Origin of the sequence: Algoriphagus halophilus, assembly GCF_041729275.1 — a bacterium.
Taxonomy (GTDB): Bacteria; Bacteroidota; Bacteroidia; order Cytophagales; family Cyclobacteriaceae; genus Algoriphagus; species Algoriphagus halophilus_A.
On record NZ_CP146486.1, the window covers coordinates 4,806,962 to 4,864,632 of the forward strand.

Annotated in this window: 60 protein-coding genes, 1 tRNA gene and 6 pseudogenes (1 of these 67 cut by a window edge); 53 read left to right on the forward strand and 14 right to left on the reverse strand. The window is 38.1% G+C overall.

Features of this window, described 5'->3' with window-relative positions:
• Together V8V91_RS25885 and V8V91_RS25890 are read right to left on the reverse strand one after the other, a co-directional pair.
• Positions 1-144, reverse strand: the 5' portion of a protein-coding gene (locus tag V8V91_RS25885; RefSeq protein ID WP_373397909.1) for a Gfo/Idh/MocA family protein. 927 nt of this gene lie to the left of the window's left edge; the window shows 144 of its 1,071 coding nt (coding positions 1-144); the start codon lies at positions 142-144; its stop codon lies off the left edge, out of view.
• Positions 141-713 (reverse strand): peptidylprolyl isomerase, encoded by a 573-nt coding sequence (locus V8V91_RS25890; RefSeq protein ID WP_373397910.1) that lies wholly within the window; start codon positions 711-713, stop codon positions 141-143. The genes V8V91_RS25885 and V8V91_RS25890 overlap by 4 nt, the downstream gene beginning before the upstream one ends.
• Positions 714-833: 120 nt before the next feature.
• On the opposite strand from V8V91_RS25890, the gene V8V91_RS25895 reads away from it, so the two are divergent.
• Together V8V91_RS25895 and V8V91_RS25900 are read left to right on the forward strand one after the other, a co-directional pair.
• Positions 834-1,289: a GAF domain-containing protein gene (locus V8V91_RS25895; RefSeq protein ID WP_373397911.1), complete on the forward strand. Its 456-nt coding sequence runs from the start codon at positions 834-836 to the stop codon at positions 1,287-1,289.
• The gene (locus tag V8V91_RS25900) at positions 1,286-2,053 is read left to right on the forward strand and encodes a sensor histidine kinase (RefSeq protein WP_373397912.1); all 768 of its coding nucleotides are present in this window, start codon (positions 1,286-1,288) and stop codon (positions 2,051-2,053) included. The genes V8V91_RS25895 and V8V91_RS25900 overlap by 4 nt, the downstream gene beginning before the upstream one ends.
• Here V8V91_RS25900 and V8V91_RS25905 read toward each other — a convergent pair.
• The 3 genes from V8V91_RS25905 to V8V91_RS25915 all read right to left on the reverse strand — a co-directional run bounded on the left by V8V91_RS25905 (position 2,046) and on the right by V8V91_RS25915 (position 4,127).
• Positions 2,046-2,939 carry a 1-acyl-sn-glycerol-3-phosphate acyltransferase gene (locus V8V91_RS25905; RefSeq protein WP_373397913.1) on the reverse strand — a complete coding sequence of 298 codons (894 nt, stop codon included), beginning with the start codon at positions 2,937-2,939 and terminating at the stop codon, positions 2,046-2,048. The two genes, V8V91_RS25900 and V8V91_RS25905, sit on opposite strands and share 8 nt — an antisense overlap.
• Positions 2,940-2,959: 20 nt before the next feature.
• Positions 2,960-3,190, reverse strand: coding sequence for a hypothetical protein (locus V8V91_RS25910; RefSeq protein ID WP_373397914.1), 231 nt, complete (start codon positions 3,188-3,190; stop codon positions 2,960-2,962).
• Between the two features lie 88 nt (positions 3,191-3,278).
• On the reverse strand, positions 3,279-4,127 hold the full coding sequence (locus V8V91_RS25915) for an alpha/beta hydrolase (RefSeq protein WP_373397915.1): 849 nt from the start codon (positions 4,125-4,127) through the stop codon (positions 3,279-3,281).
• Positions 4,128-4,198: 71 nt separating this feature from the next.
• On the opposite strand from V8V91_RS25915, the gene V8V91_RS25920 reads away from it, so the two are divergent.
• The 7 genes and pseudogenes from V8V91_RS25920 (at position 4,199) to V8V91_RS25950 (ending at position 13,495) form a co-directional block, all read left to right on the forward strand.
• A complete protein-coding gene (locus V8V91_RS25920; RefSeq protein ID WP_373397916.1) occupies positions 4,199-5,347 on the forward strand; it encodes an AI-2E family transporter in 1,149 nt (382 codons plus the stop codon).
• A 28-nt stretch (positions 5,348-5,375) separates the two neighbouring features.
• Entirely contained in the window at positions 5,376-5,987 is a 612-nt protein-coding gene (locus V8V91_RS25925; RefSeq protein WP_373397917.1) for an alkaline phosphatase family protein, read from the forward strand.
• Complete coding sequence (locus tag V8V91_RS25930) at positions 5,930-7,084, forward strand: alkaline phosphatase family protein (protein WP_373397918.1); 1,155 nt, start codon at positions 5,930-5,932, stop codon at positions 7,082-7,084. Before V8V91_RS25925 ends, V8V91_RS25930 begins: the two co-directional genes overlap by 58 nt.
• A gap of 117 nt (positions 7,085-7,201) precedes the next feature.
• Complete coding sequence (locus V8V91_RS25935) at positions 7,202-7,777, forward strand: TetR/AcrR family transcriptional regulator (RefSeq protein ID WP_373397919.1); 576 nt, start codon at positions 7,202-7,204, stop codon at positions 7,775-7,777.
• A gap of 47 nt (positions 7,778-7,824) precedes the next feature.
• On the forward strand, positions 7,825-9,144 hold the full coding sequence (locus V8V91_RS25940; RefSeq protein ID WP_373397920.1) for a TolC family protein: 1,320 nt from the start codon (positions 7,825-7,827) through the stop codon (positions 9,142-9,144).
• 31 nt (positions 9,145-9,175) lie between these two features.
• On the forward strand, positions 9,176-10,291 hold the full coding sequence (locus tag V8V91_RS25945) for an efflux RND transporter periplasmic adaptor subunit (RefSeq protein ID WP_373397921.1): 1,116 nt from the start codon (positions 9,176-9,178) through the stop codon (positions 10,289-10,291).
• Between the two features lie 31 nt (positions 10,292-10,322).
• Positions 10,323-13,495 (forward strand): annotated as a pseudogene (locus V8V91_RS25950) (efflux RND transporter permease subunit).
• Positions 13,496-13,590: 95 nt separating this feature from the next.
• Here the strand turns inward: V8V91_RS25950 and V8V91_RS25955 are convergent.
• The 6 genes from V8V91_RS25955 to V8V91_RS25980 form a co-directional block, all read right to left on the reverse strand.
• Positions 13,591-14,691: a porin gene (locus V8V91_RS25955; protein ID WP_373397922.1), complete on the reverse strand. Its 1,101-nt coding sequence runs from the start codon at positions 14,689-14,691 to the stop codon at positions 13,591-13,593.
• Between the two features lie 396 nt (positions 14,692-15,087).
• Positions 15,088-16,509, reverse strand: coding sequence for a sodium:alanine symporter family protein (locus V8V91_RS25960; protein ID WP_074223629.1), 1,422 nt, complete (start codon positions 16,507-16,509; stop codon positions 15,088-15,090).
• A gap of 216 nt (positions 16,510-16,725) precedes the next feature.
• Entirely contained in the window at positions 16,726-17,370 is a 645-nt protein-coding gene (locus V8V91_RS25965; protein ID WP_373397923.1) for an ion channel, read from the reverse strand.
• Positions 17,371-17,387: 17 nt separating this feature from the next.
• Complete coding sequence (locus V8V91_RS25970) at positions 17,388-17,714, reverse strand: transporter substrate-binding domain-containing protein (RefSeq protein WP_373397924.1); 327 nt, start codon at positions 17,712-17,714, stop codon at positions 17,388-17,390.
• A 300-nt stretch (positions 17,715-18,014) separates the two neighbouring features.
• Entirely contained in the window at positions 18,015-19,184 is a 1,170-nt protein-coding gene (locus V8V91_RS25975; RefSeq protein ID WP_373397925.1) for a sorbosone dehydrogenase family protein, read from the reverse strand.
• A 141-nt stretch (positions 19,185-19,325) separates the two neighbouring features.
• Positions 19,326-19,399 (reverse strand) — tRNA-Pro (locus V8V91_RS25980).
• Positions 19,400-19,636: 237 nt separating this feature from the next.
• On the opposite strand from V8V91_RS25980, the gene V8V91_RS25985 reads away from it, so the two are divergent.
• From V8V91_RS25985 to V8V91_RS26010, 6 genes are all read left to right on the forward strand, one after another.
• Positions 19,637-19,888 (forward strand): response regulator transcription factor, encoded by a 252-nt coding sequence (locus V8V91_RS25985; RefSeq protein WP_373397926.1) that lies wholly within the window; start codon positions 19,637-19,639, stop codon positions 19,886-19,888.
• A gap of 17 nt (positions 19,889-19,905) precedes the next feature.
• Positions 19,906-20,295, forward strand: a complete 390-nt coding sequence (locus V8V91_RS25990; protein ID WP_373397927.1) for a response regulator transcription factor — start codon at positions 19,906-19,908, stop codon at positions 20,293-20,295.
• Positions 20,296-20,306: 11 nt separating this feature from the next.
• Positions 20,307-20,807, forward strand: coding sequence for a hypothetical protein (locus V8V91_RS25995; protein ID WP_373397928.1), 501 nt, complete (start codon positions 20,307-20,309; stop codon positions 20,805-20,807).
• Entirely contained in the window at positions 20,804-21,565 is a 762-nt protein-coding gene (locus V8V91_RS26000; RefSeq protein WP_373397929.1) for a sensor histidine kinase, read from the forward strand. Before V8V91_RS25995 ends, V8V91_RS26000 begins: the two co-directional genes overlap by 4 nt.
• A 66-nt stretch (positions 21,566-21,631) precedes the next feature.
• The gene (locus tag V8V91_RS26005; RefSeq protein WP_373397930.1) at positions 21,632-21,856 is read left to right on the forward strand and encodes a hypothetical protein; all 225 of its coding nucleotides are present in this window, start codon (positions 21,632-21,634) and stop codon (positions 21,854-21,856) included.
• Between the two features lie 47 nt (positions 21,857-21,903).
• Complete coding sequence (locus V8V91_RS26010) at positions 21,904-23,964, forward strand: TonB-dependent receptor domain-containing protein (protein WP_373397931.1); 2,061 nt, start codon at positions 21,904-21,906, stop codon at positions 23,962-23,964.
• A gap of 83 nt (positions 23,965-24,047) precedes the next feature.
• On the opposite strand, the gene V8V91_RS26015 is transcribed toward V8V91_RS26010, so the two are convergent.
• The gene (locus V8V91_RS26015) at positions 24,048-24,194 is read right to left on the reverse strand and encodes a lmo0937 family membrane protein (protein WP_143185839.1); all 147 of its coding nucleotides are present in this window, start codon (positions 24,192-24,194) and stop codon (positions 24,048-24,050) included.
• Between the two features lie 221 nt (positions 24,195-24,415).
• Positions 24,416-25,429 carry a LacI family DNA-binding transcriptional regulator gene (locus tag V8V91_RS26020; protein WP_373397932.1) on the reverse strand — a complete coding sequence of 338 codons (1,014 nt, stop codon included), beginning with the start codon at positions 25,427-25,429 and terminating at the stop codon, positions 24,416-24,418.
• A gap of 222 nt (positions 25,430-25,651) precedes the next feature.
• Here V8V91_RS26020 and V8V91_RS26025 point away from each other — a divergent pair.
• The 15 genes and pseudogenes from V8V91_RS26025 (at position 25,652) to V8V91_RS26095 (ending at position 38,572) form a co-directional block, all read left to right on the forward strand.
• Positions 25,652-26,646, forward strand: a pseudogene (locus V8V91_RS26025) (aldo/keto reductase).
• A gap of 7 nt (positions 26,647-26,653) precedes the next feature.
• The gene (locus tag V8V91_RS26030) at positions 26,654-27,319 is read left to right on the forward strand and encodes an alcohol dehydrogenase catalytic domain-containing protein (RefSeq protein ID WP_373397933.1); all 666 of its coding nucleotides are present in this window, start codon (positions 26,654-26,656) and stop codon (positions 27,317-27,319) included.
• Entirely contained in the window at positions 27,316-27,666 is a 351-nt protein-coding gene (locus tag V8V91_RS26035) for a zinc-binding dehydrogenase (RefSeq protein ID WP_373397934.1), read from the forward strand. Before V8V91_RS26030 ends, V8V91_RS26035 begins: the two co-directional genes overlap by 4 nt.
• Positions 27,667-27,675: 9 nt before the next feature.
• The gene (locus V8V91_RS26040) at positions 27,676-29,328 is read left to right on the forward strand and encodes a glycoside hydrolase family protein (RefSeq protein ID WP_373397935.1); all 1,653 of its coding nucleotides are present in this window, start codon (positions 27,676-27,678) and stop codon (positions 29,326-29,328) included.
• Between the two features lie 73 nt (positions 29,329-29,401).
• Positions 29,402-31,852 carry a glycoside hydrolase N-terminal domain-containing protein gene (locus tag V8V91_RS26045; protein WP_373397936.1) on the forward strand — a complete coding sequence of 817 codons (2,451 nt, stop codon included), beginning with the start codon at positions 29,402-29,404 and terminating at the stop codon, positions 31,850-31,852.
• A gap of 24 nt (positions 31,853-31,876) precedes the next feature.
• The gene (locus V8V91_RS26050; RefSeq protein WP_373397937.1) at positions 31,877-32,710 is read left to right on the forward strand and encodes a sialate O-acetylesterase; all 834 of its coding nucleotides are present in this window, start codon (positions 31,877-31,879) and stop codon (positions 32,708-32,710) included.
• Between the two features lie 38 nt (positions 32,711-32,748).
• Positions 32,749-34,664, forward strand: a pseudogene (locus V8V91_RS26055) (alpha/beta hydrolase-fold protein).
• Between the two features lie 778 nt (positions 34,665-35,442).
• Positions 35,443-35,628, forward strand: coding sequence for a hypothetical protein (locus tag V8V91_RS26060; protein WP_373397938.1), 186 nt, complete (start codon positions 35,443-35,445; stop codon positions 35,626-35,628).
• A complete protein-coding gene (locus V8V91_RS26065; protein WP_373397939.1) occupies positions 35,628-35,810 on the forward strand; it encodes a hypothetical protein in 183 nt (60 codons plus the stop codon). The genes V8V91_RS26060 and V8V91_RS26065 overlap by 1 nt, the downstream gene beginning before the upstream one ends.
• Positions 35,811-35,820: 10 nt before the next feature.
• Positions 35,821-36,189 (forward strand): annotated as a pseudogene (locus V8V91_RS26070) (reverse transcriptase domain-containing protein); the annotation flags it as partial.
• Positions 36,190-36,200: 11 nt separating this feature from the next.
• A complete protein-coding gene (locus V8V91_RS26075; RefSeq protein ID WP_373400865.1) occupies positions 36,201-36,452 on the forward strand; it encodes a hypothetical protein in 252 nt (83 codons plus the stop codon).
• The gene (locus tag V8V91_RS26080) at positions 36,385-36,528 is read left to right on the forward strand and encodes a hypothetical protein (RefSeq protein WP_373400817.1); all 144 of its coding nucleotides are present in this window, start codon (positions 36,385-36,387) and stop codon (positions 36,526-36,528) included. The genes V8V91_RS26075 and V8V91_RS26080 overlap by 68 nt, the downstream gene beginning before the upstream one ends.
• Positions 36,529-37,401: 873 nt before the next feature.
• Positions 37,402-37,746: a hypothetical protein gene (locus V8V91_RS26085; RefSeq protein WP_373397940.1), complete on the forward strand. Its 345-nt coding sequence runs from the start codon at positions 37,402-37,404 to the stop codon at positions 37,744-37,746.
• Positions 37,747-37,831: 85 nt separating this feature from the next.
• Complete coding sequence (locus V8V91_RS26090; RefSeq protein WP_373397941.1) at positions 37,832-38,239, forward strand: reverse transcriptase domain-containing protein; 408 nt, start codon at positions 37,832-37,834, stop codon at positions 38,237-38,239.
• 168 nt (positions 38,240-38,407) lie between these two features.
• Entirely contained in the window at positions 38,408-38,572 is a 165-nt protein-coding gene (locus V8V91_RS26095) for a hypothetical protein (protein ID WP_373397942.1), read from the forward strand.
• Positions 38,573-38,735: 163 nt separating this feature from the next.
• Here the strand turns inward: V8V91_RS26095 and V8V91_RS26100 are convergent, their stop codons facing one another.
• A complete protein-coding gene (locus tag V8V91_RS26100; RefSeq protein ID WP_373397943.1) occupies positions 38,736-39,233 on the reverse strand; it encodes a hypothetical protein in 498 nt (165 codons plus the stop codon).
• Between the two features lie 115 nt (positions 39,234-39,348).
• Here V8V91_RS26100 and V8V91_RS26105 point away from each other — a divergent pair, with 115 nt between their 5' ends.
• The 23 genes and pseudogenes from V8V91_RS26105 to V8V91_RS26215 form a co-directional block, all read left to right on the forward strand.
• Positions 39,349-39,495: a hypothetical protein gene (locus tag V8V91_RS26105; RefSeq protein ID WP_373397944.1), complete on the forward strand. Its 147-nt coding sequence runs from the start codon at positions 39,349-39,351 to the stop codon at positions 39,493-39,495.
• 302 nt (positions 39,496-39,797) lie between these two features.
• The gene (locus V8V91_RS26110; RefSeq protein ID WP_373397945.1) at positions 39,798-40,010 is read left to right on the forward strand and encodes a helix-turn-helix transcriptional regulator; all 213 of its coding nucleotides are present in this window, start codon (positions 39,798-39,800) and stop codon (positions 40,008-40,010) included.
• 75 nt (positions 40,011-40,085) lie between these two features.
• Positions 40,086-40,415 carry a HipA N-terminal domain-containing protein gene (locus tag V8V91_RS26115; RefSeq protein ID WP_373397946.1) on the forward strand — a complete coding sequence of 110 codons (330 nt, stop codon included), beginning with the start codon at positions 40,086-40,088 and terminating at the stop codon, positions 40,413-40,415.
• A pseudogene (locus V8V91_RS26120) lies at positions 40,405-41,198 on the forward strand (HipA domain-containing protein). The gene V8V91_RS26115 and the pseudogene V8V91_RS26120 overlap by 11 nt, the downstream one beginning before the upstream one ends.
• Positions 41,195-41,362 carry a hypothetical protein gene (locus tag V8V91_RS26125; RefSeq protein ID WP_373397947.1) on the forward strand — a complete coding sequence of 56 codons (168 nt, stop codon included), beginning with the start codon at positions 41,195-41,197 and terminating at the stop codon, positions 41,360-41,362. The pseudogene V8V91_RS26120 and the gene V8V91_RS26125 overlap by 4 nt, the downstream one beginning before the upstream one ends.
• Positions 41,363-41,565: 203 nt before the next feature.
• Positions 41,566-41,763, forward strand: a complete 198-nt coding sequence (locus V8V91_RS26130) for a hypothetical protein (protein ID WP_373397948.1) — start codon at positions 41,566-41,568, stop codon at positions 41,761-41,763.
• Between the two features lie 392 nt (positions 41,764-42,155).
• On the forward strand, positions 42,156-43,445 hold the full coding sequence (locus V8V91_RS26135; protein WP_373397949.1) for a tyrosine-type recombinase/integrase: 1,290 nt from the start codon (positions 42,156-42,158) through the stop codon (positions 43,443-43,445).
• A gap of 114 nt (positions 43,446-43,559) precedes the next feature.
• On the forward strand, positions 43,560-44,084 hold the full coding sequence (locus V8V91_RS26140) for a terminase small subunit (RefSeq protein ID WP_373397950.1): 525 nt from the start codon (positions 43,560-43,562) through the stop codon (positions 44,082-44,084).
• A complete protein-coding gene (locus V8V91_RS26145; RefSeq protein WP_373397951.1) occupies positions 44,084-44,623 on the forward strand; it encodes a hypothetical protein in 540 nt (179 codons plus the stop codon). Before V8V91_RS26140 ends, V8V91_RS26145 begins: the two co-directional genes overlap by 1 nt.
• A 383-nt stretch (positions 44,624-45,006) precedes the next feature.
• Positions 45,007-45,357: a helix-turn-helix domain-containing protein gene (locus V8V91_RS26150; RefSeq protein WP_373397952.1), complete on the forward strand. Its 351-nt coding sequence runs from the start codon at positions 45,007-45,009 to the stop codon at positions 45,355-45,357.
• Complete coding sequence (locus V8V91_RS26155) at positions 45,350-46,357, forward strand: hypothetical protein (RefSeq protein WP_373397953.1); 1,008 nt, start codon at positions 45,350-45,352, stop codon at positions 46,355-46,357. The genes V8V91_RS26150 and V8V91_RS26155 overlap by 8 nt, the downstream gene beginning before the upstream one ends.
• The gene (locus tag V8V91_RS26160; RefSeq protein WP_373397954.1) at positions 46,354-47,052 is read left to right on the forward strand and encodes a Lin1244/Lin1753 domain-containing protein; all 699 of its coding nucleotides are present in this window, start codon (positions 46,354-46,356) and stop codon (positions 47,050-47,052) included. The genes V8V91_RS26155 and V8V91_RS26160 overlap by 4 nt, the downstream gene beginning before the upstream one ends.
• A 465-nt stretch (positions 47,053-47,517) precedes the next feature.
• Positions 47,518-48,114 carry a toll/interleukin-1 receptor domain-containing protein gene (locus V8V91_RS26165; protein ID WP_373397955.1) on the forward strand — a complete coding sequence of 199 codons (597 nt, stop codon included), beginning with the start codon at positions 47,518-47,520 and terminating at the stop codon, positions 48,112-48,114.
• Positions 48,104-48,667 (forward strand): toll/interleukin-1 receptor domain-containing protein, encoded by a 564-nt coding sequence (locus V8V91_RS26170; protein WP_373397956.1) that lies wholly within the window; start codon positions 48,104-48,106, stop codon positions 48,665-48,667. The genes V8V91_RS26165 and V8V91_RS26170 overlap by 11 nt, the downstream gene beginning before the upstream one ends.
• Before the next feature lie 35 nt (positions 48,668-48,702).
• Positions 48,703-50,100, forward strand: a complete 1,398-nt coding sequence (locus V8V91_RS26175; protein ID WP_373400818.1) for a tetratricopeptide repeat protein — start codon at positions 48,703-48,705, stop codon at positions 50,098-50,100.
• A 369-nt stretch (positions 50,101-50,469) separates the two neighbouring features.
• Positions 50,470-51,474 carry an endonuclease domain-containing protein gene (locus V8V91_RS26180; RefSeq protein ID WP_373397957.1) on the forward strand — a complete coding sequence of 335 codons (1,005 nt, stop codon included), beginning with the start codon at positions 50,470-50,472 and terminating at the stop codon, positions 51,472-51,474.
• A gap of 23 nt (positions 51,475-51,497) precedes the next feature.
• The gene (locus tag V8V91_RS26185) at positions 51,498-51,770 is read left to right on the forward strand and encodes a DEAD/DEAH box helicase (protein ID WP_373397958.1); all 273 of its coding nucleotides are present in this window, start codon (positions 51,498-51,500) and stop codon (positions 51,768-51,770) included.
• Positions 51,713-53,695 carry a helicase-related protein gene (locus tag V8V91_RS26190; protein WP_373397959.1) on the forward strand — a complete coding sequence of 661 codons (1,983 nt, stop codon included), beginning with the start codon at positions 51,713-51,715 and terminating at the stop codon, positions 53,693-53,695. The genes V8V91_RS26185 and V8V91_RS26190 overlap by 58 nt, the downstream gene beginning before the upstream one ends.
• Positions 53,692-53,847 carry a hypothetical protein gene (locus V8V91_RS26195; protein ID WP_373397960.1) on the forward strand — a complete coding sequence of 52 codons (156 nt, stop codon included), beginning with the start codon at positions 53,692-53,694 and terminating at the stop codon, positions 53,845-53,847. Before V8V91_RS26190 ends, V8V91_RS26195 begins: the two co-directional genes overlap by 4 nt.
• Positions 53,848-53,876: 29 nt before the next feature.
• On the forward strand, positions 53,877-54,374 hold the full coding sequence (locus tag V8V91_RS26200; RefSeq protein WP_373397961.1) for a hypothetical protein: 498 nt from the start codon (positions 53,877-53,879) through the stop codon (positions 54,372-54,374).
• A gap of 920 nt (positions 54,375-55,294) precedes the next feature.
• Positions 55,295-56,194 (forward strand): type IIL restriction-modification enzyme MmeI, encoded by a 900-nt coding sequence (locus V8V91_RS26205; protein WP_373397962.1) that lies wholly within the window; start codon positions 55,295-55,297, stop codon positions 56,192-56,194.
• Positions 56,195-56,198: 4 nt separating this feature from the next.
• Positions 56,199-57,089 (forward strand): DNA methyltransferase, encoded by an 891-nt coding sequence (locus V8V91_RS26210; RefSeq protein ID WP_373397963.1) that lies wholly within the window; start codon positions 56,199-56,201, stop codon positions 57,087-57,089.
• Between the two features lie 59 nt (positions 57,090-57,148).
• Positions 57,149-57,639, forward strand: a pseudogene (locus tag V8V91_RS26215) (type IIL restriction-modification enzyme MmeI); the annotation flags it as partial.
• Positions 57,640-57,671: the final 32 nt, after the last annotated feature.

Below are 57,671 nucleotides of genomic sequence, written 5' to 3' on the forward strand. Positions count from 1 at the left end.
TTGCAATTTTTGATTGAGCTTTTCTTTACTGTTTCCTCTGGCGACCAATCCGCAAATTTCAAATTCAGGAAATTGGTGGTAAGCGGCGGCATGTGAAGCTCCCATGTTTCCGCAACCAACCACTAAAATTTTGATGGGTTTCATGGATTTGAATTTTTAAGTTTTTCGATTTTAGAAGGAGATAGGTATTTGATTTTAATTTTCATGGTAACAGGCTTTAATGGTTCGTCTTTGTCATCAGTTTCTAGATGAGCGATGGTTTCCACAACATCCATTCCTTGGACTACCTGACCGAACACGGTGTAATCTCCATCTAGGCGATGAACTCCCTCCGGATTTTGAATGATGTAAAATTGACAGCGAGCACTGATTTTTTCAGGATTTCCATCTCTTCCTGCACCTACAGCGCCATAAACATGAGTGAGTTCTGGAGTGATTTCCGGAGCAAGTAAATATTCAGGATCATTAAAGCCTTCTTCTGTATCAGGACATCCACCTTGATTGACAAAGTTGGGTATGACACGGTTGAAAGTAAGTGTATCCCAATAGCCTGCATTTGCCAATTCAATAAAACTATCACGATGGTTAGGAGTTTGATCTGCAAGGGAAATTAAGATTTTTCCATAAGGAGTTTTGATCTCTCCAATTGGTACCTTATTTGAGGTTTGACTAAAAGTTAAAGAACAAACCAACAAAACAAATAGTAAAGTCAAAATGCAGTGTTTATTTTTCAGGGACATTTCAATGTGAAAATTAAGCGTTGTAATAAATCTAGGTATGAAAATGGGGCATTTTGATCTGTTTTCAATGGGTTAACTAATATAATTCGTGCAATGGACAAGCAATCATCAATTCTTGATAATGAGTTAGAAAGGCTTTTGGCCTTAAGCAACCTGGATTTAGATTATTACGATGCAAAGCATGGGATTGATTGGTTGACCGAAATGGCCGCCACTGTGGCCGGTACGCAAGTCTCTCTGGTCAATTTGATTGATTCCTATACCCAATGGAGTATAGCCTCAGTGGGAATAGAATTGACTCAGATGCCGAGGGAAGATTCTGTATGCCAATTCACATTAGAGAATGAGGAAGGGGAATTATTTGAAGTCGATGATTTAAGGCTAGATGAACGTTTTAAAGAAAAGAAGTATGTCAGAGAGAACCCAAATCTGACTTATTACCTAGGTGTTCCGCTGAAAACATCAGAAGGGTATAATCTGGGATCACTTTGTGTGATGGATGTGGAGTTGAAACAGATTAGCCAGGAAAAAAAGAATTGCTTAAAATGATCGCTAGGCAAATTGTGGACCGCTTGAAAGTAAACAGCAAGGTTCATGATTTAAAAGTTCAAATATGGGAGCTTCATCAAAGTCAAAGAAAGCTTGCCCATGATATCCGAGGACCATTAGGTGGGATTATGGGACTTGCAGAAATTATCAAAACCCAAGGGAAAGATAATGATCCGGAGGAAGTAATGGAATACATGGATTTGATCGAAAAGAGTGGGAAATCCATGATGGATCTTGCTGATGAAATTCTAGGCCAGCACTATGATGCTTCTCATCACCGGACCATGGAACTTGAAGATTATCAGCTCAATTTAAAATCCTTTCGAGCAAAGATCTTAGACATGTTCACTCCTCAGGCCATTCTTAAAAAAATTGACCTTCAGGTGATTTTGAATGAAGAAAATCAATATATGCCTTTCCCAAAGGCCAAACTGATGCAGATTGTTGGGAACCTAATTTCAAACTCGATTAAGTTCACTCCCGATAGCGGCTCCATACATATCGTTTTGGATTTAATTCTTGAATCCAATAACATGATGTTGGTAATAAAAGTAAGGGATTCGGGAATGGGAATGACTCAGCAAAAGATTGATCAATTGCTTTCCAATGAAGCCGTCACCGAACTTGGAACTTCTGGAGAGAAGGGGTTTGGATTTGGGGTGAAAATGGTGCGGAAGTTAGTAAACGATCTCAATGGAGAAATGGACATCCAATCCCAAGTTGGAAAAGGGACAGAGTTTACGGTTAAAATCAGTTTTAACTAACCGAGTTTGACTCCAGACTTTTCTTTTGATTATTCACCGGATTGGCATACATGGCCAAGAAATTTTTAACCATCAATGCGTTCTTGGTGTCAACTTTTTCGACCAACCTTTTTTCAAATGCATTTTTCTCTTCCTGAGTATAAAAGGAGAGGTACTCTTCATCTCCATACAAGAGATCATGAGCAATGTAATTACTTGGCCAAAGTTTATATCCAGACCAGATTTTTTGATCAATGACTGCCGCTAATTGGGAAAGCTTTTCGCCTAGGTTGAGCGCTGTTTTGGAAATTTCAGCAATCTCCTGATCTATTATTCCATTGACTTGTATATGAATTCTCTTTTTGGTACCCATGATTCCTCTTAAAAGATTTAAGAAGTCCTCATTTTCGCTCTTAATGTATTTTTCATCTCTTGACTTTGCCAGCAGCTCCGGCATTTTTAAGATGTCTGTTGGATCGTATTCGTAAGAAATGGAAATTGGCACCACTTTGATTTTTTCGAAGTAAGCAAAAGGGTCATTACCTTCTTCGGCTAACGTAAGCATTTTCAAAACGCCACGGTGGGTTGCATCATTTCCATCTTTGGTTCTTCCTTCTCTTTGTGCAGTCCAAACAGACCTGTTTTCATGAACCAACGACTTTTTAATATAAGCAGAAGCCAATTGAGAACTTTCCAATAAAGCTCTTCCTTGAAGTCCTCTTTTGATAGCAAAATTTCTATTGAGTCTAGAAAGTGTGTGCAAGAATTTCTTTTTGATCAAATTGTCTCCAATAGCCGAGGTGGTTAAAACCAACCCATTCTCATAAAGACAAGAATTGAGCAAAGACGTGTCGAGAATAATGTCCCGATGGTTGGAGATAAACAAATATGCGGTATTGGCTTCCAATTGCTCGAAACCGCCGACACTTAGTCCATCAGAACTTTTTCAAGCACTTTTTTTACTCCGGGGTAAATAAAATTGATTTGAAAATCCCTTAAAGAATGGGTATGCAACATCAGGTCTTTCCAATGTTCTTTTGAATCTGAAGGAAAGGTGAAATTCATCATGGCCTCCAGCATAGGGTCATCCACTATTTCTCGAATGGCAGCATTGGCTTCTGCATCGTAAAATGGCCTGATAGAATCAAAATTTGACATAGTACAAGGGCGAGTGAAACTGCAAAAAGCAAAATTTAGGTCAATTTTTGAAGAATAATCGCTAAATGATTTTTAACCAGAAGGCTAATTATTCCCATTTCAGATGTTTAGAGATAAACATGAGATGGTAAGGAAGTGCCTCGGTCCAGTATTCCCAGGTATGTGCTCCTGGTCTTTCTGTGTAATCATGAGGAGTTCCGTTTTCTAATAGCATTTGATGCATTTGCCTATTCGTCTCTATTAAGAAATCATCCACACCAATATCGAAAATCAAGGCGATTCCATTGTCTTTCATTTTATCAACAAGTCCCACAGCAGTGTACGTGGAAAAAGGAGCTTCATAGTTCAGGTCATTCCCAAGCATCGCCTTTTGTTGGGTTTGTCTCAATTGTTGAAAACTCTCAGGGACTTTCCATAATCGGGTGTCAATATTCATGACTCCGCTCATGCTCCCCGCAGCAATGAATAGTTCAGGATGTTTGGCACTGAGCATCATGGCTCCATGACCTCCCATAGACAAACCGGTAATTGCCCTGGATTCTTTTTTAGCTAGCGTAGGGTAGTTTTTGTCTATTTCAGGGATGAGCTCTTGTGTGATATAGGTTTCGTATTGAACGGAATCCATCATGGGGCTATCATAATAATAGCTTGCAGGGCCTACTCCAGGAGTTACAATGATCAAATTATATTGTTCGGCCATTTTATTGACGATTCCTGCTTCAGTTACCTTTTTATGCCAATCGTCAAAAGCACCGCTTCCTCCATGAAGTAAATATAGAACTGGAAGTTTTTCAGCCTTTGAATATCCAGATGGGGTGGTTACGGCGGCCTTTAGGGTTTTCTTCATGGCTTGACTATACACTTCGATGGTATCCACAGTGGTCTGGGCAAATACCAAAGAAGGCAGGAAAGTCATTAAGAGCAATAATTTCTTCATAGTGAAATAGGTTTTAGGGTGATTTCGGCCTCCAAAATAGGGATAATTCTAAAATTAAAAGAGGCTTGATCATGACAATAGTCATTTTCTTGGGAGTTGATTTTGTTTATCTTTCATCTATCAAAATGAAAAACGAAAATCTTCAAAATATTGCAAACCTTCTGATCGTATTGATCTTGGGTTTCATCCTTCTTAAGGAAGGCTCATTTATAATCGTGCCTTTAGTTTGGGGAGTGTTTTTTGCTTTTGCCTTAAATCCTATGTCCAATTGGATAGAGAAAAAACGAATTCCAAGGGGCTTGGCGATTTTATGTAGTATTTTAGTGGTCAGTTTATTGGCCTTGAGTGTTTTTTATTTGTTACTCAACCAAGTCATTGGACTGATTAGCGATATTCCTGAAATTGGAAATGTCTTTAATACACGGGTAGAAACCTATCTGGCTGATTTGCAAGTACTTTTTGGGGTGGAGTTAAATTCCAATGATTTGCTGGATAAGGTGGGGCTATTTGATTTTGGTAATCTGAATAAGACCATTTTTGCAACCGGAAAATCCATTGTGTTGATAGGAATTATCCCGCTTTATATTTTTTTATTGATGTATTACAAAGACTTTTTTGTGGAGTTTTTGATAAGAAGATCCAAAGACTCCAATGAAAAAATCATCAATTGGGCAAAGGATTCTGGTAGAGTAATTCAGTTTTATTTGGCAGGAATGCTGAAAGTAACCGCAATTGTCGCACTGTTGTCAGGGGTGTTTTTCTATTTGATTGGGGTTAAGTACTTTTTGTTGTTTGCTGTATTTATAGCCTTGATGAACTTAATCCCTTATGTGGGGGTATTTATCAGTTCCTTATTTGCCATTTTGTATGTTTTTCTGACCACCGATTCATTGGCTTATCCCTTGATTACCTTCTTTGTGTTATGGGGGATTCAATTGATTGAAAATAACCTAATCACTCCATTGGTAGTAGGGTCTGAAGTAAAAGTCAATGCATTGGCGGTGGTTTTGGCAATTTTAATTGGAGGTTGGGTATGGGGAATATCCGGAATGATATTATTTATCCCGCTGGTTGGTGTTTTGAAAATCACCTTGGAAAAAAATGAGAATCTAAAAGCCTATGGATTTTTATTGGGAGATGAGATTACCATTTCTGAAGAAAGCGAAAATTTTTGGAAGTTGATCAAACGGAACATAACTAAATCAAAAGGCAAGAATTAGTCTGATTAAAAAATGAGAGAAAGGAGCCATGGAAAGAAAAAAGAATATATATCTGAATACCATCATTATCCTGGCTTTTATAATGGGTTTAAAAAGCTCTTTTGCACAGGAATTCTCAAAACCCAAACTTATTTTACAAATTACTGTAGACCAATTGAGGGCAGATTTACCTAAGACCGTTTTAGATAGATTGCCAGAGGGAGGATTTAAATATCTTTATAGTCATGGTATTGTCTATGAAAATGCTTTCCATCGGCATGCTAACACAGAAACTGTGGTAGGCCACTCTACACTTGCGACAGGAGCAGACCCTTCAGATCATGGAATGATTGGTAATTTATGGTTCGATAAAGAAGAGAAAAGAACTGTTTATAATGTGGAAGATTATAAATACCCTTTGATTGGAGATGGGGGCGGAGTGGATAAAAATACAGAAATTGATCCTACTCAGGCAGCTGCTTCTTCGGATGGAAGATCACCTTTGGCAATAAGTTCCACAACTTTTTCAGATGAGCTCTCCATGAGTTCGAATGGAAAATCAAAAGTTTTGGCGTTTCAGTTAAGGATCGAGGAGCGATACCCATGGCAGGACATGCTGGAAAAGCATTTTGGTTCAGTAAAGCGAAAGGACAGTTTGTAAGCAGTTCCTATTATTATGATAATTATCCTGAATGGGTGAACAATTGGAATGAAAAAGCCCTTTTTAAAGAATTTGAAGGGAAAAGTTGGGAGTTAACAAACCCTATATCCACTTATAAATATGGTGAAGAGGATGATATGCCCTATGAAACAAATTTGCCTGGATATGGGACTGTATTCCCTCATCAGTATGGAGATTTAAATAATAAGTATTTTACAACATTTTTAACCATTAGTCCGGCTGGAGATGAATTGACCTTGGATTTTGCCAAGGAATTAATTGAGGCAGAGAAATTGGGGCAAGATGAGGTGACGGATTATCTATCAGTAAGTTTTTCTTCCACCGATTATGTGGGGCATGTATTTGGACCTTCAAGTCTTGAAAGTGAAGATAATTTAATAAGATTGGATAGGACCTTATCCAGTCTTATAGAATTTGTAAATGATCAAGTTGGACTTGAAAATGTACTTATTGTTTTATCCGCAGATCATGGTGGGCCTGATGCTCCCGGTAGAATGAAAGCATATGGAGTTGATGGGGGATATTTTGATATTAATTCAGTAGATACCTTGGCTATTCATCAGGTTATAAAAAATAAATTTAATATAGACGAAAAGGTAATATCTGGTTTTTATCATCCTTACATCTATTTAAACGACGAAGTTATTGACAGGTATGGATTGGATATAAATGAGGTGTCAAGAACATTGGCGAGAGAGCTCCAAAATCAAGAAGGTATAGCTTTTGCAATTCCTTCCATTGATTTATTAGAAGGAAAAGTAGCTGACACAAAACTGAATAGATCAGTTTTGAGAAATTATAACCCGAAGCGGTCAGGGGAAATTTACATTGTGTTGGAACCCTATTGGTATATCAATGATTTTGATGGATTGGTTGTTGCATCGACTCATGGTTCACCCTGGAAATATGATACTCAGGTTCCTCTTATTTTTGCAGGAAATGGTTTAAAGCATCAAATCATATTTCGAGAAGTAGAAACTGTAGATCTTGCATTAACTTTATCAAATTATTTGAAAATCAAAATCCCCTCTGGTTCCTCTGGGAAACCATTGTTGGAGGTGTTGAAGGATTTATAGCTGATAGGTTTATTATTAATCTGAACTAGGGAGAACTATTTTATTGCAATCCTATAAAAAAAAATTCGGGATTCTGGAACTTATTTTCTTTAACTGTGATTGAACGTTCATTCAGTTATGGAAAATTTACTCAACAAAAGAAAATGCATCCTTGAAAGTGCTCTTGAATTGATCAATGAGCAAGGCTTTCATGGTAGCCCTATTAGTAAAGTAGCGAAGAATGCCGGTGTGGCAGCTGGATCAATTTATACCTATTTTGAAAGTAAGGAAGAATTGATTTTGGGGATTTATGAATATGTCTCCGAAAACATCAAAACCTACGTTTCGGAAAAAGATGACGAGACTTTGGATTTTAAAAGCAGGTTCTTCAATTATTGGAAAAACTACACGAGATTTTTTGAGCAGAATCCCGCGCAACACGGATTTTATGATCAATTTTTAAATTCTCCTTTTAATTCAGAGAGTTCACAGCAATTTCCCAATGTATGGCATGAGTGGTCTTATGGATTTTTTCAGTCTGGAATAGATCAGGATGCCATCAAAAACATGAACCCAACGATCTTAGCCATTTTAGTCAATTCGAATATCAATTCAGTAGTGAAGATCAAAAATAACTTCAAAGCAAAACTGGCCCGAAACAAGGTGGACTTGGAGGAAATTTCCAAGCTCATTTGGGAGGGTATAAAAAGCTGATAAACCCAAAGTTTTTAGGAAGTCAATTTTATTCAATTTTCAATTCTATGTTTAAAAAGTATGTTCTGCTTGTCGGTATCGGAGTTTCACTCTTTTCGACATCTGGCTATGCACAGGAGAACCCACCAATTCCTCAAGGAGAATTAACCTTGGAGGAAATTTTAGAATATTCCTTGGTGAATAGTCCCATGATCAAGCAATCCCAAATTGATCAAGAGATTGGGGATCATGAAATCAAGGCAAGTTTGGCAGATTGGTATCCTCAGGTAACTCTTTCTGGAGCGGGAAATTATAACATTAAACTTCAGACCTCTGTGATCGGAGACCAATTGATCACTTTTGGCCAGCCTTGGAATTCCAATCTGATGTTTCAAGTGAACCAAACCCTATTTAATAGGGATCAATTGTTTGCTTCCAAATCGTCTAAATACTATCGGGATCAGCTGGACAAAGCCATTAAAAATACTCGCATTTCAACCATTGTGGAAGTAAGTAAGGCGTATTATGATATTCTTTTGGCGGAAGAGCAACTCAATGTATTGAATGAAAACATTGGGAGGTTGGAAAAGCAATTGAAGGATGCCAAAAACAGGTATGAATCAGGTTTGGTAGACAAAACCGATTACCAAAGGGCCAGTATTTCCTTATCCAATGAGATGAGTGTCAGAAATAGGGTTCAAACATCTTTTGATGCAAGGTATGCCTACCTAAAACAGTTGATGGGATGTCCTGAGGAATTTGAGTTTACAGTGAGTTTTGACCGAGAGGAGATGCTCTCCGAAATTTATATGGACGCTTCTGAACCTTTGGTTTTGGAAAACAGGGTAGAGTATCAATTGATGCAAACTCAGCAGACATTAAATGAAATCCAGTTTAGCTATGAAAAGTGGAATTACTTGCCTCAATTGTCTGCTAGCTATAATTACAATTGGCTGTATTTCAATCAGGATTTTTCCAATCTGTATAATCAGGCTTATCCCACCTCTACAGTAGGCTTGACCTTATCCTTGCCAATCTTCCAAGGAGGAAAAAGAAATCATCGAGTACGAGTAGCAGATCTTCAGGTCGATCGAGGTGCCATTGATTTGCAAAATCTAGGTAATCAAATCAAGACAGAGTACGAGGTAGCCTTAACTACCTACCAAAGCGATGTTTATGCATGGGAAAATATCCGTGAAAATATGAAAATGGCTGAGGAGGTATATGACATTATCAAATTGCAGTATGACGAGGGGATTAAGGCCTATGTGGATTTGGTAGTGGCAGAAACTGATTTAAGAACTGCTCAGATCAACCATTTAAATGCCATTTTCCAGGTTTTGGAGAGCAAACTCGACCTAGAAAAAGCCCTGGGATTAATCGAATAATATAAAAAACGAATCTATAATTCTACATATAATGAAATCTAATTTTAGCAACGTTGCCTATTTAGCACTGCTATTCGCAGTTTTTTCCTGTGGTACAAATCAGCAGGCAGGTCCACCTCCAGCTGCTGCAGTTTCGGTGACAACGGTTCAAGTGGAAAGAAAACCTGTAATTGGGATGGATATATACCCAGCTACCCTTGTCCCTTTGAATGAAGTGGAAATCCGACCTCAAATCAGTGGCTACATCACCAATATTTACATCAAAGATGGTCAAGAAGTAAAGAAAGGGCAGAATCTCTATGAGATTGACAGAAGTAAGTTTGCTGCAGCACTTCAACAAGCAGAAGCCAATCTTGCCAGCGCAAAAGCCAATCTTGATAAACTGGAGAAAGACCTGGAGCGGTATAAAAGATTGGATGAACAAGATGCGATTGCCAAGCAACAATTGGATCATGCGCAGACGGCCGTTTTGGATGCCAAATCTCAAATGGCTTTTGCCAATGCCCAATTGGAATCTGCTAAAACTGATTATTCCTATTCTGTATTGAAAGCTCCATTTGATGGTAGGGTAGGTATTTCCCAAGTGCGTTTAGGAGCTCAGGTTTCTCCGGGTCAACCGCTTTTGAATACGCTTTCTTCTACTGATCCTATGGCCCTGAATTTTGTGATCAATGAAAAAGAAATTCCGCGTTTTAACAGGCTGTTGAAATCAACTGATACTCCAGATTCACTCATGACTATCGAATTGAGTGATGGGAGTATTTATCCTTTCCAAGGGACGTTGACTACCATGGATCGTGCAGTAGGCCGTCAATCAGGTACCATCAACCTTCGGGTAAATTTCCCCAATCCCAATCAGGATTTGATCGCTGGAATGACTGTGAGTTTAAGGGTGCTCAATGAGGATATTGGCGACCAGATTACCATTCCGTATAGATCCGTGACGGAGCAAATGGGTGAGTATTTTGTGTACGTAGTTCAAACTGATAATACTGTGAAACAGCAAGTGGTTCAATTGGGGACTCAGGTTGGCAATGAAATCGTCGTTAGAGGTGGATTGCAGGAAGGTTCGAAAATTGTCGTAACTGGTATCCAAAATCTTCGTGAAGGGGCGCAAATCGCAGAGCAATCGGCCCAAGTACAATAAATTCTTTTCACACGACTTGATTAATTAACTAATGATATCAGACGTATTTATAAAACGGCCTGTCACCGCAATGGTCATCTCCATTGTCCTCGTGATGGTCGGGGTCTTAGCCATCCTAAATCTTCCTGTTACCCAATACCCCAATATCACCCCACCAGTGGTTTCGGTATCGGCTAATTATACAGGGGCAGATGCAAAGACCGTGGAGCAAACCGTAGCTACCCCTATAGAAACCCAAGTGAATGGTACCCCTGGAATGGCTTATATCTCTTCCAACAATACCAGTACGGGCCAAATGCAAATGGACGTTACGTTTGAAGTAGGGACAGATATTGATATTGCCACTTTGGATGTGCAAAACCGGGTTTCTATCGCAGAACCGGCTTTACCTGAAGCAGTTCGTAGGCTCGGGGTGGTGGTTCGAAAAAGAAATCCATCCATTATGATGGTGTTGAGTATTACTTCGCCGAATGGAACTCATGATGGTAAATTCTTATCCAATTACGCCAATATTTTCATCAAAGATGCTTTGCTCCGTGTCAATGGAGTGGGGGATATCACCGCGATCGGACAGGATTTTAGTATGCGTGTTTGGCTTCAGCCGGATAAATTGGCTCAGTATGGGATTTCTGCCAGAGAAGTAACTACCGCGATCCAAGAACAAAACTTGCAAGTGGCAGCTGGTACGGTAGGAAGTATGCCTCAATTTGATTCCCAAGCTTTTGAATATCCGATTACTGTCAATGGTAGATTGGAAAGAGCGGAGGAATTTGAGGACATCGTCTTGAGAACGAATCCTCAAGATGGAACCTTGGTGTATTTAAAGGACGTGGCAAGAATTGAACTAGGTCAATTTGATTATGGTAGGTATTCCACCTTGGATGGAGAAGAATCTGCCATTCTATTGATTTATCAGGCTCCAGGAAGTAACGCGCTTGAGACTGCCGAAGGCGTATATGCTGCGTTGGAAGAACTCCAGAAATCGTTCCCTACGGATATGAAATACACAGTTCCATTTGAATCGGTATCTGTGGTGGAAGTTTCCATTGATGAGGTGCTTCATACCTTTGGAGAGGCTCTTCTTTTGGTGGTCATTGTGGTGTTCTTATTCCTTCAGAGCTGGAGAGCTACTTTAGTTCCTGTGCTGGCCATTCCAGTATCCATCATTGGTACCTTTATATTTTTCCCTCTGCTTGGGTTTACGATCAATACATTAACACTATTCGGCTTCGTATTGGCAATTGGTATAGTGGTGGATGATGCCATTGTGGTAGTGGAAGCAGTTCAGCATTACATAGATTCCAAAAAGATTTCTGCCAAGGAGGCCACTCGATTGGCAATGAAGGATATTACTGCTCCTGTAATTGCCATTGCCTTGATTTTGGCCGCAGTGTTTATTCCGGTAGGATTTATTCCTGGAATTGTAGGTAGAATGTATCAGCAATTTGCCATCACCATTGCTATTTCGGTGTTGATTTCTGCCTTTGTTGCCTTGAGTTTGACCCCCGCCTTATGTACGCTGTTGTTGAAGCCTTCCGAGGTAAATGAAAAAGGGAAAGGGTTGAATAAGTTCTTCTACAAGTTTAACCAATGGTTTGATCGAACCACCCAATCTTATACTTCTGGAGTAAAAGGAGCGATCAAAAAGCACCACTTATGCTGATTCTACTGGTATGTATTTTTGTTGGAACGTTCGGCTTATTCCAGACCAAACCAACAGGTTTCTTACCTACTGAAGATGAGGGTAGATTGTATGTGACCCTGCAATTGCCAGAGGGTGCTGCAAGTAACCGTACTCAGGAGGTCATGCAGAAAATGAACAATATTTTTGCTGAAACAGAAGGGATTAACCATGTGACTGGTATTGGTGGATTGAATGTGATTAACTTCTCTTTCAAACCAAATGCAGCTACTTTCTTTGTTCAGATGGATCCATGGGATCAGCGAACAGAGCCTTCTCTTCAGCTGGGGGGCATGTTGGCGACTTTGAATCAAAAATTTGCCGCGATCACAGAAGGGAATATCGTAGTGGTACCACCGCCGGCTATTCCTGGCTTAGGAAGAACGGGGGGATTCAGCTTCATGTTGGAACAACGGTCCAGTACAGGAGATATCAAGGAATTTGAGGCTGCATTGGGTAAGTTCTTGGCAGCAGCCAATCAGCGACCTGAGATTGCGATGGCTTATAGTTTCTTTACTGCCAAAACGCCTGGATACCACGTGACTGTAGACCGTGAGAAGGCGAAGAAGCTCGGTGTTCCATTGACTGAAATTTTCACTACCATGTCTAATTACATGGGTAGTTCCTATGTAAATGATTTTACCAGATACGGAAGGAACTTCCGGGTAGTGGCACAGGCCGATACAGCTTATAGAGCAGGAATCAATAACCTGGAACAATACTATGTGAAAAGCACGGGAGGTGAATCCGTTCCTTTGAGTGCATTGATCAATTATGAGGTCGTAGAAAATGCACCTGTGATTTCTCATTATAACTTGTTCCGCTCTGCGGAAGTCAATGGAAATGCAGCTCCAGGATACAGTAGTGGTCAGGCTTTAGCAGCTTTAGAGGAAGTGGCAGCAGAAGTGCTTCCAGCCGGTTATGGCTATGATTTCTCTGGTTTAAGCCGGGAAGAACTTTCCTCAGGGAATAGGACCATTTTGATTTTCGCCTTGGCCATCGTGTTGGTTTCGCTTTTGTTGGCTGCCTTATATGAAAGCTGGTCCGTACCATTTTCAGTACTCTTGGCATTACCATTGGGAGCGTTTGGAGCCATCATTGCGTTACATTTCCTGCCAAAGCTAGATAATAACGTTTATGCCCAAATTGGTCTGATCACGTTGATCGGTCTGGCAGCAAAAAATGCCATCCTGATTGTGGAATTTGCCAAAGAAAGGGTAGATGTTGGCATGCCATTGATCAAGGCTACTTTGGATGCAGTTAGATTGAGGTTACGTCCTATCATTATGACCTCTCTTGCATTTATCCTCGGGGTAGTTCCACTGGCAATTTCAAATGGAGCGGGAGCCGTGGCTAGACAGACTATTGGTTGGACGGTAATTGGAGGAATGATGGCAGCGACTTTCCTTGCTATTTTCTTCGTACCGGTATTGTATGTGGTGATTACCAAAATTGCCTATGGCAAGAAGACTTTAGCCGAGCTAGAAGCGAATTATGATCCAAATGCGCATTTACATCATTAATTAGTACAGCTTAAAATGAATCAAACCTCTCGGTAACAAGTAGCTTATCGAGAGGTTTTTTTATATCAGAGAGGAAGGAACAGGTACAGCTAATGTTAATTATTAATAGTATCTGAAAACTTAATTGCTATGGAGGTCCCGATGATAAAGTTATTATTGGAGAAACTGGTATTAGTTTCAAAGACACTGTCTTTACTATGCAACCAACGTCCTTCTAGTCTACCGACCACGTTTTTAACAGGAGAGTAGTCTATGTTTAATGAAATTCCTGTAGTAAGGAAACCATTGAACGTATTGGTTGGAATGATGACTCCTGATTTGTCTTGGTAGTATTCTGCTCGTATAGCCGTTTTCCAGGTCTTGTTGATTACATATTGGCTAATGATGATTGGACTAAACCAGAAATTATAATCAGAACTTCCATTTTCATGTTGCTGGAAACCAAAATCAAAAGCAGTAATCAGGTGAACCTTTTCTGTCAATTGGAAAAGCCCATAGAAGTCATTAAAATACCGCATTCTTCTGGTGCTATCGGGATCATCTGTACCGATAAAAGTACTCCAGTTCAAGGATGTTTTTTCTGAAGGGCTATAGGTGATTTGGGATCCAAAACTGGGTAATGAATTTCCTTCCAATCGCTGTATACGCTGCCAACCATTTACCATGAGAGCTGCTATTTCCCAATTATGATTGGGGTTGAAAGTTAGTTTTGTCCCAGTTAAAAAATAGGGTGAATTTTCAGCCAAAAGGGAACGGGTTAAGGTCATATTATCTGTTGAAATTGCGCTTTCAAATCCAATATGGGAAGGTAGCACTCCCGCATCCAACCATAAATTATTTTTCCTGTTAAGGGAAATCCCAATAGTTGCTTCAAAAATATTTTTTAAAACCCCCGGTTCTGCCGCATAATTATCATTCGCATAGGTTCCAGTTTGAAATGCGAAATTGGCGCGATATTTCACGTGTTCTACGCCAAATTTTACCAATCCTAAATTCAAGTTAAACTCGTTGTGTCGATTGTGATTGAATAAAAATGGCTGTCTTTCGGTGCTTGGTGGCCGATTAAAATCATAAACATAAAACACATCAGCAAAACCCAAAATGTTGATCTGAGGTTTTTGATTCCAAGTACTATCAACTTGTGCTGACAAGTTGAAACTGATTAAAAGGAGAGCAAAAATTGCATACTGCTTCATCTTTCAATTTTCATTTCTGTGAACGGGTTTATTGAATATAGCAAAAGAGATTTTAATAGTTTTCCAAAGCTATTTCTTGATTCAATATGGTTTCAATGGTCCCATCCAGACTATGTGAGCATTCGTATTAAAGATAAAATTATAATCCTTTAGGTTTGTTGTGCATCATGTGGGCCTTGTTAAACTGCCGCCAATGGGGACAGTGTTTTCTATGTAAGTCTAACCTTTAGGTAAGGATAAATGAAATGAAATAGAGTTACTCAATTGCTTTTTAGATTTTGGACTTCCCTTCTCAAATAAAAAAGCCGACAATTAACTTGTCGGCTCTTGAGTATATACCACCTTAAAATAAGGTTTTCATTTTTTGTGTTTTCTACATTGACCTCTGTGTAAATACTATTTCCAGAAATCAGCATTATCTATACCTGCATCCTTGGCAATAAAAACTGGATCTTTCCCTTCTTTTTTCTGCTTTTTGTAGTCTTTAAATGCTTTCATTGCTGGTTTTCTCAGTAGAAGTATTGCGATAACGTTAAGCCAAGCCATCATTCCAACTCCGATATCACCCATGGTCCATGCTAGAGCAGCTGTTTTGATAGAGCCATAAAAAGTAGCGATAAGAATTGCTACTCGAAGGACCCAAATAGCCCATTTGTTATTGGACTTTCTGATTAAATAGCTCAGGTTGGTTTCAGCGATATAGTAATATGCCATGATGGTGGTAAAGGCAAAGAATAGCAAGGAAACAGCCACGAAACCTTTACCTAAAGCGGGGAAGTGAGTTCCTACTGCAAACTGAGTGTATTCTGGTCCAAAGGAAACCCCAGGAAGGTTTTCTACAATGAAACCACCTTCAGGATTTAATACATTGTATTGGCCTGTAAACAAGATCATCAAAGCAGTGGCAGTACAAACGAAGATGGTATCTACATAAACTGAAAATGATTGAACCAAGCCTTGCTTCACTGGATGCGAAACCTCTGCAGCTGCTGCTGCATGCGGTGCTGTACCTTGACCTGCCTCATTGGAATAAATTCCTCTTTTTACTCCCCATGCAATGGCCATCCCGAAAACCCCAGAAAAGGCAGCTTCCAAGTTCAAAGCGGATTTGATGATCAGGGCAAAGATGGAAGGTACTTCAGCTATATTCATCAAGATGATGACTACTGCCATTAAAATATAGGCAGCAGCCATAAATGGAATAACCACTTCTGCCACTTTACTGATTCTTTTCACTCCTCCAAGGATAATTAATGCCAAGAAAGCAGTGATAATGATTCCGGTATATAAAACAGGGATATCAAAAGCATTTTCTACACTTAAGGCAATACTATTACTTTGAACCCCAGGCATAAATAGGGCAGTAGCAAGGATGGTTGCAAATGCAAACACCATGGCATACCATTTTAACCCTAATCCCTTTTCAATATAATAAGCAGGACCACCTCTATATTCCCCATTATCAACTTCTTTATAAATCTGTCCAAGAGTAGATTCCACAAATGCGGAAGCCGCACCAAGAAAAGCAATCACCCACATCCAGAAAATCGCGCCAGGTCCACCCATGGCGATGGCAGTCGCCACACCTGCAATATTACCAGTTCCTACTCTTCCTGATATCGCGATGGCAAAGGCCTGAAAAGAAGAAACTCCTTTTTCAGAGGATTCACCTTTGAAAAGGAGTTGTATCATTTCCTTGAAATAAGTGACTTGAAGGAATTTGGTCACAAATGAAAAATAGATCCCTGCCCCAAGACATAATAAAATTAAGGCATCACTCCATACTACAGCATTAATTGCTTCTACAATTTCTTTCATTTTTTATTTGTATACTTCTAAATCTATAAAGTTCTCGATTGCTTGGGTTTATTTTAAACCCGAAGAAAGCAAAAATCCCTTATTAATTGAGAAGAATCGTTTTAAATGGGCTTAATTCTTGATTGAAAGCCCTTGAAAAGTATGTAGAATTGAAAAAAGCTTATTATTTAATACGATTATTTAATCCTTTCGTAAGCAAATTTCAATTGTGTTCAGCTACTCGTCTTTATCTAAATACCCATTGATGATTTTTTCGATTTCTTGATCTTCGGAAAGTTCGAGAAGGGCTCTATTGACCTCATAAATCAAGTCGGACTCAACAGGGAATGCAAATCCATAACCTTGTTTGAAATATTCTGCCTTAGCAATGTACAGGTTTTCAGGGTGATTTTGTTTCGTGTAATAAAGCAGTTGAGGTCTATCATAAACAACCGCATCTACCTCCTTCGCAAGTAATTTATCCATGGCCTCCTGAAGGGAACTTGACTCCACGACTTTGGCTTTATTTTCTTTTAAAAAGTTGACGGCAGGGGAATTCAACAGTGTGCCTGCCTTTTTTTGAGAAAGTTCTTCTATTCGAAGAATGGTGGATGTTCCCATGGAATTAATTGTCAATGTGCTGGCAATTCCTGCGACCATGGAAGTTGCAAAAATTAAAGAAGTTAAAATCCAGGTCCCGGTAATTATTCTGCCCCAGAGAGTGACTGGAGCCTTGTCACCATATCCAACCGTGCTCATGGTTACGATAGCTAGCCACATCCCGTTTCCAATTCCATTTACTGGGTCTGTGGGAAATTGATCGGGGGAGTTTTTTCTTTCAGCAATCCAAAGTAGAGTTCCTACAATGGCTAAAATGAACAAAAATATTCCTACAGCAATTAGTAATTTAAGGCTAAAAAAGGATTGATTTTCCCCCAAAAAGAGAGCTCATCATTTCTGGATACAATTGATAAACTGGAATTGTAAAATGGCTGGGAGAATCGCATATTTTCCAGTCTAGTTGAGGTAATGCTGATAGGACCCACTACCACATCCACCTTATTTTGACTGAGTTGGGAAAGTGCATGTTCCACTTGATCAAAGTATTGATAAGTAAAAACCCAATTTTTTTTGGCAGCTAATTCCTCCCAAATCTCGATCGCAATTCCTTCTGAATCGGAGTTGATTGGAAAAACGAAAGGCTGGCTACCTGCTACACCAACCATTAGCGTGTCTGAGGTAAAAGACTCAGTTTGTGCTAAAAGATTGGGCCTTTGGAGGCAAAATAGTAAAAGCAAAAAAATAATGTGGGCGTAAATACTTGTTGATCTCGACATGGAAATTTATTAATGAAGATTTCGATTTGATCCAGGTGATACCTTCTGAAAAGGCATGGATTGGACCCCCTGGTGATTAACAATGATGAAAGCCTTTGATCTTTCAACCATCAATTGATCATACCAAAAATCTTAACCAAATCAAAAAACAGAAGGTATTACTGGTTGTTTGGGGGAAAGTTTATTCCATTAGTGGCTAAATTTGTAAATCTTATCATCAAATCCACAGATGTACAATTCTTGGTTTTGGTCCACTCCAAAAGAAGAAATAGCAAAATCCGTATCAAAAAGTTCTGTATTGACGGGACTGGATGGATTGCTGATATCCAAACTCCAGATTCTGCCTGAGACATAATCCGCATAGATATATAAGCCCTTTAATTCTTGGATGCTTGGGCCTCTATAAACATAACCACCCGTTACTGAAATGTCACCTTTGGAGCGGTCATATTCCCAAACAGGCAATTCCAATCCCGCTTGATTGCAATTAGAGGAGTTAAAGCAATGAAACCCTTCCATGGTATTCCATCCATAATTACCTCCTTTTTTGATGAGGTCAATTTCTTCGTATCTATTTTGACCTACATCTCCCACCCAAAGCTGGCCATTTTCCGAGTCAAAGCTAAATCGCCAAGGGTTTCGTAGCCCATAGGCATAGATTTCTTCTCGGAACCCCTGATTGTTATTGATAAAAGGATTGTCAGCTGGAATTGCATAGTTCTCAGCTCCATCCGTTTGATCTACATCGATCCTTAAAATAGTCCCAAGTAAGGTGTTTCTATTTTGTCCGTTTCCTTTTGGATCACCACCACTTCCTCCATCACCTACAGCTATATACAAAAAGCCATCAGGTCCAAAAGAGATTTGACCTCCATTATGATTGGAATAGGGTTGTTCAAATTCCAAAAGCACCAATTCGCTACTTGGGTCTGCTTGATTAGGGTTTGCAGAAGAAACAGAGAATCGGGAAATTACTGTTCTATTAGGGTTGGATGCAGTATAATTCACATAAAAGTAGCCATTACTGGAATAATTAGGGTGGAATGCCAAGCCCAATAGGCCTTCCTCGTTTCCAGAATCATCCACCTGAGCTTCAATGTCGAGAAAGGATGATTTGGAAGTGGCAGTTGATTCGTTTTGCAAGACAGAAATTACTCCTCGTTGCTCTACTACGAACACACGATTGGTATTGTCTCCTGCATTTTGAAAATCCACGGGTCTAGTGAAAGAAAGACCCGGAAAGGCCTCTACTACGGCTAAATTTCCAGTTGGAGTGGAGGGATTGGAAGAGGTGCTTTGTGAACAAGCCTCATGGAAAAATAAAGTCAAAAGGAGAAAAGTTTGGATAGATTTTTTCATTAGGAAAATAGAGTAAAGGATACTGTTAAGTTTCTCTTTTTAAGTTAGATGAAATAGGTTAAGCGACCAAATTTTAAAAAAATGAACGGTTCAGTGTAGGGCACAAAAAAAGCCAACACATTTCTATGTTGGCTTCTTAAGTCGGGGTGGCAGGATTCGAACCTACGACCTCCTCGTCCCAAACGAGGCGCGATACCGGGCTACGCTACACCCCGATTCCATTCGAAAAAGAATTTTTAAACTCTTCCCCCAGAACCGGATGCAAATGTAGTGAATTATTCCTTTTTTCAATTTTCTAGATCAAATAAATCGAAAAAAATGGCGGATAATTTTAGCGTAAAAAAGTGCATTTAGAGTAAGTGGTTGGATATGAGTAGTTTGGACAGGTCCGTATTTCATTTATTTAAAGTGTAACTTCAGAATTACTTCAGAGTGTTTCAAGAATTTGAATTATGAAAATTTTATTGGTGGAGGACAATGCAGAACTTACCGAAAATGTGGTAAGGTATTTAGAGCAAGAAGGGATTCTTTGTGAAACTGCAAGTACCTTATTTGAGGCAGAAGATAAATTGCTTTCTTATAGTTATGATTGTGTTTTGCTGGACCTCATGCTTCCCGATGGAGATGGACTTCAAGTACTCAAACTGATCAAATCAACAAAGCAAACTCCCAATGTTTTGATCATTTCGGCAAAAGGTCTTTAGATGACAAAATCCTTGGGTTGGATCTAGGGGCAGACGACTATTTGGCGAAACCGTTTCACTTGTCTGAATTGTTAGCTCGCCTAAAGGCTATTTATAGAAGGGCAAAACTGGACGGGATCGATGTTTTGGAAATCAATGAAATTTCAATTCATCATGGCACTTCAGAAGCCTATGTTAACAAGAAATTACTTGACTTGACCAAGAAGGAATTTGATCTGTTGATCTTTTTGATCACCAACAAAAATCGGGTTTTAGGAAAACAGGCCATCGCCCAACATTTATGGGGAGATTACACGGATAATTTGGCAAATTTCGATTTTGTCTACCAACACATCAAAAACATAAGGAAAAAAATCACAGAAGCAGGGGAAGGATTACCTCAAAACCGTCTATGGTATTGGGTATAAATTTGACGAAAATGCAATATAGGCTCATTAACATTATTACTTTTTTATATCTGATCTTGACCTTGGCAGGCTTGTTAATCAGTGGATTCTTTATTTACCTCAAAATTGAGTCAGAGATTGATTTTGAGACAGGGAGAGAATTGGACCGACAGGTGGATTCAGTAGCGGATCAGATTAGAAGAGGAAACTCCTTTCAAAGTCTGATCACGGACCAATTGAAGATTGATATGATTCCAATTGAGAGACCTGTTGAAGAACTGTATTTGAGGGATACCTTAGCCTATCACGAATCCAGTGATAGAAAAGTAAAGCAGCTGAAGGCTAGTAAATCCTATAAAATCGGAGGAGAGCATTATAGGATTTCCTATTTCAACATTGTGGTAGAAACAGATGATATAACGGAAACCGTGGTATTTACTATGGGAGTAGTGTTTCTATTGCAGCTAGCATTTATTGTATTCTTTTTAAGGGGATTTCCAACCGGATTTTACTCCCTTTTCAAAAGTCCTTGAGGAAAATCCAAAACTTCAATTTTGCAACGAACGAGCCCTTTGTATTTGAGAAAAGTAACATTAAGGAATTTGATCAGCTAAATGAATTCTTGATGCGCATGTCCAATAAGTTGTTGAAGGACTATAGACAGATTAAGGAATATTCAGAAAATATTTCCCACGAAATTCAAACTCCAACTACTGTAATCCGAGGAAAACTCGAACATTTAATGAATGAGGGAATGACTGAAAAACAATCGGAATTGATTCATTCCGCCTACCAAAACAATGAACGGATTCAACGAATAGTTAAATCCTTGAGCCTACTGGCCAAATTGGAAAATAATGAATTTGAGTCTCCTCAGGCAATCAATTTTTCGGAGGTTTTGCTAAAAAACATAGAACTAACTGAAGAACTGATTGAGGGAAATGGATTGGAACTTGAACAATCAATTGATCCGGAAGTTACTGTAGTGATACATCCATTTACCGCTGATGTAATGATTCAAAATCTAATTAGCAATGCTGTCAAGCACAATCAAGCAAAAGGCTGGATTAAAATTCAACTCAATTCAGATTATTTGTGGGTAGAAAATTCTGGTTCTCCTTTAAAGAAAGACCCTGAAGTTCTTTTGCAACGCTTTGAAAAGGAGAGTGACAAATCAGATTCTATTGGTTTGGGTTTGGCAATCGTCTCCCAAATTTGTAAGTCTTATGGTTTGAATTTCCATTTTTCATCTGAAGGGAATGTGCACAGTGCAAAAATCAGCTTTCGCTAATTAACTTCAAATTTGATTCAGAATCAGTTGGTAAATTTCTATCAAACTTAAAAACCAACTGATTTAATGATGAGAGTAAACTCCTATTTTTTCCTGTTTTTTATCCTGTGCTTTGCATGTATAGCACACGGTTCCTTTGGACAAGATTCAAGGGTGACAGGGGTATTGGTAGATTCTGAATCCAAAAAGCCTTTGCCTTTTGTTCAGGTAGCTCTTTTGATTCACAAGATTCCACATCACCTGAATCCTTTGGAGATACAGATGAAAGTGGAAGGTTTTCACTTCAAGTAAATCCCGGAGAATATGCGTTAAAAGCGTTCTTCTTAGGGTATTCTGATTTGAATATCCCGAATGTAAAAGTCTCAGGCACTGAAGATTTAGGTACACTTGAATTGAAAAGTGAAAACCAAAATTTGGAGGAAGTAGTAGTAGAAACTTCAAAAATGCCGGTTCGGACCACCATGGAGGGGCTTACCATCACTCCTGATAACAACCTGGCCAATACTGGAGGTACCTTATTGGATGTGCTAAGGAATACGCCTTCTATTTCTGTAAGTGAAGATGGGGCCATTTCTTTACGTGGAAGTTCAGGTACCAATATCCTGATCAATGGCAGGAATTCCTCTCTTACTCAAAACTTAGATCAATTACCTGCCAGTGCAGTTGAAGAAATCAAAATAATCAATAACCCAAATGCTCGATATGATGCTGAAGCTGAGGCAGGTGTAATTGATATTGTATTGAAAAAAGGAATTGAGCTGGGAACACATGGAGGTTTAGAAGCTACGTACGGAACTAGAAATAGGACAAACCTGGGAGCCAGAATTAGCCATAGAAGCCTGAAATGGAATACCTATGCTGGATATAATTACCGCAATTGGAAAAGTATAGGAACGCGAGAATCCACTCGTTTTCTTTTTGAAGATGATGAGTCTCTAATCCAGAATACAAATAATACGGACCATGATATCGGGCATAACCTGAACTATGGAGCCGACTATTACTTTGGTAACAATGTCTTGAGTTACGAAGGGGTGTTTCAAGCCAGTGAGAACTGGCAGACCAATACGTTGTTTGCGGAGCAAGTGAGAGGAGGCAAGGAGTTTGACTATGTCCGACGAAATTCTGAAAATGAAACGGATGATGGGTTAGATAATGCCTTGATTTTTGAACACTCATTTAAAGAAAAGGGACATTTGTTACGCGCCTCAGCTAGCCATTCGTATCGAAATCAATACAAAACACAAAACATTGAGATCTTCAATAATAGTTTGATTCCTGATCCTGGGAATTTAACTGGGCAGGAGCGGGCATTTACGGATGAGGTTAGAAATATTTCTGTGTTTCAGGCAGATTATATTAGGCCATTTGAATCCGGGAAATTTGAGACTGGATTGAAGTCTACCCTGCGTAAATTTGATAACGATTATCAATACCTGAGATTTCAGGAGGCAAGCCAGGATTTTGTTTTAGATCCTGCAATTAGTAACCGCTTTATCTACAAAGATCAAATTCATGCGGGTTACATGGTTTATTCCAAAACCAATCCCAAGTTTGAATATGCAGTTGGTTTAAGAGGGGAATTGACCAAAGTGGATACCTACCTGGAGAATACTAATGAGACCAACAAACAGTCTTATTTTAACCTGTTTCCAAGTGTACAGGCCCTTTATAACTTGAATGACCAGCATGCCTTAAAAGTCACCTACAGTAGAAGAATTGATAGGCCAAGAGCATGGAGATTGAATCCTTTTCCGGATATCACGGATAGTTTAAATGTAAGAAGAGGTAATCCTGAATTAGATCCTGAAATGATTAATTCTTTCGAATTAGGGCATTTGGCTAATTTCGAAAAATCCAGCTTTACCACTAATCTGTTTTATCGTAAAGTGAATGGCCAAATAGATTTCATCACCATCATTGAAGATGGAATATCATACTCCCAGCCTGACAATTTACTTTCTTCACAATCCTATGGTGTAGAATTGATCACCACGAATGAGATTACAAATTGGTATGCTGTAAATGGAGGTTTGACACTTTTTCAAATTGCCGTAGATGGCTCTAATATCGGAGAGGAATTTACCAATTCAGGATTTTCCTGGAATGTTAAATTGACTCAAGACTTTAAGCTTCCGTTAGGGATAAACTTTCAGTTGGTCGGTAATTATGAATCTCCTGAGATTGAAGCACAAGGAAGAGATTTGGCACAATACTACTTTGACGGAAGTTTACAAAAATCATTCTTGGATGGTAAGGGAAGCTTGACGTTTAGTGCCCGGGATATTTTTGATACGAGAAGATTTGCGGGGAATACGCTTACCAATGCTTTTTCACAGGAGTTTTATTCCAAAAGAGAAACACAGATCTATTTACTATCTGCAAGATTTAATTTTTAGAGGTAACAATGTTGGGTTTTATGAACGAAAGAAAAAGGCAGAGATTCTCTGCCTTTTTCTTTTAATCGATTACCTAAATCCAATTAGCGACCACCTATTAACCTAAATAGGATGGCTATTACAGCCAAGACTAATAAAATGTGGATCAGTCCGGAAACGCTATAAATAAATACGCCTAATATCCAGCCGATTAATAGGATTACCGCTATCAGATATAATAAAGAACTCATGGTGTTGGTGGTTTAGTTTCTACTAATTTTTTAAACTAAGTCCAATCCAAATGCCAAAGCAAAAATGGCCTTAGAAGTCCTAAAAAGAAGGGTTTATATAGGATATTCATGTAATGTTGGGGAAAAATGTTCCCGAAAAAAGGTGCTTAGGGTCAACATTTTGAGGGGGCTTCTGTTCTGATTTCCAATATTTTTTGATCCTTGTCCTTTATTCCCAAGACCTAGCTTGTGGTTTTTTTAGTAGAGGATCGGGTTACTAATTCAGTTTTGAGGCTTTTGAATTCAAGCGGAGAATTGGGGGCCTGAATTTGATTCAATAAAAAACCAGCCGCAATAGATCCCATATCAAAAGGTCGTTGGTTGACGCTGGTCAATTGGGGAGTCACATAAGTAGAAATAGGCTCATCGGCATAACCTACAATAGCAACCTGGTCGGGGATGGAAATTCCCTCATTCCTTAGAACATTGACAGCTTCAAAAGCCAAATAATCACTGTAAGCGAAAATCCCATCCACGGGATTCGCTTTTATATATGCTCTGATCTTATCAGGCAATTCAGGATCATTTCCTTCGAAAATCAACTCCTTATTATAGGGTATCTGGTGCTTCCTTAAAGCCTCTTTGTAGCCCATGAATCGATTAAAAGAAGTAGAAAGTACTTTTGGGCCTTTGATATGGATGATTTGGGTACAACCGGTTTGTAGTAGAAAGTCCACCGCTTGAAACGCTCCTTCAAAATCATCTGAAATTACATAGGAAGTCTCAATTTCTTCACAGATTCTATCCATCAAAACAAGCGGTGTTCCACTCTCCAACACTTCCTGTAAATGACCAAATTCATCGTTTTTCTTACAAATCGTGGCCAAAATCCCATCCACCCGGGCATCCAATAAGGTTTGAAAGGATTTGATTTCCTGCCTCTTTTTCTCGTTAGAAGTGCAGATCAATAATTGATATCCCACTTTTGAGGTGACACTTTCTATTCCCGCCAAAACCCTACTATAAAAATGATGCGTGAATTCAGGGATAATCAAGCCTATGGTTTGGGTTTTGTTTTCGACTAGACTTCTCGCAATAGGATTCGGTCTGTATCCCAGTTCTTTCGCTAAAGCCTGAATTTGCTGCTTTTTCTTTTCGCTTACCTTTCCTCCTCCATTCAATGCTCTTGATACCGTAGACGGGGTCACATTCAAAGCTTTGGCTATGTCGGTAATACTTACTCTTTTCTTTTTCATTTCAGACTTAAAATCTTTCTAAAATAGCAAAAAGAGTCAATCCAACTCATGCATCATGAGCATGAAGGGTTGGGCAAACGTTTGACCACAAAACTCTTAAATGGATTTCTGATATTGTATTGAAAATTGAATTTCAATGGATTTCATGCGTATAAGTCTTTACAAGAAAACCTTCTTTGAATTAGGATGCAATTAGGGAAAACAGGAATTGAGGTCCCATCGATGGTAATTGGCACCAGTTCACTGGGAAATCTTTACCAGTCCAGTTCCTTTTCGGATAAACTGGAATTGGTGAAAACTGCCCTGGATTGTTTCCCAGGTCTTACGGTCTTTGACTCTGCTGGAAAATATGGTGCAGGGTTGGCCTTGGAGTCATTGGGTAAGGCATTGAATGAGCTAAATGTACCCAAAGATCAAGTGATCATCAGCAATAAATTGGGGTGGAGGAGGACTCCTTTGAAAGGAGCTGAGCCAACCTTTGAAAAAGATGTTTGGAAGAATTTGGAATATGACGCAGTACAGGATATCAGTTATCATGGTATTCTGAATTGTTTTGAGGAGGGGAATACACTTTTGGGGGGATTTAAATCTCAATTGGTTTCCGTGCATGATCCGGATGAATATTTGGCTCAAGCAGGATCTGATGCTGATTATAAAATACGGTTTCAGGATATTTTAGAGGCTTATCGAGCCTTGGCTGATTTGAAGAAAGCTGGGAAAGTGAAGGCCATTGGGATAGGATCTAAAAGCTGGCAAGTGATCCGGAAAATCCATGAGCAAGTCAAGTTGGACTGGGTGATGATCGCCAATAGCATGACGATCTATAGTCATCCATCTGAATTATTGCATTTTATGGAGCAAATGAAATATGATGGGGTAGGAATTATCAATTCAGCAGTATTTCACTCTGGGTTTTTGGTAGGAGGAGACTATTTTGATTACGAGTTTGCCGGTTCAGATAATCCAGCATTTCAGAAACAACATCAGTGGAGGTCTAGTTTTTTGAGCTCTGCACATCGTGGGGCATTGATCCTGCACACGCTTGTATACAGTTTGGCTTACGTTTTCCAGGAGTATCTGCATTGGCCCTGAACTCGACTTCTACGAAACGGATTCAAAAGAATGCAGCCTATTGCCAAACTCCTATTGAATCGGGTTTTTGGAAGGAACTAAAGGAAAAACAATTGATAAAAAGAGATTCGAAAATCTCCATTTAATAAAAAGATGATGAAAGAATTATCCTGTAAAACTCCAGGGGAATTTGAATATAAGGATGCCCAAAAGCCAATTCTTTCCCAAGGGAAGGCGATTATCAAAATCAAGCGTATTGGAATCTGCGGAACAGATCTACACGCTTTTGAAGGAACGCAACCTTATTTTTCTTATCCAAGGACACTGGGCCATGAATTAGCTGGTGAAGTCTGTGAAATTGAGTCTAATAGCGAATTTCAGATAGGAGATCTGGTGACGATTATGCCTTATTTCAGTTGTGGAACTTGTGTGGCCTGCAGAAAGGGAAAAACCAATTGTTGTCAAAAAATCAGTGTTTTTGGAGTTCATGAAGATGGGGGGATGAGAGAATATGTGTCTGTGCCCATTTCCACTTTGATCAAAAGGGAAGGACTTCAGTTGGATCAGCTGGCGATGGCAGAGCCTTTTGCCATTGGTGCCCATGGCGTAAGAAGAGCAGGAGTGAAACCCGGAGACCGGGTTCTGGTCATAGGAGCCGGCCCCATCGGTTTAGGGGTGATGGAATTTGCGAAAATCGCGGGAGGAGAAGTCATTGCTTTAGACATCAATGAACAACGACTTGATTTCTGTAAAAACATGTTGAACATCGCTCATACCCTGAAAGCCAGTGAGCAAACAAAAAGGAAATTGAAGGATTGACCAATGGGGATTTCTGTGATGTAGTGATTGATGCGACAGGTAATTCTACAGCAATTCATCAGGGTTTTCAATACATGGCTCATGGAGGCACCTATGTATTGGTAGGTTTGCAAAAAGGAGAAATAGCATTTTCTCATCCAGATTTTCATAAAAGAGAATCCACACTCATGAGCAGCCGAAATGCTACCAAAGCTGATTTTGAGCAGGTGTTGGAAGCTTTGGCAAGTGGAAAAATCAATGTAAAAAATTACATCACCCATCGAGTCAACTTTGAGGGCGTGAAGTCCAATTTTAAATCATGGCTGGACCCCAAAACAGGAGTTATCAAAGCCATGGTAGCAATATAAAAATCCCAAATGAACCCGATTCAAGTGCGTAAAATTATTGTATTCTTTGCTGCTCTCCTTATTTACACTCAGGAAAGCTTTGCTCAAATTGAAGAAAGGCCACGACCTGCCGAGTGGAACAACTTAGTACCAGGAGCTAAGTTTATTGATCTTTTTCAACCAATTCCACCAATTGGAAAATTGACTGCCGATACTTGGGGCACTGCTATGGTCAAACCTCGGTATGTGGACAATGGAATTGAAGATAATGAATGGTCCTACTGGGGTGGCAACATTCTAAAAGGGGAAGATGGTCAATTTCATTTATTCGTCTGCCGCTGGAGGGAAGATTCTCCCAAGGGACATCATGAATGGCCTAGATCGATCGTGGTACATGCCGTATCCGATCACTCAATGGGGCCTTTTAAAGTTATTGGTGAAGTTGGAAAGGGGCATAACCCAGAAATCTTTCGAACTGCGGACGGACACTTTGTGGTCTATGTGATCGACGGATATTATGTGTCTGAATCTCTTGACGGTCCTTGGGAATACCGCAAATTTGATTTTGACCAGAGAGACCGACCAATCATTGAAGGGCTTTCCAATCTAACTTTTGCTCATCGTGAAGATGGTTCCTATCTCATGGTCTGTCGTGGAGGAGGAGTTTGGTTCAGTAAAGATGGAGTAAGTACCTTCAATCAGGTTTCCAATGAGCGAGTTTATCCTCCAGTTGACGGTAGATTCGAAGATCCTGTTATCTGGAAAGACCATGTTCAGTATCATTTGATTGTTAATGATTGGTTGGGAAGAATAGCTTTTTACCAGCGTTCGAAAGATGGGGTTCATTGGAAAACAGATCCGGGAGAGGCCTACATGCCTGGAATTACCACTTATGAAGACGGGACCATTGAAGACTGGTTTAAATATGAGCGCATCAAGATTTTTCAGGATGAATTGGGAAGAGCTGTACAAGCCAATTTTGCGGTGATTGACACTTTGAAAAATGAAGATAAGCCCAATGATAGGCATAGTTCCAAGAATATTGGGATTCCACTGAAGGTTGGAATGCAACTGGAACTGTTGAATAAAAAAGCCATTACTCCTAAGACAAAATCTATCAAAGTATTGGTGAAGGCTGAACCGGGTTTTAACCCTCAACAAGACTTGGATTTGGCCTCCTTACGCTTTGGAGCATCCGAAGAAGTCAATTTTGGAAGAGGAGCAAAGGCGGTCAGTTCTCAAGCTAAAGGGGATGACTTGGAAATTTCTTTTGAGGGAAAAGGCAATGGATTCAAGGAGGATAATTTTGCTGGAAAGATGATCGGGAAGGACAATAACGGGGACATGGTGTTCGGCTTTTCTAGACTACCTTGGGTGAATTACAATCCCGAAATCCTTTCGGCAAGAAAGCCTGAAATTGATAAAGAAAAAGGAATTGTACGGGTGAAAGTGGAGAATTTTGGCCAAATAAAATCCAAGAAAGCAAAAGTGATGGTAGAGGTTTTTGAGGATGGAAAAAGTGCTTTTACCTCAGATGGAAAGGTTCATTCCTTAGAGCCATTTGAAGGAATCTGGATAGAACTTCCCTATGATCAATTAATCCCCCTAGGCTCCGATTTGACCTTTAAACTTACCATTATCCCTTCTAATGGTGAAATTGAAATGCTAGAGGGAGAATTATAATTATCCGTAAATTCAATTAGTTAAAAGCAAAAGTTCTTCTAATACACCAACTTCAAACCCAAAACCTACTCTCATGAGACATTTGATTTTTTACGTCTTACTATTCATTTCCTCGCAAGCATTTTCTCAACAAGAGCTGAAGCTATGGTACAAGCAGCCAGCTGGAAAAGTGTGGACTGATGCCTTGCCTATTGGGAATGGAAGGTTGGGCGCCATGGTATATGGCAATGTGGACACTGAAATCCTCCAACTTAATGAGCATACAGTTTGGTCGGGAAGTCCCAATAGGAATGACAATCCTGATGCATTGAATGCCCTTCCTGAGATCCGGGAATTGATTTTTGAGGGAAAACAGAAAGAGGCAGAGCAGCTGGCTTCTAAAATGATCCAGACTAAGAAATCTAATGGGCAGATGTTTCAACCTGTGGGAAATCTAGAAATATCCATGGCAGATCATGTAGAATTTGAGGATTATTACCGTGAGTTAGATATTGCCCATGCGGTTGCGAAAACCAGCTACACTGTCAAAGGGGTGACTTACACCCGGGAGGCCATAGCTTCGATTCCTGATCGGATTATTGCGGTGAAGTTAAGCGCCAATAAACCGGGTATGATTTCATTTAGCGCAACATTTTCGAGTCCGCATCAAAAATCTGGAGTTAAGACCAATGGTTCAAATGAATTAGTACTGACTGGAACAACCTCAGATCATGAGGGAGTACCGGGGAAAGTCAATTTTGAGGGGATCGCTAAAATCCAAACAAAAGGTGGCACGCTTAGCCAAACGGATACAGCTTTGGTTGTGAAGGATGCCGATGAGGCTACGATTTACATTTCCATTGCTTCCAATTTTATCCGATATGATGACCTCTCAGGGGATGAACATGAGAAAGCGAATGGCTATATGGAAAAAGCTTTTTCTAGGAGTTTTGAAGCGATCCAGAAAGATCAGCGGGAGGCCTATCAGCATTATTTTAATCGGGTAAAGTTGGATTTGGGTGACTCAGGGGCTTCAAAGCTACCTACTGACGAACGTTTAAAGAATTTTAGAAATACCAGTGATCCCCAGTTGGTAACACTGTATTACCAATATGGCAGATACTTATTGATCTCTTCTTCCCAACCTGGTGGACAACCCGCCAATCTCCAAGGAATTTGGAACAAAGAGATGATGCCGCCTTGGGACAGCAAGTATACCATCAATATCAATGCACAGATGAATTATTGGCCTGCGGAAAAAACCAATCTTTCGGAATTGCATGAGCCCTTCCTAAAAATGGTTCAGGAAATGGCAGAAACTGGACAGGAAACGGCTAAAGTGATGTATGGAGCAAGAGGTTGGATGGCTCATCATAACACAGATATTTGGAGAGTTACGGGGCCTGTGGATGCCATATTTTGGGGTATTTGGAATGGAGGTGGAGGTTGGACCAGCCAGCACCTTTGGGAACATTACCTGTATACCGGTGATCAAGAATTTTTGTCATCTATTTATCCAGTCTTAAAGGGAGCTGCACTGTTTTATGCAGACTTTTTGGTGAAAGATCCTCGAAATGGTTGGTTGGTCATCAACCCAGGAACCTCTCCGGAAAATGCCCCTCAAGCACATGGAGGGTCTTCTTTGGATGCAGGCACGACCATGGATAATCAAATTGTATTTGACGTCTTTAGCACGGCGATTCAAGCTGCAAAAATTTTGGATAAAGATGCCTCATTTCAGGATAGCTTGAAGCTGTTGAGAAAGCAACTTCCTCCAATGCATATCGGGAAGCATGGCCAGCTTCAGGAATGGTTGGAGGACATTGATGATCCTAATGACCATCACCGCCATATCTCTCATTTGTATGGATTCTTCCCATCCAATCAGATATCTCCATTCCTAACTCCTGAATTATACCAGGCTTCCAAAACTACCCTGATTCATAGAGGAGATGTCTCTACAGGTTGGAGTATGGGTTGGAAAGTTAACTGGTGGGCCAGGGCCTTAGATGGGAACCATGCCTATACATTGATCCAAAACCAACTATCTCCAGTAAAGGGTACCAGAGAAGGTGGAGGTTCTTATAACAACCTTTTTGATGCACATCCACCTTTTCAGATTGATGGGAATTTTGGCTGTACTTCAGGGATCACAGAGATGTTGGTACAAAGTGCCAATGGAGAGGTTCATTTGCTGCCCGCACTTCCAGATGCCTGGCCTGAAGGTAGTATTTCTGGAATCAAAGCAAGAGGAGGTTTTGAAATTGTGGACATGGAATGGAAGGATGGAAAAATACAAACGGTGTCCGTGAGATCTTATTTGGGTGGAAACCTCCGTTTGCGAGTTCCCAATTCCATGCATGTGAAAGAGGGAGTTTTGAATCCGGCAAAAGGAGAAAATTCCAACCCTTTTTACTATGTAGAAGAGACTCCAGCTCCAGTGATTTCTGATCAAGCTAAATTGGAAAAACCTCAATTGAATCCAGGCTATTCCTATGATTTAGCCACGGAAGCAGGAAAAACCTACGTATTGCTGATGAATTGAATGAACCCCTTAAATCTATAACCCATGTTTTCAAGAGCTTTAATTGCTTTGGTACTTTGTTTTATCGGTAAACAAAGCTTTGCCCAAGACCCGAATTTTTACATTTTTCTGAGTTTTGGTCAGTCCAACATGGAAGGAAATGCCCGGTTCGAACCCCAGGATACAATAGCAAATCCCCGTTTTCAATTGTTACAAGCAGTGGATTGCCCCGATCTGGGCCGAGAAAAAGGAAAATGGTATCCTGCCGTTCCTCCATTGAGCAGGTGCAATACAGGGATTACCCCAGGTGATTACTTTGGGAGAACTTTAGTGGAAAATTTACCTGATAGCATTCGGGTCGGAATTATCAATGTCTCAGTTGGAGGCTGTAAAATCGAATTATTTGATAAAGATAATTATAAAACCTACACGGCTACAGCACCGGATTGGATGAAAGGAATGATCGCCCAATACGATGGGAATCCCTATCAAAGGTTGGTTGATTTGGGGAAATTGGCCCAGGAAACTGGGGTCATCAAAGGGATCCTGCTGCATCAGGGTGAATCCAATACAGGAGATCAAACCTGGCCTACCAAGGTCGCAGGGGTCTATGCGAATTTATTGGCAGATTTAAGTTTGGAACCCAATTCGGTGCCACTATTGGCAGGTGAACTGGTCAGTGCTGAAGAGGGAGGAAAATGCGCTAGCATGAATCCGATCATAGGCACCTTGCCTGAAGTCATCCCGAATGCTTATGTGATTTCTTCCCAGGATTGTGAGGCGATCAAAGATGGATTGCATTTTTCAGCAGCTGGTTACCGATTACTGGGTTCGCGATATGGTGAGAAGATGACTGAGCTTTTAAAGAGTAATAATTAATAAATTAGGCCTAGTTCAAACCATAAACCTAAAACCATATGAAACGATTTTTCAAGTTGATTTTTGTGTTTTGCCTTGTTGGAAACACGACAATAGGACAAGTTCTGGAAAAAGAAGCACCTGCAGGCTTTGATCAAGTTCAAGCTGAGATTCCCCATGGAAAGATTGATTCTATTCAATATCGATCCAAAACGGTTGGGACGACCAGAAAGGCGCTGGTTTATACACCTCCAGGTTATTCCAAAAGAGACAAGTATCCGGTTTTATACCTATTGCATGGTATTGGAGGTGATGAAAAAGAATGGTTGAAAGGAGGGCATCCTGAAGTGATTTTGGATAATCTGTATGCGGAAGGGAAACTGGAGCCCATGATTGTAGTCATGCCAAATGGTCGAGCGATGAAGGATGATAGGGCTGTAGGAAATATCATGGCTCCTGAAAAAGTAGAGGCATTTGCTAGGTTTGAAAAAGATTTGTTGAATGATTTGATTCCTTTTATAGAAAAGAAATATCCTGTTTTAACTGATCGGGAAAACCGAGCGATTGCAGGTCTGTCAATGGGGGGAGGGCAGTCACTGAATTTTGGCCTAGGGAATTTGGATAAGTTCGCTTGGGTGGGAGGATTTTCTTCCGCTCCCAATACCAAAGCTCCTGAGGTTTTGGTTCCAGACCCAGCAAAAGCCAAAGAATTATTGAAGGTACTTTGGATTTCCTGCGGGGATGAAGATGGACTACTTAGTTTCAGCAAGAGAACTCACGATTATTTGGTACAAGAGGAGGTTCCCCATATCTATTATTTGGAATCAGGAGGGCATGATTTTAAAGTCTGGAAGAATGGGCTGTACATGTTTTCCCAGCTATTATTTAAGCCAGTAGATCAATCAAAATTCAATAAATATAGTCCCTTAGGGACCCCGTCGGCTACCAATATCAGAAACTCCAAATACCCTCAGATTTATCCTGATCACAGAGCCAAGTTCAGAATCAAAGCTCCTGAAGCTGAAAAATCCAATTGGATCTGGGTAAGAAATATGATATGATCAAAGGAGAAGATGGAGTATGGGAAGTGATGACCGATTCTTTGAGTGAGGGTTTTCATTATTACTCCTTGATCATTGATGGAGTGGCTGTGGTGGATCCATCCAGTGAGGCATTTTATGGGATGGGTAGGTTTGCAAGTGGCATTGAAGTGCCTTTTAAAGGAGATGGATACTACCAATTAAAAAATGTGCCACACGGGGAAGTGAGAAGAGTAAGATATTTTTCGACAGCGTTGAGATCCTGGAGGCAATTTTTCATCTATACTCCACCGGGATACGAAACGAATACAGCGGAAACCTATCCAACTTTGTATATCTATCATGGAGGAGGAGAGGATGAAACAGGTTGGGCAAGACAAGGGAAGACCGATCTTATAATAGATAATTTGATCTCGGAAGGTAAGGCAAAAAAGATGTTGGTGGTGATGGCAGATGGGAATATGCCAGCCAGTGCGTTTACTGAAAATGGCCTAAGGCAATTTGAGCGGGAGCTCAAAGAAAGCTTGATTCCCTACGTGGAGAAAAATTACAGGGCTAAGTCCAGTGCTGCCAATCGAGCATTAGCTGGACTTTCCATGGGAGGATTACAGACCTTGTATGCAGGTGTAAATAACACTGATTTGTTCTCCTATTTGGGAGTCTTTAGTTCGGGTTGGATAGCCGGTAGGCAGACAGAAATTGTGGATGCCCAATATGCCTTTATGAAAGAAAATGCTTCTAAAATCAATCAGGATCTAAAGTCATTTTGGATAGCTATGGGAGGAGAACAGGATATCGCCTATCAGAACTGCCAGATAATGATGAAAAAGTTTGACGAAATAGGGGTGGATTATTCCTATTCAGAGTATCCTGGAGGTCATACTTGGCCAGTATGGAGAAACAACTTGTATAATTTTGCTCAGGTGATTTTTTAGAACTCTAGGCTACCTCTTTCTTGAGCTCTTTACCTAAATCATAATAAAGAAGTTTCTTTTAGAAATTCAGTAATTCACAAAGGTTATATACTAACTGAAAAGGAAGCTGTTGATTATGGAATTTCTGTGATGAATATAATTGAACAGTCTCTCATTGAATTAAAACAAAAGTATCCTAAAGAAACAGAGTTAATGTCGGGGCTATGCACCGTTTCAATGGCTGTATAGCCATTGTGTGTGCCTTGAATGGTGAATATAGACCAAAAAGATGGTCGTCTTAACGGGTGAAAGTCCCTTTAAGCGCGGGAGTCGTTACCCGAAGCCAAGCAAGTGGCAAGGTGGTTTACCGCGAGGTATACACCGAAGTAAGCCAGACTGCGGTGTCTGTACTGACGAACAGGAACTCTATACTGAGGCTATGAGGATGGATGAGGTAGCACATCATGCCGAAGTCCAAAGTTTCTGAAACAGAGATAAGCCAAAATAGTAGATAGAGCAGCGATAGGCACAAGGATATTCCACCTTACCGAGGGAGGTCTCTAGACGTCTGGAACGTCCAAGAGAAGTCAGCCGAGGTCATAGTAGTTATCGGAAACGAGCTGTAAATACCGCAGAGGTCTCACTGGATAATGAAGGACTGAACATTGAATCGCGTCCTAATTCGGATAGGAATCCCGCACATGCGAGATAGCCTATTCTTAAGCGGACAAGGAGAACAAAGTAATGATAGAAAAAAGTACTTCAATCCAAAAACCTTTATAAAGCCTACCGTCAAGTAGTGGGTAATAAAGGCTCATCGGGAGGACGCAAAGTGCAGGTGACCGAATTGAAGTCGTTTATCGATCAAGGCAAGACAGCTGTATTAACCGACATCCTGAAAAGGAGGTACGTACTAAAGTTATCAGAGGGGTTGAAATCCCAAAGAGTAACGGAAAAACCAGATTACTCGGAGTCCCATGCGTAGTGGATAGATGGCTTCAACAGGCAGTTAGCCAGCAATTAGCCACCCGATTCGAATTAACTTTCGAAGAGGAGAGCCACGGTTTTCGACCTGGAAAGAACCTTCACGGAGCAGTAACACAAGCACTGAAAAACATCAATGATGGCTATCAGGATATTGTTGACATTGATCTGAAAGGTTCTTGATGAAGTACAACACTACAAGTTGCTTCAGTTAATCTACAACAGGGTGAAATGTCCCACAACTTTGTGGCTGATCCGAAAATGGCTGAGAGCACCAATCCAGATCAACGGAAAACTGCACAAACGCCGAAAGGGTATGCCACAGGGAAGTCCCCTTAGTCCTCTTCTATCCAATATATTATTGGACGAACTGGACAAGTATCTCAAAAGTAAAGGGTTGAAATTTGTCCGCTATGCCGATGACTTTAGTATCTATACTCAGTCAAAATCAGCTGCCCAAAAAGTAGGAAATGAAGTCTATATGTTCCTGAAGAACAGACTGGACTTGCCTATCAACAGGAGAAAAGCGGAATCCGAAGACCCTCTGACTTTGAGCTGCTAGGTCATGGCTTCGTGCCAACCTACAAAAAGGGGGAAGGGCAATACCAACTGGTAGTGAAGAAGCAAAGCTGGGAAAACCTGAAGCGTAAGCTCAAAGGAATAACCAAGAAATCCTTACCATACAGCTTTGAAGAGCGACTTCAAAAAACTCAGAGAGGTATGGATGGGCTGGGTAAACAATTATCGACTGGCCAGTATTCAGGCCAAGCTCAAACAACTCGACGAGTGGCTGAGGAACAGACTCAGATATTGCATTTGGCATGACTGGAAAAGCCTGAGGAAAACGCAAAACCTAATTAGACTGGGAGTGGATCAAGACCATGTCCTACGCATGGAGTAGAACCAGAAAAGGAGGATGGGCTGTAGCTCAGAGTCCCATACTGGTAACAACGATTACACTTTCCCAGACTGGAAAAGAAAGGGCTATGTAAGTATGCTGGACTATTACTCAAAATCAAAGCCCGAGATTCAATGAACCGCCGTATACATGGTGACCCGTACGTGCCGGTGGTGTGAGAGGCGCACCGTGGGCTTATGGCTCACGGCCGTCTACTCGATTGAGAAGCCGCCCCGAAGGGCGGATTTCAAACGATGGAGCCCCGACATTGAGAAACGACCGAAGGGATGTTACTCAACGTTCGGCTAAACTGCGTTTTAATGCAGTTTAGGTTATGTGTGTGCCTTGAATGGTGAATATAGACCAAAAAGATGGTCGTTCCAACGGGTGAAAGTCCCTTAAGCGCGGGAGTCGTTACCCGAAGCCAAGCAAGTGGCAAGGTGGTTTACCGCGAGGTATACACTGAAGTAAGCCAGACTGCGGTGTCTGTACTGACGAACAGGAACTCTATACTGAGGCTATGAGGATGGATGAGGTAGCACATCATGCCGAAGTCCAAAGCTCTGGAAACAGAGATAAGCCAAAATAGTAGATAGAGCAGCGATAGGCACAAGGATATTCACCTTACCGAGGGAGGTCTCTAGACGTCTGGAACGTCCAAGAGAAGTCAGCCGAGGTCATAGTAGTTATCGGAAACGAGCTGTAAATACTGCAGAGGTCTCACTGGATAATGAAGGACTGAACATTGAATCGCGTCCTAATTCGGATAGGAATCCCGCACATGCGAGATAGCCTATTCTAAGCGGACAAGGAGAACAAAGTAATGATAGGAAAAGTACTTCAATCCAAAAACCTTATAAAGCCTACCGTCAAGTAGTGGGTAATAAAGGCTCATCGGGAGTGGACGGTATGCAGGTGACCGAATTGAAGTCGTTTATCGACCAAGGCAAGACAGCTGTATTAACCGACATCCTGAAAAGGAGGTACGTACCCAAAGCCATCAGAGGGGTTGAAATCCCAAAGAGTAACGGAAAAACCAGATTACTCGGAGTCCCATGCGTAGTGCATAGATGGCTCGCCTGTGCAGTTAGCCAGCAATTAGCCACCCGATTCGAATTAACTTTCGAAGAGGAGAGCCACGGTTTTCGACCTGGAAAGAACCTTCACGGAGCAGTAACACAAGCACTGAAAACATCAATGATGTCATCAGGATATTGTTGACATTGATTCGAAAGGTCTTTGATGAAGTACAACACTACAAGTTGCTTCAGTTAATCTACAACAGGGGTGAAATGTCCCAATAACTTTGTGGCTGATCCGAAAATGGCTGAGAGCACCAATCCAGATCAACGGAAACTGCACAAACGCCGAAAGGGTATGCCACAGGGAAGTCCCCTGTCCTCTTCTATCCAATATATTATTGGACGAACTGGACAAGTATCTCAAAAGTAAAGGGTTGAAATTTGTCCGCTATGCCGATGACTTTAGTATCTATACTCAGTCAAAATCAGCTGCCCAAAAAGTAGGAAATGAAGTCTATATGTTCCTGAAGAACAGACTGGACTTGCCTATCAACAGGGAGAAAAGCGGAATCCGAAGACCCTCTGACTTTGAGCTGCTAGGTCATGGCTTCGTGCCAACCTACAAAAAGGGGGAAAAGGGTAAATACTCAACTGGTAGTGAAGAAGCAAAGCTGGGAAAACCTGAAGCGTAAGCTCAAAGGAATAACCAAGAAACCTTACCATACAGCTTTGAAGAGCGACTTCAAAAACTCAGAGAGGTATGGATGGGCTGGGTAAACAATTATCGACTGGCTGCCATTCAGCCAAGCTCAAACAACTCGACGAGTGGCTGAGGAACAGACTCAGATATTGCATTTGGCATGACTGGAAAGCCTGAGCGAAAACGCAAAAACCTAATTAGACTGGGAGTGGATCAAGACCATGCCTACGCATGGAGTAGAACCAGAAAAGGAGGATGGGCTGTAGCTCAGAGTCCCATACTGGTAACAACGATTACACTTTCCAGACTGAAAAGAAAGGGTTAGTAAGCATGCTGGACTATTACTCAAAATCAAAGCCCGAGATTCAATGAACCGCCGTATACGAGACCCGTACGTACGGTGTGAGAGGCGCACCGTGGGCTTATGGCTCACGGCCGTCTACTCGATTACCTGTAGTATCCTATTTTAAGAATTCCAAAATGTGTTTCTATTTTAAAAATGAGGAGCAGTAATTAGTGTTAATTATTGGATATTCATTCCTTAGTGATGTATAAAAGTCAAACTGAGTTAAATCCTCATAACTCTCCTTTTTATATTCCATCTCTTCCTTTATTGTTTCTTCGTATCTCCAGTGGTTTCTATAATCAATCCCAAAAACTATATATTTCTTACCTATTTTAAACGTTTGAGCGCAACTTCCATCGTTGTCCTGATCAATGATAACTTCTTGAGATTTCAACTTCCCTTTAATCACTGAATCAACTTTGAACAGCACATTGTAACCTATGCCTTCCTGGTCAAGTTGGTTGTTTCGTTGATTGTGAAATCCAACATTTCTTACTGCTTCACCAACAAAAACAAAATCTGATCTTTCAATTAGTCCTTTAAAAAGTTTAGAATCAATTTTTTCCCAACAAATACAAGAGTATCCTTTTTGAATAATCAGAAAAATTAAAATTAATATAAGGAATGGTGTTTTTTTCATTGTTTGATTACTGGTAACATTTAAATATTACGGCTATAAAAAGAAAGCTGAAGAAGAATTTAAAAAATTAGAAAGAGACACGGGAATTGAACAAAATTTTGCTTGTGTAAATATAATGACAACAATTGACGTTAAACACGGTAAAGAAATCAATCCTAAAGATGAAAGAGCAGGAATGGTTGAGAACAGAATAGTTAATATTCTTAAAAGTCGTGAACCAAGGAGATTGGTTTTACTAAAAGATAAACCTGAAGAAAAATAATGGCAGTACAGTGCATGACAAAGGGTATGCTACATTTGGCATTCAGTAGTTTGTGTTCATTTTAAGCTAGCATCTCGTTTTTCTTAGCGGGGGACAGATGTTCGCTCCAAAAAGTCAAATGTTGTATCCCCAAAAATGTTTTTACTAATTAGATTATACCTAATCGGGTATAATTTCTGTTTTAAGCTTGTTTATTATACCTGCACGGGTATATTTTTGTTAAGAAAATCATTTTTATACCCGTTTGGGTATATTTTTTGTTTTTATTACTATATTTATACCCGAAAGGGTATAATATTATTATGGAAAAGCTGAGCCGATTTGTAAAAGAAAGACGTAAAAAACTGGGATTAACACAAGAAGACCTGTCGTTTAAAGCTGGCGTTGGACTACGATTTGTGCGCGATCTAGAACAAGGAAAGAAATCATTAATGATCGATAAAGTCAATCAGGTTTTATCATTATTTGGTCATGAACTAGGACCTATACCATCAGAAAGAAACGAGCCTAAGTGAAATGACCAAGACAACAAAAAAAGGGAATATGGGAGACTTCCATGTGACAACTGAAAATTAATACTAACACATGAAATGAAGACCGCTAAAGTTTACATGCATAATAAATTGGCCGGGAAATTAACGGAAGATGAAAATGGTTATCATTTCCAATATGAAAAATCATATCTGAACCGATCGGACTCAGAAGCAATAAGTGTCACGTTCCCACTTACAAGTGATCGATATGAAAGTAAAATCCTATTTCCGTTTTTTGATGGATTAATTCCAGAAGGGTGGTTATTGGATATCGCACAAAAAAACTGGAAACTGGATCCACGGGATAGAATGAGCATATTATTGAAAACTTGTCTGGATTGCATAGGGGCAGTATCTATAGAACCACAGGAAGAAAATGGAGAATAAATGTCTTTATTGCTATAAGGAAATTGATTCAGAAGAGTTAACAACTGAGGCAGGCGTAAGGGGGTATCATCAAAAATGCAGCAAGAAATTCTTTGGTAAAATTATTCCTCCTGAATTGAATTTTACTGAAGACCAAATCCTAGAGTTAGCTGAGCAGGTAATCAAAAGTCAAAAAACGGTTACAGGTGTCCAGCCGAAACTTTCCCTTGGAATAGCGGGAAATTCAACCGAACCTGAGCGATTTACAATTGTAGGTCTATGGGGTGAATATATTTTAAAACCCCAAACAAAAACATACGCAAGTGTACCAGAAATTGAAGATTTGACAATGCACTTGGCTGAAGTCAGTAAATTAAAAACCGTAGCACATTCACTTATCAGATTAAAATCCGGACAATTAGCTTACCTAACAAGAAGAATTGACAGGGAAAAAGGGAGCAAGCTTCATATGGAAGACATGTGCCAAATAACTGAACGAATGACGGAGCACAAGTACAAAGGTTCTTACGAGCAAATAGCAAAGGCAATAAAAAAGCATGTAGCAAATCCAGGTTTGGATGTAACGGATTTTTTGAATTAGTGCTATTTAGTTTTTTGACAGGAAACAACGATATGCACCTTAAAAATTTCTCTTTACTGAAGAGGAATTCGGAATATGACCTTTGCCCTGCTTATGATCTAGTTGCCTCCGAATTAGTAGTTGAAGGAGATGATGAAGATCTTGCTTTGAATTTAAATGGGAAGAAAAAAAGATCAAAAAGAAAGATTTTGAAATTGCAATGAAGGGTGCTGGTATAGACTCAAAAGTAATAGACAACATATTCAAAAAGTATAAAAAACTAATTCCGAAGTGGGAAAAAATCATTGAAGGTAGTTTCCTAAATGAAAACTTGAAAGTAGAATACAAATCATTAATTGATAAAAAAGCAGCACAAATAGAACTTTAAAACTAACATCAACTATACTTAATCCACATTAAAACGCATTTTGGCTTGGGGTAGTTAAAAACACAAAAAAATAGGACTATATCCTAGTACAAAAGCTAGAGGAAAAAAAGTCCTAAAGTTGGAGGAGAAAATGGGAACTGAAAGAAACCTCCATTAATCTTTCAGTAAACCCCGAAAAGGGCCTAAAATTTGGTATCCATTTCATGCCTATTAGACTATTTGTTTTTGGAAAAGACCTGACTTCAGAGGATTATAAAGATGTGAAAAGAGAATTGTTGGAACAGATATTATCCTCAGAAGCCAAACTGACAAGGATCGAACCAAATTCAGACAAGGAGTTGATAAATAATTTCACAAAAGCAGTCCCAATCGCTGGAAAGCTTGATTTTCTTTTTCTTTAGGAGATTTAAGTCAAAAAAGAAGGATAATTGGTTCGAACTTTCCGGAAAATCTCACTTTTGACGGGGAAGAACATCGAACCGATAGAATTAATGAATTAGTCAACCTTATCTATCTGGTTAACAAAAAGATAAGGGCAAAAAAAGTGGGCAAAATCATTTGAATTTGATTTTACCCACCTTGGTGGGCCCACCTGGGCTCGAACCAGGGACCACCTGATTATGAGTCAGAAATTAGCTTATCTATATTTTTATTGTCTTATACTTAAAATGTTGATTTATATTCTTTTAATAGGCAATTAAGCTGTTTTAATATCTTTTTATTTATTAATTTATGGATTGTTTTATGTGCAAATATTGTGCAAAATTTTATCTTTGAATAAATCATACTTGGAATGGCTAGAAGAATAGATAAAGCAAAAGATCCAGTTTCTATATCATATTACTTGGATACCAGGAGAAAAAAGCAAAATGGTATGTACCCAGTTAAAATTAGAGTTTATGACGGTATTACTAAAAAGGTAAGACTCTATTCTACTGACTTTGATTTGGATGAGAAAACTTTTGACAGAATTAAATTCCCTGAAAAAGGGAGGCGATTAAGGGAAGAGGAAAAATCTATAAAAAGTGATTTGGATGAGCTACTTATCTTTTACAAGGAAAAATTGAAGCTGTTACAAATATTCACATTTGATTCCTTTGAAGAATCTCTTATTGTAAAAACAGGTGAGAAGGCAAATACTTTTTTTCAATATGAAACCTATGTGAAAGAGCTTAAAGAATATGAGAGGATTGCCACAGCTTCAAGTTATGATTTGAGTATGCGGTCATTAAAATCATTTTTGAAAAGCAGAAGCGGTAAAGTACCATCAAAACTTTTGTTCCAAGAAATAACGGTTAAATTTTTAAATGATTATGAATCATGGATGGTTAACATCCAAGGTAAAAGTCAAACAACTGTCGGGATATATATGAGAGGGCTTAGGGTTATTTTTAATAGAGCCATTGACCAGAAAATTATAGATAGGGATATATACCCATTTGGTAGGAAAAAGTATGAAATTCCTTCAAGTACCCGAAAGAAGAAAGCCTTAAATGGAGATCAACTTAAACTTTTATTTAATTCAATCCCAAAGACGAAAGAACAACAAAAAGCCCGTGATTTTTGGTTTTTTTCTTTTGCATGTAATGGGATTAATATGAAAGATATAATTCACTTGAAATGGAAGAATATTAACGGTGAATTCATCGAATTTATAAGGGAGAAAACAAAAAAGACCAAGAAAGCAAATAGCAAAACTATTCAAGTACCACTCACAGAATTTGCTAAATCTGTGATTAAAAAATATTCAACTGACTCTAAGAATCCTGAGAATTACATATTTCCATTTCTGAAAAAGGAAATGTCTGCTGAAGAAAAGTATTTAGTAAACAAAAAATTTATTCGTTTTGTAAATCAGCATTTGAAAATTATGGCAAATGCAAATGGTATAACTGGAGAAATTTCGAGTTATTGGGCTAGGCACTCCTTTGCTACCTCAGCAATAAGAAATGATGCAAGCATGGAATTTGTTGGCGAATCTCTTGGACATTCAGATGTAAAAACTACACAGCTTTATTTTGCTGGATTTGAAGATGATACTAAGAAGGATATTTTAGGTAAAATTACCGATTTCATGCATTGAAGTATATTGAATACATCCAACTATTTCTTTAATATTATTTAGTTTTTTGATACTGATGCTATCCAATTATTGCTTATTTTCAAGAGTGTTTATCGGAATTGAAGAATATTTGAAATGGGGAAAAGAAAAATTATAAAAATAGGAGATCAAGAAATAAGCATTTCAGATAGGGAAATACTTTTTGCAGAGGCTTATTTAGCTAATGGTTTTAATGCTACTTCGGCAGCGATAAAGGCTGGGTATAGTAAGAAATCAGCAAAGGTTCAAGCTTCAAGAATGTTAACAAATGCTAACCTTTCAAATTATCTCAAATGGAAATCAGAACCAATTATGGATGAATTAGAAATTACACAAGAGAGAATTTTGAAAGAACTTGCATCAATTGCATTTGCTAAACCTACAGATTTTTTAAATCAAGATTTTTCTCTTAAAAATCTAACAGAAATTAGATCTTCTTTTCATCCTGCTATCAAACAAATCGTGCGAAATGATAGGGGGTTTAAACTCGTACTTCATGACAAAATTGGTTCATTAAATAAACTACTTGAACTAATTAGGGAGAAGCAATTAAATGTGAATTCTAAAAAAGACTCACTATTTGCATCGATAAATGCTTACTATTCTAATTATGGTAAATAATGAGAGAGTTCAAGCAGCTTGATGAAAAGCTTCTTAGGCTTTTTGAGGGAGATACTTCTGCATTTCCAGATTTAGAAGAAGTCAGAGATGTACTCATTATGATTAAAAATGAAGAATGTAAAAGACCTACACGAGAGAAAAGGAAATTCAAAAAGTTCTTAAAAGCATTAAAAGATTACTGCCGAAATCCAGAGCCTTATCTAATGAGTGATTATTGGGATTCTATTTTTGGATTAGTTTTATCCAGTTTTCTTGATTATTCAGAGAAAGGGGTTGGTTTAGAATACCTAGTTGGACTTCCAAGTAATTACTCATTTACAGATTATATCCAGGAGTTTTGCAAGCCTAGAATACAGAATCCAAAAGATGGCACTTACGAAGTAGAAGTAATTGATAAATATATCTCTCCCAATTGGAAAGACTATGAGAACAAGTTTATTCCATCTATGGAAATTGATAAAATTGTAGAATTTTTCTCCGAACTAAAAAACCTTTCAAAAAAAGGAAAAATCTCCTTTTCTATCGGAAGAAAACTTTGATGATTTTATTAAGAGTTCTTTTGCAAGACTGAGGAGTTGATAACAATACCCAAAATCCGATTGATCCATGGAGCAAAAATGGCAATAGTCAAACTTTTTTATGGATTTTACCTCAAATGTTCAAGCGAATCTCTTTATAATAAAAATAAAGATGCATACTTAACTTTACTTAAAGAGGCATTTGAGACAGATGTTTTTAATGAGGTTTCAATAAAGAATTTTAGACCAGATTGTTCAAAGCATGTTTGGTCTGTTATGATTTAGTAATCTAAAAATTGATTTTTTCTACGCTCTTCACGTATTTACTTACGCACTTTACGGCAAATCCAAGTAGAAGTATTTCATCTGGTAGTTTTGATTCAATCACCAAAGAAAAAAACACTATGGAAAAAAATTGGATAGATTTTAACAACATGCCGGAAGCTTTATATAAGCTATTCGGAGAGGTCCAACTCCTTAAAAGTCTTGTCATAGAAGGCAGTTCTAATGAAAGTTTAGATAAGCTTTTTTCTATAGATGAGACATCAGATTTCCTGCATTTAAAGAAACAAACTATTTACTCCTATGTTTCCAGGGGAATTATTCCGCATTCTAAGCGTGCTGGTAGACTTTATTTCTCGAAGAATGATCTGATCGAATGGATCAAAGAAGGTAATAAGAGACCATTTGATGTGGAAGAGGAAGCGAAGAAAGTTATTTTAAAAAGAATTAAGAAAGGAGGTAGCCATGAGTGATTTTGATGACTACGATTTGCCAACTCCAGAAAAAATCAGCTTTGATTTAGTATTTAAAGGGTCTGGGAAAGATTATGGTTTCTTTAGTAAGTTTCTTGGACAGAAATTCTATCCATATGGAATCTATGAAATCAAATCAAAAATGATTCGTGGAGAAAATCCCAAATGGATATTGAAAGGTATTTCAAAATCAGGGGAATTAAGGGCTTTTGTCTCACTAGATTCATCCAGATTTACAAATTGGTTCATAGGAGAACTAATGGGTATTAATATTGACGGAACAATTGAATATGCAATGTGTATTCTTGATTTAGGCGTTTCCCAATCATTCGGTCAATTTTATTTATTTCCTGAGCGTATTTATAAAAATGAAAACCGAACAAGGGAGCAATTAGAGGATTTTATTGAAGGATTGATATTCACAAATAATCTGAAAGAAAACCTCGAAAGTTCAAAAATAGCACATCCAAAGTCTAAGCTAAATAACAAGATTAATTGGGATAGAGAATCCTCCGAACCTGCATTAAAACAGCTTTCAAAAAGAGTTCTTGATTTTGCTTATAAAGACCGTCCATTAATCCCAAAACATGCTATTTCAGTAAGATCATATCGTTTTACTGATTCCAAAGAGGGTGGATTTATAAAAGCTATCCAACAGTTTATAAAACTTCAAGGTGGAATAGCAGAACGAATCAATTCTATGGGTAGACAGGTCGACAAAAGGAAGTATTATGACGATCCAATAACTGGTGCAAAAAAAGTAATTGGGTCGGTAGAATGGATTAGAGGCACCTCTACAGAGGGAACCGCTGATGTATCTATAACTGTTTTTGGTTTGTCCATAAAAGTTGAAGTCAAACTTGGTAATGATAAACAGAGTGAGGCTCAAAAGAAATATCAGCAAAGGATTGAGCAGGCAGGAGGGATTTACCTAATCTGTAAAAATTTTGATGGTTTTTTACATCAATTTTTTAAAGCTGTGGAGGGGCGAATAATATGAAAGATGCATATTGGTTTAGACACGATTCTAATGCCAGAAATGATGAGAAAATCATCGATTTGAGAGGAGATTTAGGGTATGAAGGATATGGCATCTATTGGGCGATAATAGAATTCCTAAGGGATACCGAAAATTATGAAGCAGAGTTCAAGCCAAAGAGACTTGCAATGGTGTTACAAGTCAGCCAAGACTTGATTGAACAGGTAATAAGTGGTTACAAGCTTTTTCAGCGTGATGAGAATGGGATGTTTTATTCCATTTCGTTAAAATCCAGAATGAAGGAAATGGATAGGAAAAGAGAAGTTCAAAGAGTTAAAGCAAATCTACGATGGCACCCAGATGGTAAGCAAGCAAAAAAAGACCGAGAATCCCAAAGTAATGCCACGGCATTGCCGCAGGAATGCCATAAGAATAAAGAAGATAAGATTATAGAAAAAGAGAAGACAGTAGAAAATAGCAGACAAGATGAGAGGGTGCAGGGAGAGAAGGTAAATCAAATCTTTATTTCTGATTGTTTGGAAGTAAGAAATGCCTATCCTATAAATCTTCTTTTTGAGTATATTTTTTTTATAGGAAATTATAAGCTAGAATCCGCAGAGGAATATAGGGCAAATTTTATTAATTATTGGAAGAGATCTGGGGCTGAAAAAAATATTCGAGATATTAAAAAAGGTTGGTTTCAATGGCATATTTAGGATTTGAGTTGGATGAATCCAATGTCAAAATAAACCTTAAAAGGTTCTTGGAGTCAAATGAATTAAACAAAACTGAAGCAGAATGTTATTTGGATTTCTTGTCTTATTTGAAATCAGAAGGATTTAAACCTTCAGATAAATTTAATAAACTTGCACAGCCATATTTGAAATTTTGATCGATTTTTTAAGATGAATATTAAAAATTACCCTGTTCTGAGTATTGCAACTGAAGATTTTGATTCCGATCTTAAAGTTTGATCTAGATATCGTAAATATTTAAAGTCATTTCATCCCAATAATAAAATATCCAATAACATCGCATTTTAACATTTGTTGTTGAAAAAATCATTTTGATATCTATGATTCTGACATTAAAAAACAAACACGAATTAAAATTTATAATTGATATATGCAGTTGTTTAGATATTAAGTGTTAGGCAATATTAAGATTCTATAAATGACTAAATGAATGATTTGATAACATATGATACATTTTTGAGCCATTCTCATCAGGATGCAGAAGTTGTTGAACAGATTGCAAATAAGTTGGAAGATAATCACGATTTAAGAGTGTGGCTTGACAAATGGATCTTAATTCCAGGGGAACCATTTAGGCAAGCAATGTCAAAAGGGTTAGAGAAAGCAAGAACTTGTATAATTGTTATTGGAAGTAGTACTCCAAAAGGGTGGTTCGAAGAAGAAGTTAGTAAAGCATTAAATAAACAAACGCAAGACAAATCATTTAGGGTTATTCCATTATTGCTTCCAAATGGCAACTCCAAATTTGTAACAGATTTTTTAGAACTCAGAACTTGGGTAAAGTTCCTAACTCACATTGATGAACGCCGGCCTTTTCATGAGTTGGTTTGCGGTATAAAAGGGCTTCCTCCTGGCAGACTGTATACTGATGCTCAACCCAATAATTATAAATCTGAATTGAAAGATAAGCTAAAAGAAATTAATGCCTTGTTTAATGAAAGCTTAATTGATGAATCTGTAAAGATTGAGTTTCAAAAAATGCTTATTAAAGAACAAATAATTAAAAGGAAAGATGAAAGATAAATATAATGCATTTATATCTCATTCCTCAAACGACAAGGAACTCGTTTTATCCTTGGCTACTTGGCTAGAAGCTGAAGGAATAAATACGTGGCTAGACCTATGGAATCTGACACCAGGTGTAGATTGGCAAGAAGCTATCGAAAATGCGGTAAAAGAAGCTGAATATTTTTTAATATTAATAGGTGATAAAGGATTATCTAATTGGAATATAACAGAGCTGAGTGAAGCAATTAAATATGATAATAAAAAAATAATCCCAATTTTAACAAACAAAAACCTTGATGTAATACCAGTTTTTTTAAGAGATAAAAAAATAATCCATATAAATGAAAAAGGAGCTTTTGACCAACTTTCCGCATTAATAAATCCAAATAAACAATTATTTCAATTAAATAGCATAGTTAAAGAATTGGTCGCTTCAGGAAATTATGAAGAGGCTTTAAATAAATCATTAGAAGCAATAGAAATTATCGAAAAAAATAATTTTTTTAACGAAAACGCCACCACCACATTCAATAATTTAGGTTTAATTTATAAGACCAAGGTGATTTAAAAAATAGTCTCAACTATTTTAAAAGAGCATTAGAAATTGTCGATAAGAAAAAGGCAGAATTTCAAACAGCAACAACTTTATCCAACTTAGGTAGTTTATACCTCGATTTGGGTATGTATGATGAAGCAAAGTACCTCCTTCAATCCGCATTGGCATCCGATCTCATAAATTTAGGAGAAGATCACCCAACTATTGCTATTCGCAAATCCAACTTAGGTAGTTTATACCTCGATTTAGGAATGTATGGAAAAGCAAGGAATCTCCTTCAATCCGCATTGGCATCCGATCTCAAAAACTTTGGAGAAGACCATCCAACTATTGCTATTCGCAAATCCAACTTAGGTAGTTTATACCTCGATTTAGGAATGTATGAAAAAGCAAGGAATCTCCTTGAATCCGCATTGGCATCCGATCTCAAAAACTTCGGAGAAGACCATCCAACTATTGCTATTCGCAAATCCAACTTAGGTAGTTTATACCTCGATTTAGGAATGTATGAAAAAGCAAGGAATCTCCTTGAATCCGCATTGGCATCCGATCTCAAAAACTTTGGAGAAGACCATCCAACTATTGCTATTCGCAAATCCAACTTAGGTAGTTTATACCTCGATTTAGGAATGTATGAAAAAGCAAGGAATCTCCTTGAATCCGCATTGGCATCCGATCTCAAAAACTTTGGAGAAGACCATCCAACTATTGCTATTCGCAAATCCAACTTAGCTAAAGTATACCTCGATTTGGGTATGTATGATGAAGCAAAGAACCTCCTTGAATCCGCATTGGCATCCGATCTCAAAAACTTTGGGGAAGACCATCCAAGTACTGCTAATGTCCGCTCCAACTTTTCAAATATATATCGTTATTTAGGAGACTATAAGAAAGCAAAGAATCTCCTTGAATCCGCATTGGCATCCGATCTCAAAATTTTTGGAGAAGATCACCCTTCAACTGGTATTAGCAAATCCAACTTAGCTATTGTATACCTCGATTTAAAAATGTATGACGAAGCAAAGAACCTCCTTGAATCCGCATTGGCATCCGATCTCAAAATTTTTGGAGAAGATCACCCAACTATTGCTATTCGCAAATCCAACTTAGCTAATGTATACTTCGAATTGGGTATGCTTGGTGAAGCAAAGAACCTCCTTGAATCCTTATTGGCATCCGATCTCAAAATTTTTGGAGAAGATCACCCATCAACTGCTATTCACAAATCCAACTTAGCTAAAGTATACCTCGATTTGAGTATGTATGATGAAGCAAAGAACCTCCTTGAATCCGCATTGGCATCCGATCTCAAAAACTTTGGAGAAGACGATCCAAGTACTGCTTCTACATATGCAAATTTAGGAGAAATTTACTTTAACATTGGGTTAAAGGCAAAAGCAAAAGAGTATTTCAAAAAGCATTTGACATATTCTCCTCTAGTCTAGGGACAGATAATCCTAATACAAAATCGATGAAAAGCAATTTAGAAATGTTTGACTAATAGCGGGGAGAACTCCTATGCCTCCACAAGATTAGTGCTTTGCCTCCTCCCAAGTAGCAGGTAAGCTTGAAAAACGTCACTTCAAAAAATGAACGAATGAATATTGGATGAAGAAATACACTGCAAACTACACTTATACAAATCCGAATTTTGTAATTCAGAATCTTGTAACAAATCAGGTAAATAATGATTTGTTGCCTATTTTGTACGTCTTAAAAAACATTTTGCAGCGTGGTTTTCCGACAACCCTTTCAAAATATTTGCAATTTCAACTAGGAGAAGTTCATAGACTTGAAAACTTCGAAGAACGCTTTTGATTGCGACAAAGCAAAAACCTATTTGGAACGATACAATTAAAGGAGATAGAGCACGCAATTACTTTCCTGCAAAAGACTTTTTTGAGCAAATCATACCTAACGAGTTTGGCGAATATTCTTTTGTTCAGTCTTTGCTCATTCCCGAAATCGAAATCAACGAAATTACAGGAGAAGATGACAGAAACTTTATCAATCAACAAGTTGATTTTTATTTACCACAAGCAAAACTTGTAATTGAAATTGACGGACAACAACACAAACTTGATGAAGTTACTAGAGTTTCAGATAACATCAGAGATAACTATTTGGCGAGTAAAGGAATTACGACCATAAGAATTACCACCCTAGAACTGCGAAACGGAACTTATACAGAAAAAGTCGAAACGATTTTAAATCATCTTTTACGCTATGAAAGACTTCTGAACTTCTATAAAAATGCTTGTGAGAAAATAGAAGAAAATCAGATAAGCGAAGAAGAAATTAAAACGAAATTATTACCTACAGCAATAATCCGTTTTCAGATTTTGCTCATTGAATTGCTTACTCACAAGTATTTGACTTTTGACGAAGATTGGAATTTTAACATTTTAACTCACGAAGATTTGCCCGGTTTTTCAGAATTGGCAATAAACGATTTGCTTATCTGGGTTGATAAAATTTGGCAACTTAAAAATAAGAATGAGCTCAAAAAGCCAATTTTCAATATTGAAATAACTAACGATAAAATTAATTTTCACCCAACAACAAAAGCCATAAATATTGACTTTTCGTTATTCAAACGGTATACAGACGAAAACAAAATCAGCAATGATGTGATTTTTGTACGCACAGATTATTTTGACATTGTAAAAGATAAAAACTATTTCAGAGTTAGTACAACAGAGCCAATTAATTACAATATAACGGATGAAGACAAACCATATTTAGAGTTTTTCTTGAAAACATTTTTGATAAGCCAAGTTTTCGTGAAGGGCAATTTCCAATTATTTCAAATGCACTAAACCGAAACGATACAATCGGGCTTTTGCCTACAGGTGGTGGAAAATCTTTGTGTTATCAACTTCCTTGTTTATTGCAACCAAGCATAAATTTTGTGGTTTGTCCAATCAAATCGTTGATGTATGACCAAAACGATAATTTGGTAAAATCACTTGTAACAAACGTAAGTTTCATTACAAGTGATTTGGAAGCAGACGAAAGACGAAAGAAATCGAAACCAACTTTGAGCAAGGCCGATATTTGTTTGTTTGGATTTCTCCAGAGAAATTTCAAATACCAAGTTTTAGAGAAAAAATAAGTGCGATTGTAGCCAATTTTTCTATTGCATACGCAGTTGTGGACGAAGTGCATTGCCTTTCAGAATGGGGACACGATTTCAGAACTTCATATTTGAATTTGGCAAAAACCATAGACAAGTTAAGTCCGAAAGATGAAGACGGGGAAGGTAAAATCAAATTTATTGGTTTAACAGCAACGGCCTCTGTAAATGTTTTAAAAGATATCAAAATTGAGTTTTCAAGACAGAAACAGCGTTTAGAAGATGAAAATATAAAATCGCTATTGGATTACAGCCGTAAAGAATTACAGTTTGAAGTGCTTAATGATAATGGGAATAAAATTGATAAGCTAAAAAATCTAATTAACGAACTAAAAGACACAGAAAGTTTTTTTGAAACTACCGAAAAAGCAGGTTTAATTTTTACACCAAATGTAAATGGTGCCTATGGATGTTACTCATTATCAAATACTCTAAATGCCGATTATCAAAATCAAGTCAATTGGTATGCAGGAAGTTGTCCAACAAGAAAAATTTGGATTGAAGTAAGTAGTGATATCGCAAATAATAGAGATCTACTTAAAGAAGAAATTAAAAATAAAATTATAGCTCTAAACTTAAATTTAGAAGAAAAGGAGTTAAGCCAAATATTGTTTCAAAATAGGTTTACTGAAATAAGAAATGGCAACAGTCCAAACACTTCGCTTGTAAAACTTAAAGAAATACCGATTTTAAGTTCAAAAAGTTTTTCTATTCACAGAGAAACTATTCAAAAGAAATTTAAAAACAATGAATATCAACTTTTAGTTGCTACCAAAGCATTTGGAATGGGTATTGACAAGCAAAACATTTTTTACACATTTCATTATGGATTACCGAGTTCTGTGGAAGCACTTTATCAAGAAGCAGGAAGAGCTGGACGGTGGGATAAACGAAAACAAGAAAACACTAATAAAGTCGGCAAATGCTACGTTTTACATTCTCCCGAAACACATGACCAAGAACGAGTTGAGCGATTATTTCATAAAGACACAACATTTTCAGAAATGAAGGCCATAAGCGATGAAGTTGGTTTTGGTGGCAGAGATATATTTAAACAGGTTTTTCTTTTTGTCCAAGGTCAAAATGATATTGAAATGGATTTTGAAATCATTTTGGGTGTAATCAGAAATTTCTTCAAAGAAAAATCCCAGGTAAGAATTTATTGGAAAGACGCATATTCCAAATTGCATATCAATAGCGATATCCTACAAAAAGCAATTTATCGTTTAAGTCTGCTAGGAATTGTTTCCGATTGGACAACCAATTTCATAAATCATTTCGAAGTTAAGTTCAATTCCATAACTGAAAATCACATTATCAAAAGTGTTTCTTATTACATAACTAAATATGAGCCAAATACCGACGTTAAAAAAGAATTGCAAAGAGTTCAGCAAAACACGGTTTTAGAAAAATCAATTTGGTACTTGCTGAACTGGACTTTTGAAAACATTGCTTATAGCCGAAAACAATCACTCAAAACGCTTTCCGATTGGTGTTTAGAGTTTGAAGATAGTGAAAGCTTTAAACAACGAATTGATAGTTATTTCATTTTTACAGAAACAACTTTTGTTCTTCAACATATTGCGGAAAATCCAAAAGATTATGAGCAATGGTTTGAAGTTTTAACAACAAATAATCAATTTCCAAACAGAACAGAATTTGAGAAACTGAAAGACAGTATCAGCCGATTTTTGGAAAGTTATCGCAATAGTGCCGGACTAAATTTTGTAAGTGGTTTTGTGCGTTTAGCATTGGACGAAAATGATGATAGTGACGGAAAGGAACGTTTTGAAAGTGCTTTGTCAAGTGTAAAAGGAACTTTTACTCATTTACAGCAAAAAGACTTTTTGAACAGGTTAAAAATTTTAGGCAAACACTTGACTGAAGAACAAAAACGGAATTGAGCCATTCTATTTCAAGATACTTTCCCGAAATGTTGGAAGAGCTTGCGGAATATTACGATTTGGCTTATTTGCTGAATGACGTTTATACAGAGAAATTAACTGAATTGAAAAAACTTAATAGAAAGCTAAATGAGCAACTTGCAGAAATTTAATCAAACACTTGAAGATTTCAACCAGGAAGTTGAGCAACTTAAAGAAGTTTCGGGAGCATAAAAAACTAAAGCATCTCACCGATAGTTTCAATGCAATAATTAAGCAGTTTGAAGAAAATAGTAATGCACTTGACAAAATAAATGAGCTACAAAAAAAACTACAGGAAAAAGTTTCCAAAAGTTTAGCGGAAATTGAAAACACCAATAAGCAGAACAAGACCGAGCTTACAATACTTTTTGAGGAAAAAACCGACCAAATACGAAAAGAAAACAAGGACTTTTACAAAGAATTTGAAAGTACAGTAAAAATAAAACTTGACGACAATAAATCAGAAATAAAGCGACTGATTGAAATCGAGAGAAATCAAATCAAGCAGATTATTGAAATCGAGTTTGCAAAGAACACAAAAGAATTAAGACAGGTAATTGACGCTGAAAATAAGACAATTAAAATTTCTATATGGGTAATTGGAGGACTGATTTTAATATTAACCTCATTGGCTGTTTTGAAACTATGGATGGTATAAATAAAAAATGCCAGCATGTAAAATAGGCTGAGACTTTATGAGGTAGTTGAAAACAAAATCAGCATTTTTTTATGAACTTATTCTTTGAGAGTTTTATTTTATTTCAGAAACAGATGGTTACTAAACCAAGAATAAGAATTAAGTCCTTTTACCTCAATTTTTACTTATTGAGGATTAACCCACTGATTGTAATTAAGATTCAGTATTCCAAAAATTACCCTATGTTGGATATTTTTTTATTTGTCTTAATTTCCTAGTTTGCAAAAAGTCTGATTTTTTAAAAATGGGAGAAAAAAACAAAAGAAGAAACAAATTCAGATTTCATCGAAACAAGTTTCCAAAATTAGTTACCGACCAGTTGAGGTCGTTCGATTTTTAGAAACATTATTTTTGCAGGAGATGGGCGACCTTGTTAATTCAGGTGGTAATTCTTTTATCAAATTTCTACTAATAATTCAAGGGATAGAGTTTCTTGGTGCATGTGAGGATAAGCATCCTTTTGAAATGAATCAGGAATTACTAAGAAAGAACCTTCCGAGAAAACGATTTAATAGGGGTTGAAATTTTTCAGAAAAGAATACCATCAATTTACCGGAGAGGGAGAGTCTGTTCAGATAAAGTTTTTGAGGACCTAAGAAGCACTATGGTTCACCAGTTTAGGCCAAATCAAACCAAAATTCGACTATCAGATCGGGCTTCTGTTTTTGGTGAAGAAGTTTTGCACCTTGCAATGGACCATCAGAATCGATTGATATTGGTTCTGGAGGATTTTTATCATGACTTCGCAAAAGCTGTAAAATTATTAATGCAAAAATTGAATCGGGCGAAATTAACGCCTCCAAATTGACCGATACTCACATAACTATTGAATCTATACAAGATTTGATTCAAACATCCTGAGAATAGCACTATTTTAAAACATGACAATCACCCAAATAGAGAAAAATCTCCAAAAACTGTTTTCTGATTTCAATCAGGAAACATTCATATACGACTTGCTTTTAGCTTATGGTACACCTAAAGCATCAATTGCTCGCTTGCAGAATGGAAATCTGAATCTCTTCAAGGGTCCAGGCGTGGTCAATTGGAAAAAGAAGGTTCTTTTCAAGGAAGTGTTTGGCAAAGAGTTAAATCTGGCATTGACCGAACTCAAAAAACAAGCAGTCAATGATCAGCGATTTGTCATAGTTACAGATTATCATCAACTGATGGCATGGGACACCAAAACATTAGATACGCTTGACACAGAGATTTCAAATCTGCCTAAACACATTGATTTTTTTCTGCCTTGGGCAGGAATGGAAAAGGCCCAATATGCCGTGGAGAATCCGGCAGATGTAAAAGCAGCCGAAAAAATGGCTCGTCTTTATGATGAAATTAAAAAGGACAATCCTGACACTTCTCCTGAATTTGTCCATGGGTTAAATGTTTTTCTCTCTCGTTTGCTATTCTGCTTCTTTGCAGAGGACACGAATATATTTAAGGAAGGACAGTTTACTGGAGCCATTGCGTCCCATACGCAGATAGATGGAAGTGATTTGAATTCTTACTTGGATCGATTGTTTGATGCTCTCAATACTCCAAAGGATCATAGGAAAGATTTACCTCATTACTTGAATGATTTTCCTTATGTGAATGGTGGATTGTTTCGACATAAACATCCAAATCCAATATTTACTAGGAGATCACGTCAGGTTATTATAGATAGTGGGGAGCTTGATTGGAGTGCGATCAACCCAGATATATTTGGGTCCATGATTCAGGCTGTTATAACGCCTGAACATAGGGGGGCTAGGGATGCATTATACCTCGGTTCCTAACATCATGAAGGTAATAGAGCCACTGTTTCTGACGGAGCTTTACGAGGAGTTTTTTGTCGCAAATGGAAATGTGAAAAAACTTAATGAACTGCTCAATCGCATAAGCAAAATCAAAATCTTTGATCCTGCATGTGGGAGTGGGAATTTCCTGATCATTGCATATAAAGAACTTCGTAAGCTGGAAATCCTAATTCTTAAAGAAAAAGCCAAGCTAACCGGAAAGGCAGGTAGTGGTAGTCTGAATTTCGGGGGAGATTACATTTCACAGATTTCTCTAACAAATTTCTATGGGATCGAACTAGATGACTTTGCACATGAGATCGCTCAGCTTTCTCTCTGGCTGGCAGAGCATCAGATGAATGTAGAATTCTTTAAGGAATTTGGGCAAACTAGCCCAACACTTCCACTAAAGGAATCTGGAAATATCGTGCAAGGAAATGCCTGTCGAATTGATTGGGAAACGGTCTGTCCCAAAAATCCTGATTCAGAGATTTATATTTTGGGGAATCCTCCATATCTAGGATCAAGAAGGCAAACGGATATTCAAAAAGAAGATTTGAAAATTGTATTTGGATCAGATTTTAAATCTCTTGATTATATAAGTGCATGGTTTTTTAAATCAGCAAAATTTATCAAAGGAATTATTGCTAGCTCAGCATTTGTATCAACAAATTCTGTAAGTCAAGGGGAACAAGTTTCCCTGACTTGGAAGAGAATATTAAATGAAGGAATAGAGATAGGATTTGCACATAAAGATTTTAAATGGTCAAATAATGCAAAACAAAACGCAGGAGTAACTGTAGCGATAATAGGGCTTCAAAATGAGAGTCAAAAATTAAAATATATTTTCACTGAGGATTTAAAGATTACTACAAGTAAAATTTCCCCTATTTAGTTCCAGGACGAACGGTCTATGTTGATTCAAGGAATAACTCCTTATCTGGTTTACCAGAAATGAATTTTGGAAATATGCCTGCTGACGGTGGATTACTATTGTTTAATCCCGATGAAAAGGAAAAATTTCTTACAAGGGAGCCATTGGCTAGAAAATACTTTTCCAAATTAATTTCAGCAGATGAATTTTTAAATGGAAAAGAAAGATGGTGTCTTTGGCTAGAAGAATTAACCCAAAAAGAAATTGAATCATTACCTCTAATTAAAGATGTGGTTTCAAATTTGAAAAAGGTAAGATTAGAATCTTCTAGACCAAAGCTGGCAGAGATTCCACATTTATTTGCCCAGATTACTCAGCCAAAGGGACTGGATTTCATTTTGATCCCAAGACATTCATCAGAAAATAGAAATTATATTCCGATAGGGTATTTCGATTCAAGTAATAAGGCTCATGATAGTTGTTTAATAGTTCCAACAAAAGAATTTTATTTTTCGGGGTCCTAACTTCTAAAATCCATATGGTTTGGGTCCAAGCAGTTTGTGGAAAATTGGAAACACGTTTTAGATATTCAAAGGACGTAGT

Coding starts and splice junctions, on each gene's coding strand:
- V8V91_RS25895 (WP_373397911.1), top strand. CDS start 834: ATGGACAAGCAATCATCAATTCTTGATAATGAGTTAGAAAGGCTTTTG.
- V8V91_RS25900 (WP_373397912.1), top strand. CDS start 1,286: ATGATCGCTAGGCAAATTGTGGACCGCTTGAAAGTAAACAGCAAGGTT.
- V8V91_RS25910 (WP_373397914.1), bottom strand. CDS start 3,190: ATGTCAAATTTTGATTCTATCAGGCCATTTTACGATGCAGAAGCCAAT.
- V8V91_RS25915 (WP_373397915.1), bottom strand. CDS start 4,127: ATGAAGAAATTATTGCTCTTAATGACTTTCCTGCCTTCTTTGGTATTT.
- V8V91_RS25920 (WP_373397916.1), top strand. CDS start 4,199: ATGACAATAGTCATTTTCTTGGGAGTTGATTTTGTTTATCTTTCATCT.
- V8V91_RS25925 (WP_373397917.1), top strand. CDS start 5,376: ATGGAAAGAAAAAAGAATATATATCTGAATACCATCATTATCCTGGCT.
- V8V91_RS25930 (WP_373397918.1), top strand. CDS start 5,930: ATGGCAGGACATGCTGGAAAAGCATTTTGGTTCAGTAAAGCGAAAGGA.
- V8V91_RS25935 (WP_373397919.1), top strand. CDS start 7,202: ATGGAAAATTTACTCAACAAAAGAAAATGCATCCTTGAAAGTGCTCTT.
- V8V91_RS25940 (WP_373397920.1), top strand. CDS start 7,825: ATGTTTAAAAAGTATGTTCTGCTTGTCGGTATCGGAGTTTCACTCTTT.
- V8V91_RS25945 (WP_373397921.1), top strand. CDS start 9,176: ATGAAATCTAATTTTAGCAACGTTGCCTATTTAGCACTGCTATTCGCA.
- V8V91_RS25955 (WP_373397922.1), bottom strand. CDS start 14,691: ATGAAGCAGTATGCAATTTTTGCTCTCCTTTTAATCAGTTTCAACTTG.
- V8V91_RS25960 (WP_074223629.1), bottom strand. CDS start 16,509: ATGAAAGAAATTGTAGAAGCAATTAATGCTGTAGTATGGAGTGATGCC.
- V8V91_RS25970 (WP_373397924.1), bottom strand. CDS start 17,714: ATGGTTGGTGTAGCAGGTAGCCAGCCTTTCGTTTTTCCAATCAACTCC.
- V8V91_RS25975 (WP_373397925.1), bottom strand. CDS start 19,184: ATGAAAAAATCTATCCAAACTTTTCTCCTTTTGACTTTATTTTTCCAT.
- V8V91_RS25985 (WP_373397926.1), top strand. CDS start 19,637: ATGAAAATTTTATTGGTGGAGGACAATGCAGAACTTACCGAAAATGTG.
- V8V91_RS25995 (WP_373397928.1), top strand. CDS start 20,307: ATGCAATATAGGCTCATTAACATTATTACTTTTTTATATCTGATCTTG.
- V8V91_RS26005 (WP_373397930.1), top strand. CDS start 21,632: ATGATGAGAGTAAACTCCTATTTTTTCCTGTTTTTTATCCTGTGCTTT.
- V8V91_RS26015 (WP_143185839.1), bottom strand. CDS start 24,194: ATGAGTTCTTTATTATATCTGATAGCGGTAATCCTATTAATCGGCTGG.
- V8V91_RS26020 (WP_373397932.1), bottom strand. CDS start 25,429: ATGAAAAAGAAAAGAGTAAGTATTACCGACATAGCCAAAGCTTTGAAT.
- V8V91_RS26030 (WP_373397933.1), top strand. CDS start 26,654: ATGATGAAAGAATTATCCTGTAAAACTCCAGGGGAATTTGAATATAAG.
- V8V91_RS26040 (WP_373397935.1), top strand. CDS start 27,676: ATGAACCCGATTCAAGTGCGTAAAATTATTGTATTCTTTGCTGCTCTC.
- V8V91_RS26045 (WP_373397936.1), top strand. CDS start 29,402: ATGAGACATTTGATTTTTTACGTCTTACTATTCATTTCCTCGCAAGCA.
- V8V91_RS26050 (WP_373397937.1), top strand. CDS start 31,877: ATGTTTTCAAGAGCTTTAATTGCTTTGGTACTTTGTTTTATCGGTAAA.
- V8V91_RS26095 (WP_373397942.1), top strand. CDS start 38,408: ATGACTGGAAAGCCTGAGCGAAAACGCAAAAACCTAATTAGACTGGGA.
- V8V91_RS26100 (WP_373397943.1), bottom strand. CDS start 39,233: ATGAAAAAAACACCATTCCTTATATTAATTTTAATTTTTCTGATTATT.
- V8V91_RS26105 (WP_373397944.1), top strand. CDS start 39,349: ATGACAACAATTGACGTTAAACACGGTAAAGAAATCAATCCTAAAGAT.
- V8V91_RS26110 (WP_373397945.1), top strand. CDS start 39,798: ATGGAAAAGCTGAGCCGATTTGTAAAAGAAAGACGTAAAAAACTGGGA.
- V8V91_RS26115 (WP_373397946.1), top strand. CDS start 40,086: ATGAAGACCGCTAAAGTTTACATGCATAATAAATTGGCCGGGAAATTA.
- V8V91_RS26125 (WP_373397947.1), top strand. CDS start 41,195: ATGAAGGGTGCTGGTATAGACTCAAAAGTAATAGACAACATATTCAAA.
- V8V91_RS26130 (WP_373397948.1), top strand. CDS start 41,566: ATGCCTATTAGACTATTTGTTTTTGGAAAAGACCTGACTTCAGAGGAT.
- V8V91_RS26135 (WP_373397949.1), top strand. CDS start 42,156: ATGGCTAGAAGAATAGATAAAGCAAAAGATCCAGTTTCTATATCATAT.
- V8V91_RS26140 (WP_373397950.1), top strand. CDS start 43,560: ATGGGGAAAAGAAAAATTATAAAAATAGGAGATCAAGAAATAAGCATT.
- V8V91_RS26145 (WP_373397951.1), top strand. CDS start 44,084: ATGAGAGAGTTCAAGCAGCTTGATGAAAAGCTTCTTAGGCTTTTTGAG.
- V8V91_RS26150 (WP_373397952.1), top strand. CDS start 45,007: ATGGAAAAAAATTGGATAGATTTTAACAACATGCCGGAAGCTTTATAT.
- V8V91_RS26155 (WP_373397953.1), top strand. CDS start 45,350: ATGAGTGATTTTGATGACTACGATTTGCCAACTCCAGAAAAAATCAGC.
- V8V91_RS26160 (WP_373397954.1), top strand. CDS start 46,354: ATGAAAGATGCATATTGGTTTAGACACGATTCTAATGCCAGAAATGAT.
- V8V91_RS26165 (WP_373397955.1), top strand. CDS start 47,518: ATGAATGATTTGATAACATATGATACATTTTTGAGCCATTCTCATCAG.
- V8V91_RS26170 (WP_373397956.1), top strand. CDS start 48,104: ATGAAAGATAAATATAATGCATTTATATCTCATTCCTCAAACGACAAG.
- V8V91_RS26205 (WP_373397962.1), top strand. CDS start 55,295: ATGACAATCACCCAAATAGAGAAAAATCTCCAAAAACTGTTTTCTGAT.
- V8V91_RS26210 (WP_373397963.1), top strand. CDS start 56,199: ATGAAGGTAATAGAGCCACTGTTTCTGACGGAGCTTTACGAGGAGTTT.